Source organism: Deinococcus alpinitundrae (assembly GCF_009982895.1).
Taxonomy (GTDB): domain Bacteria; phylum Deinococcota; class Deinococci; order Deinococcales; family Deinococcaceae; genus Deinococcus; species Deinococcus alpinitundrae.
Genome location: NZ_WXZL01000022.1, coordinates 1 through 57,671, shown reverse-complemented (window position 1 = coordinate 57,671; position 57,671 = coordinate 1). Strand labels below are relative to the sequence as shown.

Here is a 57,671-nt window from a genome sequence, read left to right as displayed (position 1 = left end):
GCCGCACCCATGTGGGCCGCTGGATCGAGGCCAGTGCGCCGTTCTTCCGATCAGATCTGGAGCCGAAGAAAATGGTCGCGATCTACCTGGCCCTCACGAGATCCGAGCTGTACCTCGAGTTGGTGAACGAATGGGGCTGGAGTCCTGATGAGTACGAGCACTGGTTGGCCCAGACGCTCGAACAACAGTTCCTCCCCCGTTCTCCCTTGCAGGCCGAGCAGGGTCGGTGATCAGCCTGCCGTTGCTCTGAAGCCCCGGTTGTACGTCACGCTGGCTGAGGGAAAAATGGTGGCAGGAGGACTTCTGGTCAAGTACGGCTCACCAGCCTGCCGGCGTTAAGTTGCCAGAATCCAGCCAAGCAACACAACCTGCCAAAGGCGTCAGAGTCCAGAAAGATTTCTCAAGATATGGTCAATCATGCCTGAGTCCAGCTTACAGGTCTCAGAAGTCGCTGAAGTAGACGGTGACGCTCAAGATCTCAGTACAGTGAGTTATCACCCTGGCGTATCGTTGCCCAATTCGCCTCAGAACGTCGCTATCGTCGGGGATTACATCCATAACTATCAAGCGCACCTGCTGGCTGGAATCCGAGAGGTTCTAGACGCACACGGCGTCGCCTCGACCATCTACGTTGGGCGGGAGCTTGTTCCCGAGGGGCACAGTCTACACTCGGCCAATCTCGTGTACGACTTGATTCAACCACAGCAACATTCCGGGGTCATTATTATCTCTGCCAACCTTGGTCGGAGTGCCAGTGAACAGGAAATGGCTGCGTTCGCTTCACGCTTCCATTCACTGCCGACTGTAGCTATCGGTCGAAAAATCGAAGGCATTCCTTCAGTCGTCATCGATAACCGGGCGGGTATGGACGCCTTAATGGACCATCTCATCGTGAATCGAGAGCTGAAACGCTTCGTCTTCATGCGCGGACGAACGGGTAATGAGGATTCCAACATACGCGAACAGGTCTTCCGAGATAAACTCGACTTTTACGGGCTTCACTTGGATGAAAGCCTGGTCCTGAATGGTGATTTCCGTGTCGGGATAGCATATGACGAAATGACGAAATTGTTGGCCGCCACCACGGACTTCGATGTCGTGGTGGCTGCCAATGATGAGATGGCTGATGGGGTCATCATGGCTTTGCGGAAGCATGGCCTCCGAGTCCCTGGTGATGTTGCTGTCGTCGGTTTTGATGATGATGAGCACTACCGCAACGCGATTCCTCCATTGACTAGCGTCCGGCAACCCTTTCTTGAACAGGCCCGTGTGGCCACCGAACTTCTCTTCAACGAAGGCATCAGGACAGACATTTATCTTCCAGCACAACTTATCGTGCGCGAATCCTGCGGAATAAAGAGTACAGCATCATCTGATCATAGCCTAATTCGTCAGATCGAGCAACTTTCAGGACTTCACAGGGAGGTGTTTGAGAAATATCGTTTCGCCGCAAGCAGGCCTGAACGACATCAAGCGTTCTTAGAAGATTTCAAGACAACTTTACTAGAGCATTTGCATCAGGATCAGCATTTTGCGATCTGGCGCGTTCGTCTAGGCGAATTTCGTCGGGTTATACGTTCCACCTTGGATGACGCCCTGCTGGAAGCGTCTGAAGTCCTTTATTCGGATGCTCAGACCTTGCTATACGACGCGCTGCAGATGGCTCACGTTCGGCAGCGCCTTGCAGAGACAAACAATGCTGTCCTACTCTCGAACATGACGTCTGCCGTAAGCTACGACGCCCTGTTCGAGACTGCCCGGAAGTACCTCAAGAACCTACATCTCGAACGGGCCATTCTGGTGCTGTACAGCTCCTTCGGATCTACATTGAATCCAGAGAGCCGTGTGGTGTTCACGGAAGGCATCACCTCCTCTATGGACGGCACACCCTTTCCCACATCGCAGCTCCTGCCCAACAGCATGCGCTCAGAACTGGCTCACGGACACCTGCTTGTCACGCCATTGTTCTTTCAACAGGAGCAGTATGGTTATCTGCTCGCGGACCAGCCGGTGGACATCTTCTTCGATGAGCAGACGCCACAGCACACCATCAGTCAATCTATCCATCAACTGGAACAAATGCACGCCTTGCAAGCAGCCCATAATAGACTTGAACAGCGAGTGGCCGACCGGACGTTGGAGTTACAGCGGTTGAACACGCAGCTTTGGCATGCCGCCATTCACGATGTCCTGACTGGCTTGGCGAACAAGGCGCTGTTCCACGAGCAACTTCAGCGTGTTATAGCCCGTGCTTCACGGCATCCCAGTCAGGGCTTCTCAGTTCTGTTTCTCGATTGCGATCGGTTTAAGACAGTGAACGATACCTTCGGTCATCATATTGGGGATCGGTTCCTTATTGAATTTGCCCAACGGGTGGAAAGCAGTGTCCGGGCACAAGACACGGTCGCCCGTTTTGGTGGTGACGAGTTCGCTGTATTGCTCGATGATATTCAAGAACCCCAGGGCGCTTTGAAGATCGCTCAACGTATTCAACAGGCCCTCTCCAAACCATTTGAAATCGGCGGGCACCTTTCTGCTGTGACGGCGAGCATCGGTATCGTGACCAACCAAGGCCAGTATCGGCAATACGAAGACATCATGCGTGACGCGGATATCGCGATGTATCGCGCGAAAGCCAGTGGTCCGGGGCAGTCCGTAGTGTTTGAACAGGCCATGCATGATCACCTCCTCGCGCGGACCTGGCTAGAAGGTGAACTGCGACAAGCCTTGAGTCAACGGGCCCTTTCGGTGTACTACCAACCCATTGTGCGAATTGAGACGGCAGAACTGATTGGATTTGAAGCCCTTGCTCGCTGGAAACATCCCGTGCGAGGATTCGTGAGCCCAGCAGAATTTATCTCTGTGGCAGAAGATATTGGGCTCATCTCTGAAATTGATCAATTCGTGCTGCGGGAGGCGTGCCAACAGATTCATGCCTGGTCCAAAATCGCGCCTCAAGCCAAACAGTGTTTTCTAAGCGTGAACGCCAGCACGTTGCAGTTTTCCAGACCGGATTTCGCCGATGTCGTACAGGGCATTCTTCACGAGACAGCGTTCGCTCCAGCCTTCCTGCGCCTAGAAATAACGGAGAGCTTGCTCCTTCGCCGGAGTGCTACTGTGCAGAACAACATCAACGCCTTGCGTCATCTCGGGCTGCAATTGTATATTGACGATTTTGGAACTGGATATTCATCCTTGAGCTATCTACAGCAATTTGCTGCTTCTGCTCTTAAAATCGACCGCTCCTTTATTCGGCAGCTTTTCAGTAGCGCCGAGAATGCCGAGTTGGTCCGGACCATCCTTGCGATGGCACAGAGCCTGAGAATGAAGGTTGTTGCCGAGGGGATTGAAAGCGTAGAACAGTGGAAGTGGCTTCAGCAAGCAGGGTGTGATTATGCTCAAGGGTATTACTTCGGTGCACCGATGCCTGCTGAAGAGGCCTTTTCCCTCCTGCTTCACGACCAGCCCTTACCCTATTAGACCTCTTGCGAAAGTCGCAGGTTAAGCTTATAAGGTGCAGCAAGAACACCCGACCCGCACGCTGAAGATGAACCGCAAACAGTTCCGTCGACGCACTCAGCGTGAAAAGTAGACCGTAGAAGTCATCCAGAAAATCAGGACAGGGTGACATCGATGCTCTACCAGACGGGGTTATAGGCAAACCGTTTAACCCAAAGACTAACGAGGGTTCGACGTCCGCCCAGCGCGGCTTGAAGGAAAGTCATAGGGGAATTTCTGGATGACTTCTACACGCTGAGTGGTCATGAGGCAAGTGAAGAAGGCGACCCGGAGGCCGCCTTTGATGTTGAGCATGATCGCCCGTTATGCACCGGAAATCGAGGCGATTCAGTGAGAGGATGCTGGTGTCGATCCAGCCTGGGTAGGCGTCCAGGAGACCCCGAGGAACACAAGGCGTGAAGCGCTGTCTGGCGGCTAGGCGGACTGGAGGTGAGCAACCGCGGCCCGTGCCCGTCTGCCGGAGGTCAGCAGCCAAGCGCACAGCGAGAGTTCCGAGACCAGGGCAGGGAGGGCGACGCAAGCTTTCAGAACGGCGGCGTAGTCCGTGTAGTTGGGCAGAAGCACGTTCGCGAAGGCGTCCGTCAGGTACGCGGCACCAGCGAGGATGAGCAGCGCGCCGATCCAACGGGGCGCGGCACCGGAACGTATGATCAACCCGCCGAGCGCCGCGAGATGAACAGCAAAAAACGCCAACCCGATCTGCCACCCAAACGCGTGCAGGTCGAGAAACGCTGCGGCGAGAGAGACAACCTGTTCTTGCCGACCGCCTGATGGGACGTTGGTGCCTGTGGCGATACGCAAGGCGAGAACCTGACCCAACGTCGCGGTGGCAAAGATGGCCGCGTACACGACGCGGTTGGCCGCCGCGAACAGAGCGAGGCCTCGCCCTGCGTGCCTGAAAACTTCATACAGCGCGGCAGCAACGAGGACGTCCAAGAGGGCGACGACCAAGTTGGCCACGATCCCAGCCCGCAAAAGGGGCCCGGAGGCGCGCAGGTGGTTGATCGTCACGGTGAGGTCATTCGGATCCATCAGTCGGGAACGAACGAAGAACTCGGCGAAGAGGGCGAGCGCAGCCATAAGCAGCAGCGCAACCCCAGCAGTGGGTGCGGCAGCAGACGGGGACGGGTTCGTCCGAAGGTTCTCGTTCTGGGGGTTCAAAGTGGCATGCATGATGGACCTCTTAAAAGCGCAGCAGTGGACAGAGGAAGGGGACACGGCTCAATTCGGGCTTACAGTGTAAGCCTAGACTTACACTGTAAGCTTGTCAAGAGGACCTCTTCTTGGTACTCAACCAAGGAGTACGCCATGACCCCACCAGACCTCTCCCAGGCCGAACCTCGAATGCCACTCACCCGCGAGCGCATCCTGCACGCTGGCCTGGAGCTCGTCGACCTCCACGGCCTCGAAGCGCTGAGCATGCGGCGTGTTGGCCAGGCGCTGGGCGTCGAAGCCATGTCGCTTTACAAGTACGTCAAGGACAAGAGCGACTTGATTGATGGCCTGATTGACCTCGTTATCGCCGAGATCGATATACCCCATGACGCCAATGACTGGAAGGACGCCATGCGCCAGCGCGCAATCTCGGCGCACCAGGTGCTGCTGCGTCACCGCTGGGCCTGTCCACTGATGGGATCACGGGTCAACATTGGGCCCGCCATGCTGGGCTACATCGATGACACGTTTGCCTGGCTGCGTCAGGGCGGGTTCACAGTGGAGCAGACGCTCGACGCGTGGCACGCCCTGGACGGTCACATCTTCGGCTTTACACTCCAACAGCTCAACCTGCCCTTTGCGCCCGAGGACGCCGCGCAGATGGCTGTGGCCGGGATTGCGCTGATTCCTGCCGACCGCTACCCGTACTTCCACGCGGTCGTCAGCACGATTGCGCAGATGGGTGGGCGTGTCGAGCGCTTCGAGTTCGGTCTCGATCTTCTTCTGAAGGGCCTCGAACGTCTCCTGACCACCTCCGGGTCGTCACACGACTGACAGTAAGACGAGAGCGGTGCATCAAGGACCTGACTGGGCGCTCCCTCGCCTGTGCCTTCACTAGACCTCCTGCGAAAGTCGCAGGTTAAGCTCTTATGGCCGTTGTGTGGAACTGGACCAGCCCCACAGTGAGCGGACTGCGTGTGGGAGAGAAGACAGGATATGTCGGATACGCTTCTTCTCCTGGAAAGCTTCTCCTGCCCCGCCCATCACTGTGAGCAGCACGGCCAACGTGGGCAAGGCAACCTCCGTGTCCGAAAGCTCTACGGGGCTGCACAGCGCCGGCTGCTGAAGTGCCGCTCCTGTGGCACCGAGTTCAGCGAACGAAAAGGAACACCCCTGTGGAACTCTCGTGCTCCAGAAGACCAACTGGCCAGTGCCGTAGAGCACCTAGGGGCTGGGAACGCCCTCAAGACCACCGCCAAGTTGACCAAGCTGCATCGCTCGACCGTCCGGCGACTGGCCATCCTGACCGGAGTTCATGCTCACAGTCTCCATGCCCAGCATGCTCAGGACCTCCAACTCAGCGCATTGCAAGCCGATGAACGCTCTGGCTTCGTTGAACGCAGAGGCCAACAGCTCTGGGAGGCGACCGTGATCGAACCTAAGAGTAAGTTCCTGGTGCAGAGCGAACTCGGTCAGCGGAACGAAGATTTAGGACGGCGGTTGCTGTTCTGAGCTCGGCAACGACTGGCCAACCCGCATGACCTGGTGCTGTTCACCGATGGCTGGGCCGTGTATGAGTCGCTCTTCCCGGAGGTATTTGGAGTGCCGTACCGGCCCCCTCGCAAGGGATCACAGGGGCGCTTCAAGAAGCTGTGATTCCGGGTGCCCCGCACACTAGCGCACGTGTTGATCGTCAAGCGGCGGGAGGGACGGCGGATAATCGAAGTGCTGCAACGGATCGCCCATGGCAGCTGGTCAAGGGTGGATGCTGAAGTCGAGCAGCTTGGTCATCGGACACCGAACACTTCAGCGGTGGAGCGGCAGAATGGCACTGCCAGACGGATGAATGCGCACGACGCCAGGAAGAGTCTAGCCTTTGCTCGTACGCTGTTGATGCGCCGAGCACTGAGTCAGCTGTGTATGGGCATTTACAACTGGTGTAACGAACAGCGAGGCTTGCGCATCAAGCTGTCCGAGCCGCAGGGCCGGCGACAGTATCGGCAGCGCACCCCAGCCATGGCCATCGGTCTCACCTCCAAGATCTGGTCGGTGGCGGACCTGCTTCGTTTCCCTGTGGAAGATGACGATTCTTTCTGCCAAAGGTACTGCAGTTGCACCGGGCAAGGAGGTGGGTTCTCTTGACTTATTGTTGTAGAAATACAACAATAAGTTATATGATTGCGAAAACAATAGGGCGTCCCTCGCCACCCCCCCTACACAATCGTCTCCCCGTCCTGAGAGCAGAACGAGGACTCAGTCGGCAAGACCTCGCGACCGCGATCAGCGTCAACTACCAGACCATCGGCTACCTGGAGCGTGGAGAGTACCACCCCAGCCTCGACCTCGCCCTCCGCCTCGCCGAATACTTCAACCTCCCCATCGAAGCCATCTTCTCCCGCACCCCGTTCAGCCCACTCAGTGAGAAAGTCTACGGAGGACCCGCATGAAGACCACGCTCTCCCCACACCAGCCCCTTGCCTCCCTCGCTCGACGCCGCACGATCGTCATGATTGCGGTTGCGGGTTACCTGCTGGTCCTCTTCGCGTTGCTGCTGTTCATGACGACCCGCGTGTCACACGACGTCATCGTGACGCTCGTCGCCATCGGTGTCCTAATCTCCCTGGTAGGAGCGTTACCGCTGTGGCGGCCCAGCCGCCTTGGTCTCCCCGAAGGCCGCGATGCAACGATGGACGAGCGCCAATGGCAGCGTCTGTCGCAGGCGCATGTCAGTGCCTATCGCTTGGTTGGCGGCGCGCTCGTCCTCTCAGGTGCTTATTTCGTACTCGGTTTTCCCCTTCCGACCAGCCACCTCTTGCCGTCCAGCCACGTCGTGGGGAATTTGGTTTTTTCTGCCTTGATGCTGATCATTCCGATCCTGCCGACCGCGATCCTGGCCTGGAACGAACCTGAGCCCGATTGACTGCCTGATTCTCGTGAGGTCCAGATTGTCTTGTCGCTGCTGTATGCCTTGATGATTAAGGGGCTGGTCTAGTTCCACTCAACAGCCGCTCTTATAGGGTGCAGCAAGAACGCCTGACCCGCACGCTGAAGATGAACCGCAAACAGTTCCGTCGACGCACTGGGGTGTATCCTGAGACCTTCGCCGAGATGGAGGCTGTCCTGATTGAACGAGAGGGACGGAAGAAGAAATCTGGCCGCCCAGCGGCACTCAGCGTCGCATGAAAGTCTTTCGCGTGCTGAAGGGCGTGTATCGCCATCGACGTCGTCGTTTCGCCCTCCGAGTTCAGCTGATCGCAGCTCTCTGCAATCTTACGCGAGCCTGTCAATTATGACTTTCGCAAGAGGTCTATTGATCCTCACCGCAACGATTGATCATGTTTGGAACGCTTGATTTTGATGGTTCTGTCAGGTTAGCCGGTATGGTGGCCATTAATTGACCATAAACCCTGGCGCCACCGATTCCCGATGACCATCATCCAGCACGCCCAGAAAGCACTACGACCGCTTCCCACTCAGCTATCGGGAGGTTCAGGAATTACTCCACGAGCGTGGCATTGAGGTCCGTCACGAGACGCTTCGCGAGTGGAACGTTAAATTCTCGCTCCTCATGGCTGAAGAGCTGCGTCACCCTGAACCCCGTTGGAGTTCCCAGTGGCATCTGGACGAATGTGTGGATACTGTCGGCCAATTCACGGGGTTAGGCGCAGGGAGGCAAAGCGAGACGTCCTGGTCGAGGTTCTCGGGATACCAGCCAGCCAGGCCGTCACTCTCACGGCGTTGATGGCCGCCGCGATGTTGGCATGCTGAAGCGTTACTTTTGCAAGTCCCACGTAACGGGTACGCCGGAGTCCATAGGCTCGATTCGCGGCGTGGCGGGCGCTGCACGCATGACCCCGCCGGTGTTCTTAGCCGTGGACGTGTCGAACATCGTGGCGCGGGCCTACCACGCCACCGCTGCGGGCAAGGAGGGCCAGTCGGTGATCGGTCTGGCCCGCCACCGCTTGAAGACCATGCTCAAGACCCTGCTGCGGGAAACCGAGCCGGTCAGGCTGATCGGCGCGCTCGACAGTGGCAAGTGCTTCCGGCACGACCTCTTCCCCGAGTACAAAGCCCACCGGGGCGAGAAGCCCGCCGAGTTCCGCCAGCTCCTCGACGAAGCGCCAGACCTGCTCAGAAAAGAGTTCGGCATGGAGCTGTACCACTCACCCGGTTTTGAAGCCGACGACGTGCTGGCGAGTCTGGCCGATCAGTGTCTCGGCACCGGGGTACGTTTTGTGATCGCCTCCAACGACAAGGACCTCTTCGCTCTGGCGCATAAAGGCCCCGATGGCAGTGGCACCTACCTACTGCACTACGACGCCAATAGCTACTGCGCCCTAGGGCCGAGCGAGGTGGAGACCAAGCTCGGTGTTCCCCCGCACCGGGTGGCCCTGCTGAAAGCCATCCAGGGGGACAACAGCGACAACATCCCCGGCATCGTGGGGCTCGGCCCGGTCGCCGCCAAACGGCTGGCGAATGCGTACCCATCGATGTCTTCGATCTTCGCGAATTTAGAACGCCTGCAAACCTCCGACCGCACCAAGTTGCAGGCCGCCGGTCTGGAAGAAGCGCTGCGGCAAGAAACGCTGGTGACCCTGCGGTACGACACGCCGGTGATCAGGGCCTGATTTGGTATGTCCACCAGAGTTTTTCGTCGATGCCCATCCGTGAAAACACCATAGGGCGGGTTGACCCCAACCTAAAATGAACCTCAGATAAAGGAGCTTCACATGAAAACCCAAGACCCGATGCTGTCCGCTTTGCCGACCGATCTCTACACCCCGACCCAGGACGCCGCCACCGAATGGAACCAGCTCGAACAGACCAGTGCCGAGGCGAGGTTTCGCCGCATGGACATCGTGGCGAGCCTCTACCTCGACGAACTCCCCCGTGGCAAGGCCGGAGTGCTCGAGCGCGTCGGCAAGCGGCTGCACCTCGAAGAGGGCGACAAGAAGTCGCGCATCGTCATCGGCGATGCCTGGCGCACGTTCAGGACCTTCCGCTTGACCGGTGATCAGGGCCTGGGTTTTTCGCGCGAGGAACTCGTCAACATCCCCGTTTCGCGTTTGCGCGCCGTGGCGCAGAACCATGACTGGGCCATGAAGAACAAGGGCGAGATCCGCGAGCTGATCGTGACCAAGGAAGAGGAAGCCCTGCGCGAGCACATCCGTCAGGACACCCCCGAGAAAGCCCAGAAGAAGCCTGCCTTCGCCAGCCGAGAACTGCGCTTCACCATCGAAGACGCCGCAGCCTTCGACGATCTGCTCAAAGCGATCGAGGCCAAAGCGACCGAACAGGGTGAAACCGTCAGCCAGGACGAGAAGACCAAGCGCGGTCAACTGGTGACGCTGGCCTTGACCGAATGGCTGATCACGCCGCAGCCGGTGATGCTCAACAATGGCAGGCCGATGCTCGATGAGCACGATCAAGTGGTGATGACCGACAACATCCGGTTCCTGCCGACGACCGAAGAGCGTCAAGATGCCGCCGATTGAGAAGAATAAGGTACGCGAAGCGCTGGACGTCGTCTGGGATGATGTTAAGGCGTAGAAACCTACCGAGATGAAGCGCGCTGACTTGGAGTAATGGGCGTCGAGAGCGGTACAACGGAGTGCGATATCTGGGGGGTAACCCCTTGAAAGGCCATCTCCCGGGTGCCGGGGAACGCCAGCGTACGGGGGACGGACGGCTCGCCGTCCGGTGCTGAGGAGAGGGCACTCAGGCTCGGGAAAAGAGGCTGGTGGGCCTCAAGAAAAGCGTCCTGGGGTCTCCAGATGCTATGGGATCTTCACGCAGCGCGCCCAGGAGGCCGGCGAACGGGTCGTGAGTGGAGCGGTGTGCTTGGGTGGTGAGGTCTTTTTCAGACGGTTTTTCTATAGGGTGCAAAGGAATATATCGAGCTCGTTTCTATTTCCAGTCAAGCCACCTTCCCCCTAACCCTCCCCCGGTCAGCCCGCGCGCTTGGGCTTCACCTGCAGCCCCCTGACTTTTTCTTAAGCCAGATAAAAAAACCCCAGATTCAGTGCCAGATCATCTGAAGGTGCAGATTTGGAGGATGGAATCGACTCCGCTTTGTCCCAGACAAAGAAGAATGGGAGAGGAGAGGGGGATCATAGCTAGCTATATATTCAATGCCACACCGGCCTGGACAACAACCCCAGCACGCCTATGAGGAAGCGAAGTACACCCACGCCAGCGGCGGCAGCAATGAGACCGCCCGACTGAGAACGTTCGCCGCCGCCCACGCCAAAGCCCGCCCGACTGCGGAGCGCCCCCGCAGTGAGGGCCGCCCCCGCACCCGGGTGGTCTGAAGCCGCCCGCATCACAGCCGTCCTCTCACTGCCCCTCAGCTTCTCCAGTGGGGGTTTTGTTTTACCGCAGGAAGAAAAACAGGACCTCTTACGACTTCAAAACCGCCAGCACCGATAGCGCCAAGTCGCTGCAATAGAACCTAAGAAACATCTATAGCCCCTAGTTCTATGACGGGCAAATGCAGCAGCTCGGCTCGCACGGGCGGTGCTCAACGGCAACTGCTCGGCGGCGCTGGTCGTCAAACTCGCAGCATCGTCGCAACAGCAGTCGGGATCAAGCTCACCGGTGCAGCTCACCTGTTCGTCCTCCACTTCGTCTGGGACAAAGATTTGCAGCACCCGGGGATGGATCTGCAGCAAGGAGACCGGGAATCCGGCCTCGTTCGAGAACGGCTGCAGGACCAGCGCCACCGCGCCGCGGGTCAGGTAAAGCAGCCGGGGAAATTCGTTCGGGACGAGCTTGAGGTGATCGCCTTCGTCCCAGACCGCCGAACCGCAAACCTCGAGGAAGACCCGCAGGTAAGTGGCAGATGCAGGGTTGAGTGAGGAGTTGTCAAGGAGCACTCTCGTCGGCCTCCGGGCCACCACAGGAGCTACGACCATGACCAACACCAACAACACCACCGCTGACCGTCGTAACCTCGTCGCCGCCACCGCTCTCAAGAGTGTCAACGCGATTGAGCCTGTCGGCGTCAAGAAGTTCTTCGCCTCCGTCAACGAGGCTCCGTCGGGCCGCAGTCAGGCACAGCGGGCGCTGGAGGGCATGCTGCCGGGACTGGTGCAGTACGTCCTGGCGCTCAAAGTCGCCTCGCCTGAGCTGACCCGCGTCGGCATCAAGTTCGATCTGGACCTGCCGGTGCAGGAAGCCAACGAAACGGATGAGCAGTACGGCGTCCGTCTGGCCGGATTCATCACCGCAACGCTGGCTGGCGATAACGCCACCATCAAGCACGTCCACAAGGACGGCATTGTCAAGAAGTCCTCTGAGTGGGACCGTCATCAGCACGGCACCTCGCTGGTCAGCGCTGCACTGACCATGACCAAAGTGGAGCTGGTTGACGGGTTCAAGCAGCCCAAGAGCTACCGTGGCCTCGTCGGGGACGACGTGATCGCTAGGAGCGTCAACCAGCTCCACAAAGAGCTGCGTGAGGCTACAAGGCAGGTCCCCCCGTCGAGGACGAGAAGAAAGAGTGGATTGCTGACGCCAACAAGCCCCCCGTCAACGCCGCACCGAACTACAACCAGACGCCCGCTCTCGACACGGAGGACCCCCCAGTTGGCATTCACGCTGTCGAGCAGGCCAAGGCCCGCGTCGAAGCGGTCATGGCTCAGGCCGAAACACAACTTCTCGCCGCCGATATTCACGAAGTGACCGGCATCGCCCTCAGCGCCGACTAAGCGCTAGCACCACCGTCCGCCCCCCGATAACCTTCTGCCAAGGATTGAAGGCTCTTGCGTTCGAGCGGGGACATCAAGCTCCGCAGATACAGCAGGCACCACTTCCGACGGTGAGTATGGCCCAGGACACGTTGGAAGGGTCGGATGAAGCGCCGAAGGGACAGGACATGTTCCTGAACAGCGGTCATGTACCAGTCTGGCAGACACGCATGAAAGCCGTCTCCATCGCTAAAATCCGTGTTTAAGTAGTGGTAGCAATACTTAAACAGGTCAATCTGAAAATCTTTCCATGTCCAGCACGGGTGATTCAAGGGCGGCAAGCATTCTCTCCAGCTCAGCACGCAAATCCTCCAATGACTCCCCCGCTACGACTGCTGGCTCAGTAGACGTGGAGATTGCCTGACCCTTATCGGAGTAGTACGCAGAGTAGATGGCGAATGTCTCTTCTGTTTTGTCGTATCCGACTCGGTAATTCCATGTCATACATCTTGTGATACTAGATTTCCGTGTTTAAGTAGTGCTAGGCGGTGCTGACGTATGACCAGCACGCGGCGCGGCACTGGCCTTTGCGCTTCGGGGGCTGGTCTTAGCATTCACAGGCTCTGCCGCAACCACACCTCATCCCGAATCAAGACGTTCTAGATAAGAAATCTTCTGATTGACAGCCAACAGCAAATGACCGATCAGGCAACTATCCGGTGAGAGGGTGAGTTGCTCGGTCTTCTGGTCATCAATTGGAAAAGCCATCAGCCCAGCCAAACGCCCTTTCCCCCAAGTTGACCGATAGCCCTGATGATTTACCGGAGTTGGGCTTTGAGCTTCTCTACGGGGCGTTGCATGTCACCCGCTGCTTTGGCGACGCTTACTTCTTTGATCAGGGTAACGGCGTCAAGTCGACCCTCCTTGATGGCCGCTTGCAGGGTATCCATCTCAGTCAGCTCAAGGTGAGCTTTAAGAAGAAAGCGTAGGGTTTTGAGTAGGTCCTCTGTGGACACCGGCGGGGCTATTAACTCGGCTGGCTGGCGTGGTGTCTTGATCACTTTTGCAGAAACGGCAGGTGCATAGGAGGGCAGCAATGAAGGGGGCTGAACCTCATATTTGTCAGGATTTTTTAGCACGTCCGCAGCCACGGACGCGGGATTGCGAGGTGGCGAGGCATAACTGGCCAGCACCAGATGTGCCTTGGCCAGACGCTGCCGAATTTCAGCTGTATCTAGATTCCCGAGAATGTTTTTGAGGCTGAGTGGCTTGAGACCCAGGGCCTCCAGCTCCGCTTTGAATGTGAAATGGGGTTCTTCCTCAGTAACCTGATGGTTGAAGGTGTAAGCCACCTGCTGCTTGATTCCGCGTCCCAGATACTCTACTTTCTTGAGATAACCGATCTCAAGAAGCTCTCGATGGGCGGGCTCAATCGAGCGGCGAATCTTGTCGGGCTGCTCATTGATAATCTTGCAAATCTGCTTCAGTTCCAAGAGGGAGAGCTGCAAAAAAGAAACGGTCTGCTCTGGTTTGTTGATATCACGACGCTTGGCATCCAGAAGTCGGTAAAAAGCACGTGTGGAGCGCCGCTTGAGAAGTCGGGCCAAGCGGGGGTCCATCGGTCGAACAAACCCGGCGCGTATGGAGTTGACGAGCGCTGGAGCCAATGTGATCACCAAGGCCGAGTCATTGTCAAACTCCCCGTCTCCGCTGCCGGTGTATTCCAATTCGTGCACGATTCTCAACCCGACGGTGGTATAGCGGCCCCGGCGGTGATCACGCCACAACCGACTAATCTGGTAAGACGTGGTCCAGAGCCGCTCCAGGCTTTCGCGCAGCAGCCGGTAGGCTGCACCATTTACATCCATGCCAGCCAACTGAAGCAGATTATAGGCTGAACTGACCATACGGCCATCTTCTGGGTCGTCCTGTTCGCGGAACAAAGTGATGAGGGCAGTCATCACGTCGTTGTCCACACCGTGAGGCACACCATATTCTGCAAGCGCTTTGCAAACCACCCTACCGATCTGGCCATCGATCTCAAAGTTCTCTTCCCAGTTGGTGTAATCAGCAGGAATCCGTTCCTGCATACTCACCAGACCCAGTCGAAGAACATTCATCTCCTCGAAACGAACCGGCAGATCCAATTGTCGCTGCTTGACGGTCATGGCCACGTTCAGTTTAGCGGACGCAGCGCTTTGTTTGTTGTTTTTTATTCTTTCAAAGCTTTAAAAGAATTGTTGTAACAACAACAAGAGGAGATCGCATTTAGCGTGCCGCACGGTATTTAGAGCGTTTTCCCCCCAAGTTGACCGATAGTTCTGGCCCTATTTCCCCCAAGTTGACCGATAGTTTTCGTCCCTTTTCCCCCCAAGTTGACCGATAGTTCTGGCCCTATTTCCCCCAAGTTGACCGATAGTTTTCGTCCCTTTTCCCCCAAGTTGACCGATACCCTCTCCACTGCATTCCCCCAAGTTGACCGATAGTTCTGGCCCCATTTCCCCCAAGTTGACCGATACGTTTCAGAATGCATGTGCAGGGAGAATTAAAAGCCGTCTAGCAGGCTCCTTCGGTTCATTTTCCCCCAAGTTGACCGATACCCTCTTCAGTTCATTTCCCCCAAGTTGACCGATACTCCTGGGGGCTCAGTGGGACCGTGCAGCTATTGTGCAGGGTTTGCTAGAAGTCACCCAGAAGTTCGGCAGAGCAGGATTTGACGCTCCCCTTGGCGCTTCCAGCGGCTGCTTTTCGCCAGCAAGTGAAGGCAGCCTTACAGGAGGCCAGTCCAGCCCTCAAGCCGCTCACTCTGCTCTAATAACTTTAGCCATGACGAATGCCCCCTCCCACACTTCCCCTGCCACCCTTCCTCCTGTCCTGCCGCGCCAACAGGCCTACGATTTGATTCGCAGTGGAAAGATCAATGAGGCACTGGAACCGGCACGGGCGCTCCAGGCGGCCTTCGAGCGCGGCGAAATCGACGACAGAGGACTCAAAATCGCCTTGAGCGTCTTCTCCAGCTACCGCCCGGAACTCACCGCGCAGATCGTAGAGAACGCTGAAACCCGGAGCGGCGATTACCTCTCACTGCTTGCAGCGGGCCTGCACTACACGGGGCTCGTCTGGCTGAAGCGCACCTTTCGTCTCGGCCGTGACATCCCCGAGGCGAACCGCACCCTGATGGTGGACGCCGCCCAGAAGGCCGACATTTACCTTAGCCGGGCACTGCACGCGACGGCCCAGCCTAGCGTTGCCTACAGCCAGAAGCAGCTCACGGCCATGACCTTCGGCCAGGACCCCTGGGACCTCTACGCCGAGGGCCTAAGACGCTGCCCGAACAGCATGCTGATCCGCGAAGGCCTGCTGCTGGCACTACGCGCCGAGTGGGGCGGGCAGGGCGATTACAGCAGCATGAGGGCGGTCCTGACGCGGCCGGAGAACCGGGACCTGCCAGCGGAACAGCAGCGCCACCTCGCTGCCCTCGAACTCGGGTACGAAGCCCACCATCACCTGCATTTCAAGGACGACAAGGACGGTGCGTACCGGCTGTACCAGGAGTCGCTCACGATCATGCCAACCATTCACGTCCTGACTGCCATGATCGATGCGCCCGACACGGATAACGCCATGGCTGAAGGGTATCTCGAGCAGGTGCTGGAACTCGATCCCAACAACGATCACGCCCGCGCCAGGCTTGGCGTCCGGCACGGGCTGCGTGGGCGCAGCGCTTACGGTCTGAAACTGCTGCGGGACGCCTGGACCTGGGGAGATCCCTACGCCTCGGATGTGCACAACACCTTCACCCACCACCTCATGCTGGGACGCATGGTTTTTCGCCTTGGGTTCTGACCCGTGATCAGCTGGGCGAAACACCGCTTACTCCGATACCGTGACCATTTTCTGGATGACTTCCGCTGTGGCCATCGCCCTGATTGTCAGCGGCTCGGTAACCGGAGCCGTTCAGGCGAGTTCAAATCATAAAAATGGAGATGTGTCTGGCGTATCTCAGCAGTCTCTGTTCATGTCGGGGATAAAGCGCCAGATGGACGGCAGAGATTGGTTACAGACCCACTGACTCTGTTAGTCTGTTATCAACGGAGTCGCAGAGTTTTCTGGTAAATTCTGGACATGCTCAGGACTTTTGCATGAAACTGCTGACCATCGTGAACGGCAAGGGCGGGGTGGGCAAAACCACCACGGCTTTTAGCCTCGCTGCTTCTTTCGCCAACAGAAAGCAGAAGGTGTTGCTGGTCGACACCGATCCTCAGGCCAGTGCCAGTTGGTGGTACGAGCGCGGCCAGAATCAACCATTCGAACTGATCACCGAGAGCGATCCGGCGCTCCTGGTCAGACTCCGCGAACTCGGTGACTACGATGTCGCCATTATCGACACCCAACCGGCCCTCAGCAGCGCAGCACTGGCTGCGGTAGTCAAGCTCTCTGATTTTGCTCTTGTCCCCACTCCCCCATCAGCGCTGGATCTCAACGTGGTGATTGAAACGGTCCGCTCGGTCCTGGCACCCATTCACGTCAAATACCGGGTCATGCTCACCCGTGTGGATCCCCGTGCCCTGAATGAGGCGCTGGAGGCGCTGAATACCCTGACCGATGTGGGCATTCCTAGCTTTCATGCCTTCGTAAGGGCCTACAAAGCACATGAGCGCGCGGCCTTAGACGGTGTACCGATCCATCAATACAGGGGAGCCAACGCCCGTGAGGGTCAGCGTGATTACGACCGGATTGCTGAGGAGGTGAGTCGCGAATGGTAAAACGCCGTGGCCTGGCTGACCTGCTCCGAACGGAGGCCCAGCACCTGCAACAGTCTCCCGAAGAGACAGAGTCCGTAGTGCTGAGAGAAACAGAATCACAGACTCTGTTAGCTGGGAATTTTGAGATTGAGATTCCTCTTTCGGCAAAGACATCGATAGAAACAGAAGTCGTGTCTCTCAGAGAAATAAAGTCTGTGAGTAACGTAGAGACAGACTCTGTGACTTTGCCCAAATATCAGCGTCTTGTTCGTAAAGAAGCGCGACTGCATGAAGTGCAATATGATGAGCTCACCCGCCTGGCTCGAGAACTCAACAGAAGAAAGCACGAGGTGGGCGAGATCATCACGGCCAATACCCTGCTCCGGGTGGCCACGGAACTCTTGTTGCGAAGGCGATCAGAGCTTCATGGCGACACTGAGGAGGAGCTGCTGGCCAGCCTGCAGTGACGGACACGATGGAGTGTCCCCCTGAACGGCCTCAAACTTGAGTCTGTCACAGAATAACAGACTCTGTCACTCGTAGAATCTGTCGTCTATTATGAGATGCTCGATGGATGATCGCGTTATGGTTTCAATCGCCCGAAAACCCCGTTGAGGGTTTCAGCGTCGTCCCAGCCGTCATTGACACGCGCGGGTCCAGGTTTACCGAAAAGCGAGGTGAACGTTTGCACTTCGACTCTGACCCCGAACCTTGTCTCACTTTTGGCCAGCTCAGATTGCTCCACTGAGGCAAAACGGCAGGGAAAGTTTGCAGTGTGGTTATTTCTTCGGCCGAGGATTACGGCGTGCTTCAAGCGCACAAGAGCTAACTAGGGGGAGGTGCTGATACAGGATTTTTAATCTCTACGGTTGACCGTCATACTGACGGTCGTGGCATGCACGACGACCGCTTGGCCTCCATGGAACTGAAAAAGCAAGGCAGCTGCCTCAACCTGCTTCACTGGTTTAAGTATTGGTTCCTGAAAGGTGACTACTCAGCGCATCCCGCCTTGTTGATGTGCTGAGTAGTCACTTTCATTGTTCTGTTACCGCTGAAGGAGTCGGATGATGGCGTCAGCGGTGCCAGGAGGAAGGTTCACACGTCTTCCCAACCCAGCGGTTCGTGCAGCGAGATCTCGACGAGCACCGTATACGTCTTGGTGCTGGTGTCCTCCAGCGTCTGGTACACCAGGTCAACGTATTTGTTGAGTCGGAAAAACGGCAGCGGCATCTGAACCTTCAGCGTCACTACGCTGGAATCACCGTCTTGCCCAGTCGTGACAACAGGGTCACCGACGATGACCAATTGTTGTTGCAGCTCAAGGATGGCCTGGAGGGTGGCTTCAGTCAGGATCATATGCTGTCGTTTCACGCGCTCTCCCAGTCTCAGTCGTCGGCTTAGGTACCCTCAGGTATTCCAGACCGCCAGCACGTCGCCCTTTCACCATGCCCTTCCAGCACACGCCCATCATCTAGGCTGCTGAGCCGAATGCCCGGCATCATTCCTTCACGTCGGCAGCCACGCCGCGCGTTCCCAGTCCAGCAGCGCCTTGCGGCCCGCCTCAGTCAGCGCCGCATGGTCCGCTGTTCGCGCCAGGTAACCGCGCTTGCTCAGGCGCAGGGCCGCACCCTCGTCAAGTCGGTGGGCCAAGTCATCTCTGAGCTGCTTGAGCTGTTCGTCATCGGCGTTCGCCAGGTGCATGCGGTCAGTCTAGAGCGACCAGATGACGTCTGTCTGGCCAGCTGGCCGCACCATGACCAACCGCTGTCATTCGGTGTCGGTCAAGTCGTTCAGGTGTCCGTTCAAACCCGCGCTGAGCGCGCGTACGCCCTGGGAACAGTCTTCGCCTTCCTGGCGTTGGTGGGCCTTGGGGCATTCTCTTCAAAATGCCCTAAATACGGGCGCGACTCGCAGTGAGCCTGTCACTGCGAGTTCTCTCAGCGGTTTGGCTCAGCCCCGGCGCGAAGTCGGGCCGCGACTCCAACTCGATGTACAGGTCCCCGCCGCTCTGCAGCAGCGCCAGATCCACGTCATGTTGGCGACTGGCAGCAACGGCGGCGAAGGCACCAGGGGTCATGCTCGACAGGGCCTTGAACTCTCTGGTCAGGTGTGCTTGGTCGGTAAAGCCCAGCTCGAAGGTCAGGTCGGCCATCGACACGGCCGGGTTCATGCGGATGCGGATGTTCACCTCGTCAAAGCGGACCACGCGGGCCAGCGTCTTGGCACTCAACCCAACCTGCTGCGCGAACTGGCGCTCCAGGGTACGTGTGCTGAGATTCAGCTCCTCGGCCAGTGCGGCGATCCGCACCATGCCGAACGACTGGTAGATCTGCTGGGCTGCCTGCATGGCCGTGCCCGGTTCACTGTGCAGTCCGGCAAGGTGCAGGAGGTGTGCCTCGAGCGCCTCGCGCGCCGTGTTCCATTCGCCTTGCTGCACCAGGGCGACGATCTCGCGGCCCCAGGGACTGGCGCTGAGGGAAGCGTCCAGGGTATCCGGCGTCGTCGCTGCCTGCCAGCCCAGGAGTTGCCTGGCACCCCAGGGGTAGAGTTCGGCCACCAGCGCGCGCAGCTTTCCCTGGACTACCGTGCGCTGGGGCTGAACGGTAAAGGGCGCTAGGACGACGGGCGAGACAGGGCGCAGGGTGTCGGCAGTCGGCCCGACCAGCAGGGTGTCTGCGGAGAACATCAGGCGCACGGTGCGCTCGGCCATGTCGTAGTTCTGGTGCGGTCCAGTCAGGTGCACGTTCTCGAACTCCCAGTAGCCGTCCACCAGTTCGCGCAGGCGTGGGTCAGGGTCGTGGTGCCGGAAGCGCATGCCTTACTGTGACAGGCCGCGTCTCCCAGTGTCAGAACAGGGCTGCCAAGTCACCCAGCTGACCAGTGTCAGGGAGAAGCTTCACGTCGCTGTGCGCCTGACACAGCTGCGTGGTGACGGCCTAGTGATAACGGCGTAGCTTTGCATCGGTCTCCGCGAAGCCGAACGTGTCCCAGCCGTGAAATTTCGGGACAAATCTGGGAGCAATAAGGCGAACCCGTACCGTTATCAATAGACCTGCTCATCGGGGCCGGGCTAGTGAATTGCCTGATGCAGTGCCCTGCCGATGTCCATGCCAGCAAAAAAGATGAAGGTCAAGCACAGCACCGTCCAGACCAGCTTCTGACTTTTCGGTATGTTCTGCCACCAATCGGTGAACTTCGTCATACGGTCTCCTGTTTATCTACCCGTTCTTGCTGTGCTCGCAGTCGCTTGACCATGTCCCGTACGTCTTCATAGAGGGGCACAATGTCGCGTTGCGGGAGTGGGAAGTAGTTTTTGAAGGCCAGCATCCTGAGCACTTTGGTGAGTCTGGGCCTGGCCTGCAAGACCGGTCCGGACGGTGCGCGGTTATATGTCTTGACCCGCGCAGGCCTGAACCGGTGCAAAGTGACCCACAAGCCCGACACCTCACCCTCCGGCCCCGTCTGCCACCTCTGCGGACGTGCCGGAAGTCATTGGAGCGGCTGCCTGCTGTTCGAGACGACCTCACGTCCGCGGTGAGTTTCCCTTCGGCGTTACGGCGCAGATCTTTGCGGTGACGCAGCGGTTACGGGGTGATTTCTAAGCTCTCTTCAGCTTCGGGGCCGAGCCCGAAAACGCAAGGAGCCACACATGAACCGTAAACTAATTGGTGCCGCCCTGATCCTGAGTCTCAGCCTCGCCGCTTGCAGCGCCTCCACCCCTCCGGTCGTTCTCCCTGATCCGATCGTCGATCCCGTGCCCCAGGCTGATTTCAATTTCACGCTGACGCCCGCTGTGGTCAATGTCCAAGCCAATGGCACGGCAGCGTTGAGTGCCACCCTTCAGCGCAGCGGCGGCTTCACGAGTGCCGTGACCCTGACGCTGCTCAATCCGCCGACGGGAATCAGCGCAGCCGCCGTGACGGTTCCGGCTGGAGCCACCACGGCCAAGCTCGACCTCAAGGCCAGCAGTGCCAGCGTCCCGGGTGAGGACACCCTGACGTTCGCTGCCGATGCGGGCAGTCTGCACAAAACCGTGCAAGTCAAGATCAACGTGGCCGCCGCCCCCGTGCCGGTGGGCCAGGCCGCGCTCACGCTGGTCGCCACGCCCGAGAACCTCACACTCAAGGCCGGACAGCCCACCAGCTTGACGGTCAAGGTGACGCGCAGCAACGTCACCGGTCCGGTGACGTTGCACCTGAGCAACCTGCCGATCAACGTCACGGCAGCGGACGTGGTGATTCCTGACGGACAGGACAGTGCGCAGATGACGCTGATCCAGAGCGGCAAGAGTCCGGCGGGCAACAGCACCATTCAGCTGCAGGCCAGCTCGAATGCGGTGAAGACCTCGCTGAACATCCCGCTGACGGTGGAAAGCGCCGAGAGCCTGCCCACTGCGCCCACAGTGATCGCTGCCGACGCTCAGGTCTTCCAAGGGGTCGGCTTGAAGCTCAACCTGAAGTTCTCGCACGAGATGAGCGCAGACGCGGTCAAGGCCATCAGCGTGACGCCGGCGATTGACAGTTTTCAATGCGTGATCAACGACAACGGGTCAGCACAGTCGAACGTGCTCTGCAGTGGCGACCCGCAATTCGATACGGCCTACACCCTGACCGTCAGTACCGCTGCCAAGGACAGCGTGGGAACGCCGCTGGCCCAGCCCTACACGTTCAACTTCAAGTCGCCACCGCAAGACGCCATCCCCGATCCCTTGCCGCAGAGTCTGACGCTCAGCAGTACCCCAGGAAGTTTGACGGTCAAGGCCGGCTCGCCGGCCTCCCTGACCGTCAAGGTGCAGCGTAAGAATGTCAGTGGCCCGGTCAAGTTGCATGCCACGAACCTGCCGGTCAATGTCACGGCATCAGACGTGGTCATTCCCGCTGGTCAGGACAGTGCCGCGATGACGTTGACCCAGACGGGCAACAGCCCAGCGGGCACCAGCCCCATTCAGGTGCAGGCCACGAGCGGGAACGTCAGCGCCTCGCTGAACGTTCCCCTGACGGTGGAGAACCCAGCGCCCGCTGCGCCCATCCCCCAAGTGATTGGGACGCTCCCCAATCCAGCGCAGCAGAATGTGGACCCCGCCGGTCTGGGCGTGATGGTCAAGTTCTCGGAGCCGATGCAGGCCAGCGCCGCCCAGGCCATCAGTTTCTTCCCGGTCGTCGCGAACCTGAAGTGCAACGTCGTGCATGACGAATTCGAAGCCGTGTACTGCACGGGTGACTTTGCCGGGAACACCCTGTACAACGTGACGATGAGCACCGCCGCCAAGACGACATCGGGGGTGGCGCTGGCGGCACCGTACTCTTTCTCGTTCAAGACGGCACCCTTTGTCATCATCCTGCCGCCGTTCGGCGACCTCGTCCCGCCCAAAGTGACGGGCTTTACGCCCACCAATGGCGCGCTGGGCGTGAACCATGCACCGCTGAGCATCACGGTGAACTTCAACGAGGCGATGAACAAGGTCGCGACACAGAACGCCTTTGAACTGGTGGTACCGAACGTGACCGACAGCAAGAAGAGCTTTGGCTGGAACGCGGCAGGCACGGTGATGACCATGACCTACAACGAGGTCTTGCCGTATGGCACGACGATCATCTGGGGAATGAGCAAGGCTGCTACCGACCTGGCAGGCAATTCCCTGGCACAGGCCAGCAGTGTCGGTGGCACCTTCCGCCTGGTGCGGCAAAACACCATGAAGCTCTACAGCGACGTGAATTCAAGTGTTTTTTTGCAATATGAGCCGGACACGAAACAACTGACCAAGAATGACCCCGCAACCCACCTCAACTGGATAGGAAGGTATCATTCCGATTACGTCGATGAAAGGTACTATCAAAGGGCCTTTTACCAATTCCCCCTGGTTGATCTCTTGAACAGTGTACCTAAGTTCTCCAGCATCACTAAGATAAATACGGCCGTTCTCAATGTCTACAGTCTATCTAGCCAGAATACCCCTGAACTTCTGGGTGATCTGGATGCGGTCAACATTGCCACTCCATTTATCTTCGACTCGGGTAAATTGTGGGATGCCCTCCCGGCAAATTCAGGGCAAGGCCTGAAGCATATTTATCAGGTGCCCGGCCCCGCTATCGGTTACCACACACTCGACATCACGGTGCCGTTTACTTATAACCTCAAGAACCCAGGTATATCGAGCGGGATGTCACAATGGCGAATCCAGCGTGAATTCGATAGTTTCCTATCGAGTCAAAATTTCAGCAACCGCACAACTGAAATCACTTATCAAGGAAATAAAGATGTCAACAAACGTCCTCATATTCTTGTGACTTATGAATATCCCTGATTTTACGCCCTGAGACCTCTTTTACCAGGATAACCCTACCCTTTCCTCGTTGAGTAGGGTTATCTTTCTATTCAGAATTCAAGGAGAATGCTGTGAAGGTACTTGGTCTGTTGGTCATGCTCCTGGGCGTATCGGGGGCACGGGCCTGCGCCGCCGATCCACACAAGATGTTCAATGGGCGTGTGGCCGTGCCCAAATCGCTGGTGCGTGAATGCGGCTACGCCTGGCAACAGTGGCAAAAACACCCTGGTAAGGGCCGCAAACTGCTGCGCTGGGCCGAGATGTGGAGTACCCCTGCCGCCGTCGAGCAGGACCTCAGCAGCTTGTTCACCCAGCTGGGCTACCACAATACCGACAGGAAGATCGGCAGCACCGATGCGGTGTTCAAGGGTGCCGAAATTTACTTTGAGGGCAAGAATCACTCGTTCATGGTCGTGGAGCTGTTCTTTGTCGGCGACCGGGTCAACATGCTGATTGGCGGAAATTGATTCCGGTTTCCTCAAGCAGAAGAGCGGCACACCCGATCTCAGGTGTGCCGCTTTGACATTACGCTCGCCTCAGCTCAGGGAACTGCGAATCGGAGATTCGGTCAGTGCAGTCATACGCCGGGCAGCTTGCTGCATCGTCTCAGCGACAAGCCCGTACACCGCTTCCCAGGCCAGCCGGACTTCTGCCGTGAACGCCTCGCCCAACCCTTCCTGCAGCGTCCACAGCAACGCCTCGCCCACCGTGGCGTAGTGCGCCTCGGTTACCCCGTACCCCGCGTGGCGTTCACCGAGCCGCTGCAGGGCCGGCATGACCACTTCGGGCTTGTTGAGATTGGCCACCGCCACGCCCAGCATCATCATCAACTTGTGGCCCTGCGCCTGCATGTTCCCCCGAAAGAGCGGTTTGAGGGCAGGATCGAGCTCGAACAACCGGGCATAGAACAGGTCGCTGGCGATTTCGGCAATCGGCTGCACCTGCGCGAAGGAATGCTGCACCAGCTGAACCTGGTGGGCGTTCATGGCTGCACCTGGAAGACGAGTTGAAAGCCTTGGGTGGATTGAGACAGGGCGTTGTGCATGGGTTGTTCCTCCTGCACTGAGCTTAGAAATCGGGCCGTAACCGCTGCGTCACCGCGTCTCAAGACGGGCAGCGTGCTCTTGACCCGAGGGTGAGCAGGCCAGGGATGCTTGAATGCTTCACTCCTCGCGTGTGGCGTGCCATTAGAGAAGACGCGCCCCTGGTCAAGGTGAAATCAAAAATCAATCGTGCAGCGCAGTGTAGATCGAGCGGCGTACGGCATGGTGGAGGCTCGGGTCTGAGAAACAGCAAACTGATCCGCGGCTACATTGCAAAGCACCCCCACTTTGCGGCGCGGGTGCCTGATCTGTTGCCTGCGTTGAAGCAAGCCGAGGTCGAGGAGAGTATCAGCACCGTGCTGGCGCGGCAACTGGATCAAGCTGGGGTGAACTATATTGAGGAACACCGCTTCCACCCTCCACGAAGATGGAGTCTTGGAAGTCAGATCTGTGGGGAAGTATGGATATCAACTTTTTTCGCGCCTATTCTTTTTAACTTGTAACTATCTTCCGCACCCATGCTTTTGATTGATAACTTTAATTTTTAGAATTTCTAGCGGCTAGTCTTTTCACGGCGGCATCAAGTTCGTCATGCTCTTGCAAGGCCAAATTAAGCCTTTCTGCCAATTTATAAATAACAGTACGTACATCAACAGCAAGCTCTAAACATTCCTGATCAGACTTATCGTGTACTCCCTCACTAAGAGCAGCGTACATTAGGGAAATGGGATTATGTCCATTGATTTTCAATATAGGAGATATGGCCTCTCCCATCACCTTTACCGCTTTAGAGAATTGTGTCTCAGTCTGAGTAGCCTTAATCTGATCGATAATTCTTTCATCCAATCCAGTCTTTTCTGCAAATTTAATGATTTGATCTAGGAATCTGTGCCATTGACCTTCGATAATTCTCCTCAAAGCACTCTCAGCAGTTTTCGCCTTCGTTAGGGTTGCCCCTACGGGATTGCCCGGATTACTATTACGACCTACCAACAGTAGCAAGAGACCTGTTAAGGAGATGTCATGTCTTAATAAATTCATTGAATCATCATTTGTTGCTACTGAGGTGAAGTAATCACTTGATCGCGTGCTGCCCTCAGAAGTTGTTTGCCTTGCGGTGTCGCTAGATCAACGGCGAAATTCAGAGTTGTACCATCAGGGAAACGATTGGATGTACGAGCGACTTTCTCAGAGAGGGGTGCATAAGGGCCACGGTTTTCATTGGTAAACCCTGTCTCCCACACCTGCTCTCCCTTGATGATATAAAGCCTTTTCGGGATGATGTCTGCTGGTACAGCACCGTCACTACTCTCTACATTAACAAGCACGATAAACGGATTGGGGTTTATGCCTACACCGTTACTTGTCCAAGCTGAAACTTTGAGACTGAGCGTCTTCCCATTGATGACTAAAGCGCTTGCAGCCGACTTCAGTGTTGAAGCGGACTTGTTAGAGGTGGCAAGGGGGCTTGGAAGAACCCCGCAAGCACTTAAGGACAGGACAGCAAGTATCGAGAGTAGCAGCAGGCGCATGACCAACATTACACCAAGTTTTCCAGTTTAAAGTACCAGAACGGGCGCATAAGACGTCTGGTGAGCAGCGGCGGGTGCTTCGAAGATGCCTTTACATATGGTAACTTTCGCCTTACAGATTAAACCTGGCAGATCTTAGGTTTTCTAACAGAAAGAATGGAACATACACTTTGAGAGATGCGTGCAGGACAGCGTTCAGCGTGTTCGGGTATCTACGCTGCCGAGTTATATCCGTGTCCGAGCCAGATTTACGGCCGTTTTAGGCCTGATTATGTGCCGGGCATAGCGTTTTGGGCCATTTGGGGGTATTTGGGGCCGGGTGGTGACTGCTTACCACAACCTGCCAGCGTGCCGAGCTGTGGGCTTAGCATCTGTTAGCAGCGGGCCGTCAGAATCTGGCAGCATCTCAACTTCAGGATTTTTCAGGATGACTACTCAGCACAAAGCCGATTTTCGCCCTGAGTAGTCACGGAGGGCCTTTAGTAAATAGATTGTCTATCACAGCCATCAATGAAACAAGAAAGATAATGACCGAAATCCCTACTCCAGCCAAACTCACGTTACAAGCAATTTCATTAGCCATATCTGCGGAACCTTGCCAATACGAGCTGCAAGAAAAAAGTGCTACCAAACTTGATATAATAAATGTAGGAATGCTTAAAAATAACAAAATCTTGAACAGTTTTTCCATTTCATGGTAATTCATTAGAGCATGTTCTGAGGGTGGCAGGTTATGTCGCGTTGCAGGTAGTTGCAGGCTGTGAAAATCGCGCCATGAGATGCAATGAAGAGATTGTGTTGCCTTAAATGGATTGGGATAGGCTGACCCGCCGTGACTGACCCGAAACCCTACCGCCACCGTTTTTCGATGACGATCATCCAGTACGCTGTCTGGGCTTCCCCTCAGTTACAGAGACGTCCAGGAATTGCTGCACCAGCGCGGCGTTGAGGTCAGCCACGAGACCCTCCGCGAATGGTGCATCAAATTCGGACCTCTGTTCGCGGAAGACTTGCGCCACCGGGAACCCCGCCGGGGTTCCCGGTGGCATCTGGACGAGGTGTGTACGACGGTGGATGGGGTTCGACACTGGCTCTGGAGGGCTGTGGATGAGTACGGGTTCGTGCTCGATATTCTCCTTCAGCAGCATCGCAACACCGAAGCTGCAAAGACCTTCCTGACGAGGCTACTCGGTGAATATGACGTCCCAGAGGTCATTCACACCGATCAACTGCGCAGCGACGGGTCGGCCATCCGGGAGATCCCGAGCCTCGCTGAGGTCGATCACCATCACGTGATCTCCAAGACCCGCTGTAACAATCTGATTGAGCAGGAACATCGATCCACACGGCAACAAGAGTGAAGTCAGCAGGGATTCAGACGACGAAAACGCGCTCAAGAATTCCTGAGTTTGCACACTCAGATGACCAATCTCCACCATTATTCCCGCACCAGTGTTTACGCCGCTGTGAGAAGAAGCCATCAGAAACGAGCGTTCCAGACGTAGGCAACCGTCGCGGCAGGGGTGGACTGAAGCTCAGTCCACCCCTGCCTTCCATTTGCCGTGGGGCAAGTTAAGGCAACACAACCCTCACGAGAGTTACAAGTGACTTACCCTGCACTACGCTGGAGAGGCCATCGAGGAGGCTGCCATGACCCCCAGGCTCACGCCTGTACCAGACCCCGAGCTCCTGAGTCAGGCCCTCGCCGCGTGTACGGTCGGGGTCATTATCACTGACTCCCGTCAGCACGATCACCCGATCGTCTACGTCAACCCGGCCTTCGAAGCACTCAATGGCTACGCGGCTGATGAGGTCCTGGGGCGCAACTCCCGCTTCATGCATGGCCAGGACCGCGACCAACCTGGTTTACAGAAGATCCGGCAAGCGATGGCCCAGGAGCGCAGTACGACCGTCACTCTGCGCAACTACCGCAAGGACGGCACGCTGTTCTACAACGAGCTGACCCTCAGTCCCGTCCACGACGCGTCCGGCACCCTGACGCACTACCTGGGCTTCCAGAACGACGTCACTGCCCGCGAGGAAGCCCAGGCAGAGCAGCGGGCGAGCGAGGAGCGCTTCTCCAGGGTTTTTGAGGCTTCCCCAATCGCCATCGTCGTCTCCCACCTCCGGAGTGGCCAGTACCTCGACGTCAACCCCGAGTTTCTGCTGCAGAGCGGCTACCGCCGTGAGGAGGTGATCGGGCGCACCGCGCTTGATCTGGGCTTCTGGACCGATCCATTGGAACGGGAAGACGCTGAGCGAACGCTTCAGGAGCAGGGAAAGTTTCTCAACCGCGAGGTGCACTTCCGCCTGAAGTCTGGAGTGGTGGCTGACATGGTCGTCTCGGTCGTCCCGGTGACGATCGGTGCAGAGGTGTGCGTGGTGACCCTCGCTCGTGACATCACCTCGGAGAAGCAGTCACAGCGGGTCCTGGCGGAAAGCGAGGCGCGCCACCGCCAGACCGCCACCGAGCTGCAACGCACGCTTGACTTATCCCTCGACCTGATCAACTCGATCGACGCCGAGGGGCGATTCGTCACGATGAGCGCGGCCTGCCAGCAGATCCTCGGCTACACCCCTGAAGAGCTGATCGGCCGCACGTACCTCGACTTCGTCCATCCGGATGACCGAGCCATCACCACTCAGGAAGATGCCAGCATCACCGCAGGGCAAGCCACGACCAGCTTCCAGAACCGCTACCTCCACAAGAACGGGAGCGTGGTGTGGTTGGAGTGGGCGGCCGTGAGTCTGTCTGACGACCCGTTGATGTACTGTGTCGCGCGCGACGTGACCCAGCGCAAAGCGGCCGAAGAAGATCAGGCGTTCCTGGCGGCCATCGTTGAGGCCAGCTATAACGCCATTGTCGGCGTGGACCTGACCGACACCATCCGCTCGTGGAACGGCGGGGCCGAACGGCTGTACGGCTACACGGCGGCTGAAGCTGTCGGGCAGCCCATCACCCTGATCATCCCACCTGAACGACATGCCGAGAGTGTCGAGGCCTTCAACAGGGTCGTGCGAGGCGAGCGGATCGAAGCCTTTGAGTCAGTCCGCGTCGCTAAAGATGGCTGCCGGGTTCCGGTGATCCTCACCGTCTCGGCGGTGCTGGACGCGGCCGGTAAGGTGATCGGCGTGGCCAGGATCACCTATGACATCACCGCGCTGCAGGCGGCCGAACGCCAGGTTCGCACCCTCAACCAGCACCTTGAGGCGCAACTGCGCCACGTCACCGGGCTGCGAAAGATCGATCAGGCCATCGCTTCGAGCCAGGACCTCTCGGTGACCCTGGGCATGATCCTGGACAACGTCGCGCAGCAGCTCGGAGCTGACGCGGTCACGTTGCTGCTCCTCGACCCACACAGCCTGAGCCTCAAGTACGCCGGCACCCGCGGGTTCGGCGCCACTGTTCTGCAGGGCACTACCGTGAAGCTTGGTGCAGGACTGGCTGGTCAGGTCGCGCTGAACCGTCACCCGCTCAGCGTGTCGGACGTGAAAGATCCTAACGTCCCAGCGGCCTGGCGTGAAGTGCTGAACAGGGAGCGGCTGATGGCCTACTACGGCGCGCCGCTGGTGATCAAGGGCGAGGTCCTGGGTGTGATTGAGGTGCTGCACCGGGAACCGTTCCATCAATCGGCAGCGTGGCTGGAGACCTTCGAGATGCTGACCGCTCAGGCAGCCATCGCGGTCGACAATGCTCAGCTCTTCGCGGAACTGAAGCACAAGAACCTGGAGCTGCGGCTAGCCTACGACGAGACCATCGAGGGCTGGGCGCAGGCACTAGACCTGCGGGATAAGGAGACCGAAGGGCACTCCAGACGGGTCACCGGGATGGCGGTAGCGCTGTGTCGGCAGTTGGCGATCCCATTGGAGCAGCTGGTGAATGTGCGCCGAGGCGCACTGCTGCACGACATCGGCAAGATGGGGATGCCCGATGCGGTGCTGCTCAAACCGGGGCCACTCACCGACGAGGAGTGGGCGCAGATGAGAAGGCACCCCAGCTATGCAGTGGACCTGCTCTCCCCGATCAAGTTCCTGCGCCCGGCGCTGGACATCCCGCACCACCATCACGAGAAGTGGGATGGCAGCGGCTACCCGCTCGGTCTCTCGGGCGAGGCCATCCCCCTGGTCGCCAGAGCGTTCGCGGTGGTCGACGTCTACGACGCGCTGACCAGCGACCGACCCTACCGGAAGGCCTGGAGCAGGGAGCGGGCACTGGAGCACATCCAGAACAGTGCGGGCACCCACTTCGATCCGGTGGTGGTGCAGAGCTTCGTTCAGATGCTTGAGCAGGGCGCACTGTGAAGCTGCGGTCTGCGGGCCGCACGGTTCAGAAGCAGACCGGGGTCAGGGCACAGCTCCGGGCGGCCTTGGGCCGCGCGGATGATGCGGAGTACCTGCTCACCCTGAGCCGCGAGCTTGACGTCACTGAAGATCCCCGCCTGATCAGTGAGCGAGTCGCCGGACGCCTTCAACAGCTCAGCCGTGCCGACCAGATCTGTATCAGCTTCGGCACGGCCTTCCAGAGCGTTCAGGTGGTGGTCCTCCACGGCCAGGGACCGCCCCAGTTCGAGGTGTTCCGTCACCAGCGCTTTCACCGTGCTGAGGGCGGTGTCCTCTGGGAGCGCATCGAGTCCGGCGAAGCGCTGTTCGTCGACGACTATCCGAGCAGCCCGACGACGTCACCGATCATGCTGCAGGCGGGCTTGAGCGCCGTGGCCCACCTGCCGTTCGGTCAGCTGGATGGAGAGATGGGGATCCTGACCGCGTTCCGCTTTGGGACACCCAGGCCCTGGACCGCCAGGGAGCGGACGTTGCTGGAAGCCACAGCCATGACCCTGGGGCACGCTGTCCGGCGGGCCCAGCACGTTCTGGAACTGGACCAGGCGGTGAAGTTCTCGCAGGCACTGGCACAGGTCGCCCGGCTCACCGAGACGCCGCTAGGTCTGTACGACACGGCCCAGCAGGCCGCCGGGATCATGGCCGGTCCAGCCCGGCTTGACCTCGCCGTCCTCGCCCAAGTAGACGGAGAGTTCATGAGCCACCGGCTGCTGTTCAAAAGTGCAGCCGTGTCGGACGTCCTCGCTGGCCTTGTGCAACAAGGCCTCCCAAGGTCCCGAACTCTGGCCTGGCAAAGCCTTCGGCAGCACGAGGTGCTGTTCGTTGATCGGTATCAGGACAGCGCGATGCAGATAGGCACCCTCGTCGACGAGGGCATCCAGGCCCTGGCGTTCGTTCCGCTCACGACGGGCGATCTCTTGCATGGTCTGGCGCTGATTATCGCCCGGGTCGGGAACGCCACGCCCTGGTCCACCAACGACCGGGAGCTGATCCTGACCGCCGCCCAGAGCGTCCGGTTGTCCTACGAACGCCAGCACGCCATGGAGCGTCTGCATGAAGCGGCCCTGACCGATCCGCTCACTCGGCTCAGCAACCGCCGCGCCTTTGAAGCGGCCCTGGAGCTGGGTCTCACCCAAGCCCGCGAGACGGGATCGGGACTGAGCGTGATCTCGCTGGACCTCGACGGACTCAAAGCCTTGAACGACCGCGAGGGGCACCAGCGGGGCGACGCGTTGCTGGTCGGTTTTGCCAGGGCGCTCCAGCTGTCCTTCCGGGGCGAGGACGCGCTGTTCCGGGTCGGAGGTGACGAGTTCATGGTGCTGGTGCATCATCCGGCTCCAGCAGGCCCGGCGGTAGGTGGGGCACTGGCGCGTGTCCAGACGGCCTTGAAGTGGCTGAGGAACAACGGGTTCGACCATGCGGATGCGAGTACCGGAGTCGCCACTTTCCCAGAGGACGGAAACGATCCGGAGACGCTGCTGCGGCTCAGCGATCAGCGCATGTACCTCCAAAAACAGGAGCATCAGGCCGCTCTCAGACAGTAGCGCGGGCGTGTCTGGGCGCTGCTGAGGCGATACGACCAGAGCTGAGCGTTTCTGCACGGCCCTAAGAGTCCGACAACAGTCCCCCAATTTCACAGGCGCTACCTTGAGTCATGACTTCGTTGTTCGGTGCCGACTCCGAGCCCTTTCCTTCCCTGGCAGAGGACCTGCAGGAGATCACCGGAGCACTTGCCGCCGCCACCACGCAGCGGGAAGTCATCGAGATCATCCTGACCCCCGCTGTGCAGGCCCTCGGGGCCGTCGCCGGGATCGTCCTGCTCGTCGAGCAGGACGATCAGCAGATGAAGATCGCCGGCAGCCAGGGTTACGAAGACCTCACCCGCACCCTCTGGCAGGAAGGCTCGATCGAAGACAACCAGCTGATCGCCGACATCCTCCGGATGCAGGTGGCACTCTACTTCGAGCACGCCGGTGCCTTAAAGACCGCCTATCCGGATCTCGAGAGCCGCACGGGGGTCCTGGCCGCCATCGCCAACGCGGCGCTGCCGATGTTCCTTGAGGGCCGACCCCTCGGCGTCATCGTGCTGGACTTCAATGAGCCACACGACTTTCCCCCCGCCGAACGCCGCTTCCTGACCATCCTCTCCAATCAGTGCGCCGTGGCGCTCGGCCGGGCGTTGCTTTCGAGCACCCTCGAGCAGCAGGTCCGGGAGCGGACGGCGGCCCTCGAGGCGTTCGTCCAGTTCACTGAGGAAGCCGGTACCGAGACCGAGGTCCTGGTCCTGGCTCAGCGAGCGGTTGACGTCCTGGGTGTGCTGTTCCCCAAGTGCAGCACCGGCTACTACGCCCTTGAAGATGAGCGCTGGAAGCTGAAGGTCCACAGTGACGACCTCAACGCCGATCTCGAGACGTTGGTGCTTCTCCAAGCGGGCGTGCCCAGAGCGGTACCCGTCTTCCAGGAACCGCTGCGCACCGCCCTCCCCGTGTTCGTGGACGGCTGGGACTCTCGGGAAGCCGGGCTTGAGCAAGCCGAGGTCTACCACACCATCGGCACCTACCCGGTGTTTGTAGGCGGTGCGCCGCGGGCGATGTTCGGGATCGGGTTGAAACGGACACCGCGCTGGTCGAGCCAGGAGCAAGCCGTCTTCCGGTCCGTGGGCCGCAGCCTGGAACTGGCCATCGAGCGCACTGAAACGGCCCGGCAGCTCAAGGAGCAGAACATCGAGCTCCAGGGCCGCACCCAGGCGCTGGAGCGTTTCGCCGAATTGACCCGTGATCTGGTGATCTCAGGTGAGCCACTGGCTCTGGTCGAACGTGCCCTGCAGGTGATCGCTTCACTGCTGCCACCGGGCTACAGCACCTACTGGCAGTTGAACGGCTCGACCTGGCACCTTGCCCTTCAGGTCGGTGAGGTCGCACCGCCCGAGTTGCTGCTGGTCGTCGAGGAGGGGCGACCCGTCGGCCAGACCCCGGTCCTCGACCGGCCTTACCAGACTGGAACGCCGTTCTTTCGAGAGACATTCGATCCCACCGATGACCTCGATCCCTCTCTGGCTGGCAAATTACTCACCATCGCGACCTTGCCAGTGGCCGTCAGCGGATCGGTGGTGGGCGTCTTCAATGTGGCGCTGTTTGACCAGCACACCTGGAGCGCCGCCGACCGGGCGGTGCTTCAGGCAACCTCTCACAGTCTTGAGCTGGCTCTAGAGCGGGCGGAGCAGGCCCAGCAACTCAAGGCACAGCGGGACGTGCTCGCTGCGCAGACCAAAGCCCTGAAGGCATCGAACGAGGAACTTGAGGCGTTTACCTACTCGGTTTCACATGACTTGCGTACGCCGGTGCGGCACATCATCAGCTTCGGCAGCTTGCTGCGCCAAGCTGTACCTGAGCCCTTCAGTGAGAAGGTCACGCGTTACTTCGGCATCGTGGACGAGGCCGCCCAGCATCTGAGTCTGCTGATTGACGGCATGCTCGAACTCTCCCGCACCTCCCGCCAGCCGTTTCATGCCGAACCCGTCGAGCTCGAGAGATTGCTGGACGCGGCCCGGAAAGAAGTCGCGGCAGCCGAACCGGGGAGGCAGTTCAGCTGGCAGGTTGCCTCCTTGCCGACCGTCATGGGAGACGCCGGGTTACTGCGCCAGGTACTGGCAGCTCTGCTGGACAATGCGGTGAAGTACACCCGCCCCCGCAAGGAAACGTTGATCGAGGTGTGGGCCGAGGACCAGGGGCAGAACTGGGCGGTGTTCGTGCGCGACAACGGGGTTGGCTTCGATCCGCGCTATCAGGACAAGCTGTTCACGATGTTCCAGCACCTGCACCGCCAGGAAGACTTTGAGGGTGCTGGCGTGAGCCTGGCCAACGCCCGGCGGATTATTGCCCGCCACGGCGGCCTGATGACCGCCCAAGGTCAGGTCGATCAGGGCGCCACCTTCGGCTTCACCCTCCCCAAGACCATGACCTGATGCGCGCGTTATGAACTATGCAATTCACCGTAGAACACCATGCGCCGTTCCTTCGCATCCTGTACGATCCCCAGTTCTGTCCAGTTGGGGTATACCTCAAGATGATTGTCAACGAAGTGGTCCTTTCGTGTCAGTTTAGGGTCGGTTTTGGCTTTTTGTGACAGAACTAGTGGGTCACTTGCTACGGACGTAGTTTTTCACTGAAGCACTTGAAGGGTGTGGGCACCAGAGCCACCCAAAGGGTGTCTTCGTGCAAAGGCTCGCTGACGGCGAGCCTTTCTTTTTCCGCCCCAAACAAAGGAGGTTGGGTGGGTATTCCATCCTCGTGCTGTGGCTTCCAACCACTCGATGATTTGTGCCGCACTTGTGGGGCATTGCCCGGCCAAAGCACGGCGAACCAGGATGCGTTGAATAGACTCCGCCATATTCAACCAACTGCCTGCAACAGGCGTATAGAGCGGCATCATGCCCTGCTCCATCAACCAATGCACCAGTTTCAGCGTCTTGTGCCTACTCAAATTGTCCAGCACCAGCAACATCCGCAGCGGTGGCAACGTCTCCCGCAACGTCCATTTCACGCTGAGTCCTTCCTGCCAGTGCTCCCAGATCGCTCGATTTTCTGCCGGTGGCAACGGTGTTGCCACCGGCAGAGTGTCCAACACTTCGAAGAGGGTCTGCTGCAACCATGGATGCAGCACGGCATTCGTGCCGCTCGTGACCCCACGAACCCGGACGTGACCGCTGGCCGGGTGAAAGAGGATCAACAACTTGGCCGTTCCTCCGCGGACATACTCGTGTGGCAGGCGCGTGGGTTGGCCTTGGGGTTGCCAGGTGCTCCCAGGATGAGCAATGGCCTGATAGGGTCCGGCTTCATCCTCAACCCACACCGCCAAGCCACCAGGTTCAAGATACGCGCGCTGAATCAGTTTTTTTTCGCCTCAGCATCGGGATCACGAACCACGACGACCCCTGCTTTCCGGACTCGTTTGGCGGTGCCCGTTTCACACCAGGTTCGGTTCCGCTGCCACGTCAGGCCTGCATCGTGTAAGACCGACAGAATGGTAAAAGTACTCAGTCGTTCGAACCCAGGTTCACGTCGGAGCATCCTCTGTAAGGTGGACAGCGACCAAGTCGCGGTTCCGTCCTGTTCTCGATCGGGTGTACGACGCGCGGTGTCTAAGATGCGGTTCCGCTCAGCGGAACCGTAGACCACAGGAGGACGCCCACCTGGACGTGTTTCGAGTGCGTTCACTCCATGTTGATTGAAGCGGGAGACCAACTGTGCGACCCCTTGCCCCGATCGACGCCCACACCGCCGAGCCGCTTCGGTATAAGGCACCCCAGTTGAAACGGCGAGTAACGTCTTCGCCCGACTCACGATGATCGCAGCGGTGTGATGTGACCGGCTCAACCGCTCCAACGTGGCGCGTTCCTCCTTAGTCAGAGCACGCAGCGGATTCTTCTGAATGCGGGGCATGCTCAAAAGGTACACCCGTGGCAAGTGACCCACTAGCAGGTGAAGCTGCCCTTGAGTCAGCGGAAGCCGCCTATGAGTGGTGTTACAGCTCAGGCATAGCGCTCCACAAACGTGGAGGCACGGCGGACGGACTTGCCGAGGATTTGCTGGCCCGAGCAGACCGAGGCTGGTCGGGCGCTGGGGTGAGCGCATCGCTTCTTTTCAGAAGGGAAGGTAGGGCTGAACTGAAGTGCCGGGAGTGGCGTTCACCACAAGGTAAACACTGCCAATTACATTCCGCATTCCGCCCAACTTATTGGATCCTTTCAGGAGTCCGTCAATAGTACACTTTTCGTCTGAGGCGCGAATCCCCGGTGACATCAAGCTCAAGCGTGAGGTTGGCGAGGTACTCTGCGTCCGCTGCACGCTCCTCGGCCACCGCCGCTCGTTCCTCGGCGGCGGCGCGGCGCAAGGCGGCCTGGAGCTGCGCTTTGACACTGGTCTGTTGGTGCACACGCTTGCCTGGAGACTGCAGAAGTTTCACGGCGCGCGCTGCTCAAGCAGCTGCACGAACAGGCGAACCACCGCTGGATCGAAGTGGGTACCGGCACCGCTCTGGATGTGCTCGATCGCCCGTTCTCTGCTCCAGGCCTTTCGATACGGCCGATCGCTGGTCAACGCGTCGTAGACATCGACCACCGCAAACGCTCTCGCCGTCAAGGGGATAGCCTCACCTGCCAATCCCAGGGGATAGCCGCTGCCATCCCACTTCTCATGGTGGTACTGCGGGATGTCCAGGGCGGGGCGCAGAAACTTGATTGGAGAGAGCAGACGTACCGCATACTCCGGGTGCCGTTTCATCAGCACCCACTCGTCGTCCGTGAGCTTCCCGGGTTTGAGCAGCACCGTGTCCGGAATCCCCATCTTGCCAATGTCGTGCAGGAGTGCTCCCCGTCGCACCTCGACCAGAGCTGCGGCAGGGAGAGCCAAGGCCCGGCAGAGCTTGACCGTCATATCCGTGACCCGCCGAGAATGGCCCTCGGTTTCCTTATCCCGTAAGTCCAGTGCCCGCGCCCACCCTTCGATCGTCTCGTCGTAGGCCAATCGCAGATCCAGGTTGCGCTGTTCAAGGTCGCGAAACAGGTGGGCATTGTCGATGGCGATGGCGGCCTGACCGGTCAGCATCCCGAACGTTTCCAACCATCCCCTTGAAGGATCGAACGGTTCCCGGTGCATCACCTCGATCACGCCCAGCACCTTCCCCTTGGCCAGGAGCGGCGCGCCGTAGTAGGCCATCAGTCCTGCCTGGTTGAGGTGCGCCCACCAGGTCGGTGAAAGTGAGGCGGCCGAGAGATCCGGAAGACTCAGCGGTTGACGGTTGAGCGCCACCTGCCCCGCTGGGCCAGTGCCGAGTCTCAAGATCGAGTCCTGGAGCGGCTTGGTAAATCCACGCGTGCCGACATACTCGAGACTCAGGGTGTGTTGGTCAAGCAAAAGGAGCGCCACCGCATCCGCACCGAGTTGTTGCTCAACATGGTTCAGGATCCTGTCCAGCGTGAGGGACAGGTCCTGGCTGGAGGTGATCATCTGATCGATTTCCCGCAGGCCAGTCAGGTGACGGAGTTGCTGCTCAAGTTCCCGATTCAGGCCCTGAATCTCTGCCTGAGTGGCCTTTCGTTCGGAAATATCCTGCGCAATCTTGGAGACCCCGATGACCTGACCAGCCGCATCGAAAATGGGAGACACCGACATGAACACCGGGATGTGGCGGCCATCCCTGGCCACACGGACCGTTTCAAAGGGACTCGGCCACTCGCCCTGACCGGCACGGTCCAGCAGGACGGCTTCCTCGGCGTGAAGCTCTGGCGGAACGATCAGCGTCGTCGGTTGCCCCACGGCTTCCACAGTACTGTAGCCATACAGCCGTTCGGCACCGGCATTCCATGAGCGGATGGCACCGTCGAGCCTTACCCCGAGAACGGCGTCCTGACTCGTCTGCACGATGGCGGCCAGAAACGCCTGATCCTCTTCCGCTGCCCGGCGCTGGGTAATATCCCGCGCCACGCAATATGTCAGCGCTTCATCCGGGAGCACAACCGCAGCCCATTCCAGCCACACCACGGTCCCGTCCTTCCGCAGGTAGCGGTTCTGGAATATCGGTGTACCGCGGTGGTTCCTGACGATGCTCAGACCTTCCTGCAACGTTCTGGCTCGGTCATCCGGGTACACAAAGTCGAGCGAAGAACGGCCGATGAGCTCTTCAGGAGCGTAGCCAAGGATCTGCCGACAGGCGGCACTCATCGTGACAAAGTGGCCCATGGTGTCGATGGAGGTGATCAGGTCCAGTGACAAGTCGAGTGTGCGTTGGAGCTCTGCGGCGACCTGCCGGTAGCGCGCTTCACTCGACTCGAGCCGTTGCCTGGCCTGCTTCTCCAGAGTGATGTCGCGGACAAGTGTGACCACACAGGCCTGCTCGCCGAGCACCACCGGAACGATCGAGATCACGGCGTCGGCGACCAGACCGGACTTCAGGCGAAACTGAGCCTCGTGATTGTGGACCTCTCCGTGCTGCTGAAAGAGACGCCCGACTTTCTCAAACTCCAGTGGATCGGCCCAGATGCTCAGCTCAAGTGGCGTGCGTCCGATGACCTCTTCCCGGGTGTAGCCGCTCTGGCGGAAGAACTCAGGATTGGCGTCGATATAGTGCTGGTCCCTGACTCGGGAAATGATGATCCCGATCGGACAGGCCTGGAAGATCCTGGTGAAGCGCTCTTCGCTGCTCCGGAGCTGCTCTTCGATTTGATGACGTTGGGTGATGTCTCGGGTAAACACCGAGATCCCATCCTCTGCCGGGTAGGCCGTGATGTCCACCCACTTGTCGAACACGTAGCTGACGGCGCTCAAGGGTGTGCCAGCGCCTCTGGCGCTGATCACCGCCTGAATCACTTCTGAGTCAATCAGCTCCGGTAACACGGTGAGCAGATTGCGGCCGATCAGGTCCGCTGGGTGCCTTCCGGAAAGCCGGGCCGCCGCATCGCTGACGTAGGTGAAGTTCAGATTGTGGTCCAGTGACACGAAGCCGTCGGTAATCCGTTCGAAGATCGAGAGACCCTGCCGATAGGCCTGAGCTGCCTGGAGTGCGGCTCCCTCGCGGACGGTGACGTCGTTTTGATACCCGATGAAGTGCGTCACTCTCCCGGTCTCATCGTGAAGTGGACTGAGAGTGACCTCGTTATGGAAGAGGGTGGCGTCTTTCCGGTAATTTCGGAGGGTCACCGTGACATCCTGCTCTTGGGCAATGGCCAACCGGATCTCCTGCAGGCCCGATTGCTCACTGTCCTCGCCTTGCAGGAAACGGCAGTTACGTCCGAGGACCTCAGCAGGAGCGTAGCCAGTCAGGCGCTCGAATGCTGGGTTGACGTAAATGATTGGGTAATCATCCTGAAGCGCGTCGGTGATCACGGTTCCGATGACCGACCGTTCAAAGGCTCGGAAGAACAAGTGTGGGCTGACTGAAGATCCAGGCATCTCTGTCACGAAATGACTCCCTGTGAACGGATGGCTCATGGCAATATACCTTGGCCAGCTCAGTAGCTGAGAACTTTAGTTCGAGACGGTTGTGTTGCCTTCACTGGGGGCACGCCAGAGGTCAGGGCAGGGGTGGTCTGAACCTCAGACCACCCCTGCCCTGACCTCTGGGACGCTCGCTTCTGGTTGCTTCGGCTGATTTTGGCGGGAACGCTGGATGATGGAGGTTGCTGATTCTGGCGTTCAGGTTGAGGAATTCTTGAGTGTTTAGGAAATTGAGGCGGCCTTCGGGTCGCCTTCTTCTGTTGAAGCGAGGTAACGGTAGAGGGTTTCACGGCTGATACCAAGTTCCCGCGCCAGGGCTGATTTCGATTCGCCGGCCTGCACCCGTTCCCGTACGTTCTGTACCTGCACCGCATCGAGAACTTTCCTCCGGCCTTTGTACACGCCTTTCTTTTTGGCGAGAGCGATCCCTTCGCGTTGTCGTTCGCGGATCAGCGCCCGCTCGAATTCGGCGAAAGCACCCATCACGCTGAGGAGGAGCTGGCTCATGGCCGAGTCCTCGCCGGAGAAGGTCAGCCCTTCCTTGAGGAACTGCACCTGCACGCCCTTTCGCGTCAAGGTTTGGACGATGTGCCGTAGGTCATCCAGATTGCGAGCGAGTCGGTTCATGCTGTGAACGAGAACGGTGTCGCCGTCACGGGCGTCATCGAGGAGGGCCACAAGCTGAGGACGCTTGGCATCTTTGCCACTGGCCTTGTCGGTAAAGGTCTTGTTGAGCTTGAGCCCTTCGAGTTGGCGCTCGATGTTCTGGTCGACCGAGGAGATGAGGACGTAGCCGAGGGTTTTGCCGCTCACTCTGTCACTCTAGGGTCTTAGACCTTCGTCGAGCTCTGTCATAAAAAGCCAAAACGGACCCTAATCTGATACGAAAATCCCTCTTCCCTGACAGTCAACTTAGGGTATACCCCAGGTTGACAGATGAGACACGGAATATCCTCAACGGAGGAGTACCCGGAGCCAAGCCTCAAGCATGCCTCTTGAGTGAAGCGTACTGCCTGTTACAATGTTAATCTGAACATGAAGGCCCGATCGCAAAATTTGTAAGTGCTAATACTGTGATGAACTGGTTTTATACTTTCCTTACTTCGTCCAGAGAAAGCCTCTGATGAAGAGAGCGATGAACCCTGTGCTGTAATCGGGCACCTGGCACAGGGGGAGCGAGTGGTGCGACCGGCTTTTCGTCCGCCCTTCGGGGCGATTTACCAACGAGTCTCAGACTCTCAGAGGTCATCATGCGTTCAATCAAAGTTGCTTTTATTGCCCTGGCCCTCAGCGCCGCCACCACCGCTTTCGCCGCCAACCCGACCTCGGGCCACACCGTGCAGATCGATAACGGTATCTTAGATACGATTGCCGTGGTCGGTAGCGCGGGGGTCGAAATCACTGCTCTGCACTTGGCTGCGACTGATTCTACCTCTGCTACTCTCGCTTACAGCACGAACGCCGACCACGGCACGAACCTCCGTAAAGTCACCGTTAGCAGCACGCCCCTCCCAGATGGCGTGACCGGCACCGTCGAATTTACCCCAACCGCTGTCACCGATGATCCCAATGGCCTTAGTCAGGGTCCTGTGGCTCTGGGCAGCAGCGTCAAGCTCGTTGGTGCCATCACCCCATTCATCACGCAGGCTCCTGCGGCGCTCAGCTACAGCTTCACGGCCACCAAAGGCTTCGAGGCCGCGCCCATCACTGTCACCTACACCATTGCCGACGAGTAATCTCCAAGCGATGAAGTGCGCCCGGCCCTCAGGGTTGGGCGCATTTTCACGAAGGTACCCACCATGAAAAAAGTCCTGTTCGTTCTTGCGGCACTCGCCCTCAATACAGTCGCACTTGCCGAAGTGCGCCTCGATGGTGCCCTGACGCAACACATGGAGCTGACGCCCGGCGGTGTCTATAAGGGGACGCTCACGCTGTCCAACCCGGATGACGCCCCGGCCAGCGCGACCATCCGTCTGACGGATTACCGCTTCGCGGCGGATGGTGCGACCAGTTATGACCCCGCCGGTACGCTGCCCCACTCGAATGCCAAATGGATCGCCCTCGACAGCCAGCTCGTCACTCTTCCAGCAAAATCCAAGCTGACCGTCAACTACACCCTCACCGCGCCCATGAACGTCAGTGGCACGTACTGGGGGGCCATTCACGTCACTCCGGAACTGCCGCCCACTACAGCCAGCACAGCCAGCGGCCTCACCGTTCGCAACCGCGTCAGTTTCATGGTGCAGGTGGTCACCGATCTGCCGGGTGGAGAGCCAGTCGTGCGCTTCGCCAACCCGCAGCTTCAGCGCGACCCGCAGGGCAAACTGGCCTTCAACATCGACACGTTTGGCGAGGGCGACCGCTGGATCATCCGCAAGGTGACCCTCGAAGCCTACGACGCCGGCGGCAAACTCGCCGCAACCAGCACCAGCCGCGACCGTCGCCTGTACCCGGGCACTTCCCTGCGCGACACCTTCGCGCTCGACCTTCCCAACGGCAAGTACACCCTGGTGGTCGTGGCCGATGACCAGGATCAGGAGCACGCCTTCGGAGCACGCTACCAGGTCGAGGTGAAGTAAGGTGCGTCTCCGGCGGGCGACGTTCATCCTGGCGCTCACGCTGGGGCTGCTGCCTTATGCCCACGCGCAAGTCCAGATGAGCGCCACCGCCACGGGCGTCACCGAACGTCAAACCGCCAGCCTCGCAGTGCGGCTGGTCAACACCGACGCTGCTCCACGCGACGTTCAGCTCCAGCTGATCCTGCCCGCAGGCTGGCAGACGCTGATTGCGCCGCGCACCCTCACGCTCGCTCCCGGTGAGGACACCGTAGAAGTGATCGTGGTGCGCGTGCCCCGCACGGCACAGGCGGGCGTCCACACCGTGGGCGTGACAGTAGACGACGTGAAGGCACAAGCCGAGGTCCGGGTGCCTCAGCGTGACGCTGTGGATGTGCGGGCACTGGCCTCCAGCGTCACCGGTGGACAGGTAGAGGCCAGTTTTCAGGTGCGCAACGACGGAAATGCCCCCACCCATGTGGACCTCAGTGCGGCGGGTCAGGGCAAACCGCGCGTGACCCCCGCCGCGCTGGACCTCGCTCCCGGCGAGATCAGGAATGTGCAGGTGACTGGACCGGTGCCGCCGGGACTGGCGAAGTACAGCGTGACCGTCCGTGCCCGCACGCCGAAAGCAGCGGCCCAGGCCAGCATTTCCGCTGATGTCCTGACAGCCGCGCCGAACGCGAGAAGCGCCTGGCAGACCCTCGCAGCCGAAGTGCAGGTCGAAGCCGGACCGGGCGGACCCCAGATCCGGTTTTCCGCCGACGGTGCTGTTGCCGCTGGCGTGAATGTCCATCTACGCGCCACACCGCAGTCTCTCGAAGCCGAAGTGCGGACCCAGAGCGCACGCCTTGCCCTGGGCAACGCCACACCGGGATTCTCCAGTTTCACGGTGCGTCCGTCTGCCCTGGCCCTGCAAGGCGAACTGGGCACCGGCACCGTGGGCTCCAATACGGTGCGTGCGTACGTTGGCCTGCGCCGTGATGTTCAGGGCGAGCCGGTCACGGGCCTGGAACTGGGTCGGCGGTACGGTTGGGGCGACGCACGCGTCGGCGTCGATGTGGTCGGTGGCCGCGTCACCGCCACCCTGGCGGCGCGTGCGGTGATGCCCACCCTGACGGCACGCGGCGAACTCGGCCTTCGCGGCGACGGCGTTGCCGTGGCAGTCGATGCCGACGCCGTCCTGAAAAACAACGCTCTGGGGCTGAGCGGTGCGGGCGCAAGTGCCACCTACCGTTCTCCAGGCTTCGGCGGCACTGCGCCGGGCCGCGCGTCAATGGAAATGCACGCCCGTGGGCAAATCAAGACGTTTGGTGTCGGTGCGAGCCTGTCGGGCGGGGTTGAACTTGCCTCCGGCAACGTCATTCCCGCCAGAACTCTCGAATTTGCCGTCAGGGTCCAGAACACTCAGTTGAGTCTGGACGGCGGCCTGAAGTGGTCGGAAAAGTTGACCCTCCAGGAAGCCAATCTGACTGCCGATGTGGGCCTGGGTTACCGGTTAAAGGGCGGGCAGTGGCAGCAGAACGTCACCAATCAGCAGTCGTTCAAGGCGGGTGTTCAGGTGACCAACAGCCTGAAATACGGCGTGAGCCTCGAATACACCTTTGGCAAAAATGTCAATACCGTCACGGTGCATTCGAAGACTGATGTGACCCTTGACCTGCTGAGTGGGAAGACCCGCGTGGGAACCAGCCTGGAAGGCCGATGGGTCGGCGGGTCCGGCACGCGCGTTGATGTCGGCATCAGCCAGCCAGATTTTTCACAGCGTGGCCTCAGCCTGAGTGCAGCGGTCGAGCATCCGCTGGCGAACGGGACCATCCTGCTCGCCTCCATGTCGCAGTACGTCGGTGTGACGTCCAGCACCAGTTTCCGCGTGGCCGCGCGGATCCCCTTGAACATTCCCCTTTACCCGCGTCCCGACATTGGCGGTGTCGAAGGGCGCGTTCTTGATGGGAGGGGCCAGGGCATCGCTGGAGTGACCGTTCAGGTGATGTCTTTCCTGGCCGTGACCGACGCGCAGGGCACCTACCACTTTCCTGCGCTTCCACAGGGCGACCACGTCCTTCAGGTGCGTGCACCCAAGGGTCAGTGGTGCACCCCGCCGCAGGCGGTCTCTGTGCGTGGCCGGCAGGTCGCCCGGCAGAACCTCACCTGCACTCCGTCAGCCTCCATCACCGCCCAACTCGTGGTGCATACCGTGGGTGAAACTGCGGAGGCCCCTTTGGAACTGCCTGGCGTTGTGGTGACTCTCAACGGACCGCTTGGACGATTCGTTGCCACGTCGGACGCTTCGGGCCGTTTGAGTTTCGAGGACCTGCCTACAAGCATGTATCAGCTGGAGATCACGCCAGCTACGCCAGGCCAGTTCAGGAACCTGACCATTGAAACGCCGGGCACTGTGAGTGTCGCGTCCGGGCCCGCCGAGCTCTCCTTCCGGTTCGGGCGCAAGCCCCGCGTGATCCAGATGCAGGACGAGGCGCCAGTCATGGTGCCGCTCACTCCCCTCCCCAGCGTCCCAGTCAAAGATCCTGCAGGAGCACCGTGATGATCCTCCACCAGATTCCATCTTGGTCCCTGATCAGTTGGCTCAAGTGTCCTCTGCTGGCTGGCCTGTTGGCGTTGACGCTGGCCAGCACGAATCAGGCAGCCGCGGACGCCATCTCCATTGCGGGTGACGTCGGGGCGACGTTTAGTGCGCTTGGCGAAGCCCGCATCAGCAGCACGCCTACCCTGTCCTACACGACCGTCGGTCCGGTCGCCACGGTGGGCACCACGAAGCGTGCAGTGACGGTGCGCCTCCTCGAAGCCCTTCCGTCCGGCGTGAAGATCGTCGTCCGATTTTCACCTGACCCGGGCAACGGCATTTCGACTGGGTCTCTGACACTTTCGACGGTGCCGCAAGTGTTGGTCGATCTGATCGATGCAGACACCGGGCAGACCGCCAAGCCTGTGTCCTACAGCGTCTACGCCAGCAAGGGCTTTTCCAGCATCAATCTGGGTATTGAATACGTCCTGATCGACAAGTGATGTCTGGGCGTAGCCCTTCGCTGGAATTTGGCCATTGACGAGCCTGATCGCCTGACAGATTTTATGAGAGTGGACGAAAAACAAGCTGCCTGCCAACCTTCAGGGTGATTTGAGGAGGGGCATGAGAGCACCTTCACTGACCTGGGGACTCAGGATCTAACCCCCTGAAGCGTCAGATGCGAGAAGAAAGCATGACTATCCTCTGGCACATGGTCTGGCTATACCACCACCGACACGGCCAGCGGAGCCATGACAGCCGGTCGCTTTACCTGCGCGGCGGCAGGCCTGTACATCATCAGCGGCAGCGCGCCGACGTGTACCCTCAGCTCCTTCGTCGCCGGGAGCGAAACCAACCTCGTCGGCCCCGCAGCGGGCTTGAGCTGGACCCCTCGGGTAGACCTATCGCTTCCGCATCGACTTCGCCGCCGGGCGCGTTCAATGGCGGACTGACGGCGCGCTCAAGGTGGACTTTATCGACAGCGTCCGCGCCTCGTCCGGTGTGCCCGGCGGTTTCATGTGCCAGGACACCGGTCTCTTCGACAACCTGCTGCTCGGCCCAGCCACCGCCGCCTGAACCGGCACGTGGTCCGCTCGGGGCTGTGTTACCTCTCCGATTGAGTTGGATCTTGCCCCTCATGTGCGACCATCTGCAGCGCTGCCCGTGACTTTCTCACCCTCCAGTTCCATCCTGGGGAATGATTGAAAACCGCATTGGAACTTCTCGTGACAGCGCGCTGCTGACTCAGACCTCGCAGGGACTGACCGTCACGTTCGATGCCGCTCGAGGCGACGTCCCCATGTTCGGTTTCTCGTTTTCCCTGTCCTGGGCAGAAGCCAGGGTCTTTGCCGATTTGATCCTGCTCGTGAGCATTGATGGGATGTTCTTCTCCACCGCCGAATTGTCCTTCTACTTTTACCGAACATACGGCACGTGTTACTTTCTCCCGCTCTGGTCCGGTCAACCGCCCAAAGACAGGTGGCCTAAAGATCACCTGCCTGGAGGCCGTGAGCTGCCTGTTCTCCCGCTGGTGAACGCTTGCCATTCTGTACGGGTTCCCGGTGAGTACACGCTTCCTTTGGATGACATTCCCGCACCACTGCAGGCGCTCGTTATTCCATGGTCCAAGGATGTGTACGGCCGTCACGAGATGCCGAACTTCAAGAGCCCGGCGATCGTCGGATTCCAAGGCTACCCGGACGTGGCGCTGAGCGTGTCCTGCGCCAGAATCCTGGGTGGACTCATTCGGTCCGTTCGGACGTTGAGCGTCGAGCTCAATAGCTTCCACGGGAGCGTCACAGTTTTTTCCCAGCCTGACGGAAGCTTGATGCTGGCCCTGCAGGCGAGCACCTGGCAGAACAGGAACGCTGAGAAGTTCAATCTCGTGCTGCGGCCTGAGCAGCGGGCCGCCGCCGCAGCGAGGTTGGCCGCCGCGGTCAAAGAAGCCTTTGTCCTCAATGAGCCGCTCTATGCCGCCGCGCAGCAACGAGAGGAATGGATGTTTGAGGGCTCGAAGCAACTTGTTGAGGACAGTATGCCGGAGGCCATGAATTGATCTGAAGCGCAGTGGGATAACCCCTGGAGGAGACCGCCAGAGGGCCACGTCAAGGTCGGCGACGTATCTTTGCTGGTGGTACAGCAATTTCGGGAGCCGTTGACTCCTGTAACATTCAGGGGTGAGCACCCCCGCCGTTGCTTATGACAGAGTTTCAACCGTCAAACAAGGGTAGAGTGGGTTGGGGCTCGAAGCTCAGCAAGCCGCTGTGCTCAGTGACGCGCGGGGCAAGGATCTGGCGCTGGCCCTCGAGTTCACCGAGATTGAAACGGGGACCCGGAAAAGACGCAGACCTCAGCCTGAGACCGCGTTGGAACAGACCCGGCGCATCGGTGGGGTGTTGCTGATCGCTCAGCTCGACCGGCTCGCCCGCAATGTCGCCGTGGTGGCCACTCTGATGGAGTCTGGGGTGCGGTTTGTTGCCGTCGATATGCCGGAAGCCGACAACTTCACCATTCATGTCATGGCCGCCGTCGCCGAGCGGGAAGCTCAGCTGATCTCGGCCCGGACCAAGGCAGCGCTGGGAGCAAGGAAGGCGCGGGGCCTCAAGCTCGGCAAGCCTGAGAACCTGACGCTCGAACATCGTTTAGCAGGGCCAGCAAGCTCGAAGGCGCGGGCTGTTCACGACAGGCGCACTGTCGCCGCTTATGCGGGTTCATTGAGACGCCAGGGACTGAGATTGAGGGCGGTTGCTGGCCAGCGCGAAGCGCACGGATTCAAGACCCGGCAGGGTGGATTCTGGAATGCCGTTCAGGTCAAACGTGTGCTGGACAGACAAAAGCTTAGCAGCTTAGACTCGGTGCATAAATTTGACATTGGGTGAGTAGCCGGCTATATTGAAGAAATCAAGGCGGCCTTCGGGTCGCCTTCTTCTTTGCCTCCGAAGTGATGATTTTGTGCTTTGGCTTTTGTCGTCAATCACCGTCCAACACCCTTAGAGGGATCTGCGTCAGTGTGGAGAGACCGTCCGGCTGCCGGACAAACCCACTCAGGACACGGTAGGCCACTTTCAGATCGACGTGGGCCCTGCTGCCTGTCGCTGCTGTGCTTCGCGCACCGCCAGAAGCAAGAATTCCAACCGCTCTTCAGGGCCGCAGCGCTCCTGGCGTCAGTGCTTCACTGAGCAGTTGCCCGAACGTCACCGCGCCGCGCTCAATGGCTTCTCGCACCAGCCTGCGGCCCACGCTGTAGGTGAAGATGTACCCCCGGAACGTCGGCTGCGAGATGAACTCCAGACTCTTTTGTGCCCGCTCCAGGGTAGCGGCGTTGTAATGCCGGAAGAAATCCAGCACTTCCCGCTGGCTGGCCCCGTCCTGGTAGAGCATCATCGCGGCGTGCCCCGACAGTCCTCTGAACTGTTCCTTGATGTGAGCCAGGCGCAGTGCTTCTCGCACGGCATCGGGATCAATCCCCGCCACTTTCGACAGGTCGCCGGTGAGCCAATCGCTCACCTCGTATGGCGTCATCACGGCGTCCAGTGCGTTCATGGCGATACCCTCAGTGATCACGCCCTCCGGCGCGTTGATCAGCTGAATGTTGTGCTCGAACCAGCCCAACTCCCACACCAGCCGGGCTTCCTTTATGGCGTGCTCGGCATGGTGGCCGGGATAGACCTCGTGGGCCAGCAAATCCGGCAATCCGGTGAGGATCACCGGTAAATCGGTGTTGATGGCCACAGAGCTTCGCAGGTTTCCCAGCGGCCGGCTGTAACCGCCCCAGGGCTTGTTCGTCGCCAGCTCGAAGCTGAAGTTTTCACCATCCGGCAGGTCGTACTGGTCGGCCGTGCGCCGCCGCAACTCGGTCAGGATCGCTTCTGACACACGCATGAGTTCGCTCAGTGGCACCGTGACCCTGGACCGCACCGCCGCTTCACGCTCCTCCAGGCTGCCCCGGCCCGGCAGGGCGGTATCCAGCTCTCGCAGCGCCGCGTCCAGCTCGGCGAGGTCGGCCCGCTCCGGGTCGATGTCGTACAGGCCGCGGACTTCCTCAGCGTAGGGCAGCGCCTCACCGTTCAGCATCCGTGCCAGCGTGTGCATCGCCCTGACCTGCCGGTCCAGGAAGGTGCGGCGTGTGGGGTCGGTTTCGCTCTGAACGTCATGGTGCAGCGCCTGCGCCTCGCTCAGGAGTTCAGAGGTCGGGCGCAGTGTGAGGTCTGCCAACTCGGCGGGGCCGCCGTAGCCGTCGATGAAATCGGGCTGATGGGCTTCCAAAGCGTGTGCCAGGCGGATGTAGCGGCGCCCCAGATCGTCGGGGCGGGGTCTGGTGGAGTTGGGCTTGGTCATGTCTGGCAAGATAGCCCAAAGCAGGTCTTTGACTTCGAAAAAGAAGTGGCAGAAAACTGCGAAATGAACTTTGTGCTGATGCTGAAACCTGTATTTCACCTCTGTCCAGGTGAGGTATACCTTAGCTGGACGTCAAGTTGGCAACGCAAAAACGCGATAAACACGGCAAAAAACAGTCCCGTTTTTGCGTTTACCTCAAGGTCTAGGACCCTAATCTGACAGTAGGGCTGATGTTGTTACACCTCTTATTGATCTCTGCATAAGTCTGCAACGGCGTGACGAGAAAGGGGCTGTCCCAGAGCAAGATTTTACTTCTATACCCACGCGTGAAAGCCGAAAAGCGTTGCTAACTTTGGTCGAGATCAATAGTGGTACTCCGTTGACTTCTGGGAAAACGCGTCCTGCACGTATTTACAGCTCCTTTTCGCGATCCTTGCCCTCACTGTGCCAGACGGTGTTTCGTTGCAGAGTCAACGGAGTACCATGGTACTCCGTTGACTCATGGAATGGGGGCACGCTAGGGAATGGACACCCAACCGCTCATTCCTGACCCACTGGAGCAGTATTGCCAGCTGTTCGACCTAGCATTCACGCGTCCCACGCAGCGAGCCACGTTTCGAACGTATCTCCAAGGTCTTCTTTTAGGAGTGGAGCGTCACAAAACGGCGACTGGGCTGGCGAATACCGAACCGGGCAAACCGGGCAGCCGACATAAAGACGCACAGCGTGTTCAGTGGTTCTTGTCTGAAAGCACTTGGGATCCGGAGGACTTGAATGACATGCGGCTGGCCGTGCTGCGAACGCTGACAAGCACTGCCCCGTCACACGGGGCGGTGCTTGTGATTGACGAGACAGGCGACCGGAAGTACGGCACACACACCGCGCATGTGGGTCGACAGTACTTGGGAAGTTTAGGCAAGGTCGACTCGGGCATCGTCACCGTCCATGTGCTGTACGACACACCCAAAGCATATGTTCCTCTCAAATTCGTGCCATACACACCGGCCCACCATTTTGAACGCAAGACCAATGATCCCGCGTTCAAAACGAAGCCCCAACTTGCCATTGACCTGATTGATGCTGTCCGGTCCGATTGGCCGTATCGGGCAGTGGTCGCGGATAGCTTGTACGGGCGCAACGAGGTCTTCCAGACCCACCTGATCCGTCAACACATTCCCTTCGTCTTGGCGCTGCCAGCGTCGCATACCTGGTGGCATACCGAAGACCAGCCGGGGAGTGTGGAGGAACTGGCGCTGCGTGCAGCGCCAGCGGCGTGGCAGCCTCTCTTGCGCACGTATGCCGATGGACATCAAGAGATTAAATGGGTCGCCGAACTTCAGGGCGGTCCCTTCGGGCCGCTGCAGACCTTTCGGCTGATTGTCGTCACGCCGGATCCGGTGGAATTGCCGGAAGAGCGCACGGAATACCTGATTTCTAATCTCCGTACGGATGACCAGGACACCATGGTGTGGCATGCCAGGACGCCGCCAGCGACGCTGTTGGAAATCGCCTTGCTGTACGCCCGGCGGCCTCGAATTGAACAGGCCTACCGCGAGGTCAAGCAGCATTTAGGCTGGACACACTGTCAGGCACGCTCAGACTTAGCCCTCCGACGCCACTGGAACCTCGTCTGCGTCGCGTTCTGTTTCTTGTATTGGGCGGCGGCACAGCCGACAGATGACGCTCCCACGACAGAGGCGCACGACGATGAACCGTCCTCAGCGGCGGCTGAACAGCCGCCGCCTTGGAGTGCCACTCTGCGTCGCGTCCGTTGTTATTTGGAACCCTTCGTCTGGATGTGGCGAGCGTGGCGGGCCTTCACGACGGCTGAGCCACCCAAGACGTTGCTCGCGTTGCTCAGGTCTGTAGCACAGGGGCAGCCCCTCTCGCTCTATGTCACCTAAATGCCGTCTACAAGGGCATCCTTCTTAAGAGTCAACGGAGTACCAATAGTCGCTCCGACGAGGGATGTCATAGATAATCACCTGGGCAGTCTGACGGTCATTGGTTTGTCGAATAAGGAAAACCCAGCACAACGGCTGGGGTAAGTGAGCGGAGGGGTTGAGAATTAACGACGCTGAGGGTCGACGTGAACAACGGGAGGCTGCTTCCGGTTTAGGCCAGCCAAGCCAGCCAGACCGAGGAGGCCGAGCCAGCCATAGTCGAAACCCTTGTCATTATTGTTGGTGTTGTCTGTCGTGTTGGTGGTCGTGGTGTCTGTTGCAGCCGGTGTCGTGGTGTCTGTGCTCGTCGTGTCCTGAGCATAAGCAGAGAGGGGCGCAAGAGCGAAAGCCAGCACCACCAGCGTCGTTTTCGTCAAGTTCTTCATGTCTCCAGCATGACTGGAGGCGAAAGGCACGACATATCAGCTTCGTGAATTTAGTTTTACAAACGGAAGCCGCCCTATCCTCATTTCATGAGGTAGGCCTCCCCTTCACTTCAGTGATTGAACTGTGAGTGTCCCTGCGTATGTTCAGGGAGTAGGTTCCCACAACCCGTTCGACCGCCTCACATTCGAAGAGAGGAGATTGCAGATGGATGACGATCTGAACGGACTCGACCTGGACGGCGCGCTGGAGGACCAGTCCGGCAACGAGGAGGACCTGGGCATGAGCTCACGCTTTGGGACTGAAGAAGAGACGGACTTCGGGAACATGAATGGCAGTGCGGGCGGCGCGGCTGGCTGACCTGAGCAGTTCCGGGCCGGTCTTCTGGGAGTACTGAAAGATAAGAGCGTGGGGGCGTCAAGTCAGGACGGCCCCCACGCTCGTCTCAGAGGAGAAAGCGCTGCCCAGGAGCAAGCCTTTGCCGGTGCCCACTGGGTGGCTCGGCTGGATTATCGGACGGCTGAAGGGCTGAGGCGATTTGACAGTCACCGCCGCAAATCTGCCTGTTACATCTCTTGGTTGCTCCGATGAGCGATCTAACACTCAAGCTGAGGACGATTTTTGGAGTTCAGTCGATTTTGCGCAGGTGAAGTTAAGCCTCGATTATAGGAGGCACGACCATGACCCGCCGCAGAACCTTCACGACCGACTTTAAGCGAGAAGCCGTCCACCTCACCCAGCGACCAGAAATGACGGTGAGCAAAGCCGCCCGAGACTTGGGCATCGGAATCTCTACCTTGCAGCGCTGGCTCCGGGAAGCTCACCAGCAAGGCGACGCCGCCTTTCCTGGACTCGGGCGTCAGAACCTGACGCCTGAACAAGAAGAGATCCGCAGACTCCGCAAAGAGAATGAAATCCTGCGTGAGGAACGGGAAATCCTGAAAAAAGCCACGGCCTGTCTTGGGCAGAACAGCACCCGTATGGGGCTTGCCCGCTTCTTCGCCAAGCAAAGTCGCTGAGATTCGTGTTCATCAACCGACACCTCAGCGAGTTTCGTCTGGAGAGAATGTGTCGCGTGCTGGATGTCACGGTGAGTGGCTTTCACACCTGGCGAAGAAGGCCGCCTTCCCTGCGCTCTGTCCAGGACGCTGCGCTGAGTTCACGAATACAAGCGGTGTATCAGGAACACCACGGCCGGTACGGTGCTCCACGGATTCATGCCACCCTTCAGCGAGAGGGCACCGCGTGTAGCGAGAAACGTGTTTCTCGCCTGATGCGCGCTCAGGGTCTGGTCGGCAGGACTCGCAGGCGCCTGACCAAGACAACCGTCTGTGACCCTCGGCAGCCGGTTGCGGAGAATCTGTTCGCACGCGAGTTCAGGCCAGAGAAGCCCAATGAGGTGTGGTCGTCGGACCTGACCTACATCTCTACGAAAGAAGGCTGGCTCTACCTCGCGGTGACGTTGGACCTGTATGCCCGCTGTGTCGTGGGCTGGGCGATGGAGGCCACCATGCCCGCCGAGCTGCCTCTCCAGGCACTTCAGATGGCTGTCAACAGGCGCAACCCAGCAGCGGGGTTGATGCATCACAGTGACCAGGGAAGTCAATCCACCAGCGGTCTGTTCCAGACCGCGCTGATTCAGCGGGGCATGATCTGCAGTATGAGCCGCAAGGGGGAATGCTGGGATAATGCTGTCTCAGAAAGCTTTTTTGAGACCTTGAAGCGGGAATTGGTCGATGACCAGGTCTACGAAACCCGTGAACAGGCCAGGCGGGCAATCTTCGAGTACATCGAGGTGTATTACAACCGAAAGAGGCTGCACTCGACTCTGGGGTACTTGACGCCACAGGAAACTGACCGGCAAGCTTTAGTGGCTTAACCACAAGTGTGCAGAATCGGGGGAACCCCAGTTCGTAGCCCAAACCATTTAGGGTAAGGGGAATTTGTTCGTTCAAACCGTCACCTTGAAGGCTCCATGTGCCTTGTGCCGAAGAGCCCGCAGGTCACTCTGATGACAGACTCCAGCACCTAGCCTGCTCAATTCATTTTTGGACGATACAAGCTCAACGCCTTATACTGAACCATGAACGCCCCGCATTCCGTGGGCGAAGTGGGCGCCCTCCCACCTCCAGGCCCTCCGCTGATCGGCCGTGAACTCGAACTCCGCCTTGCTCAGGACATTCTCAGCCGACCGCATGTCCGCCTCCTCACCCTCCGTGGGCCAGGAGGCGTAGGGAAAACGAGCCTGGCATTGGCCCTGGCCCATCTTCTGGCACCGACCTTTGAGCGGGGGGCCATCTGGGTCGACCTTGCTCCGGTGCGTGACGCAGACCAGACCAGGTTCTGCCAACAATCGCCCGAGCTTTAAGGAAAGATCTTCTTCTCGTGCTCTGCCCAGACGGGCGAGGTGCGGGAGCCGATCATCAACACGCTCTCCAGCACCTCGCCCACAAAGTACGGGTAGCCCGCCGCGGCCTGGAAGATTGCCGACTCATCGAAGAGCAGCGGCGTATTCTTCCAGGAGTCGATGAAGGTGGCGGTGTTCTGCTGAAGCACCTTGGCGATCCCAGAGAGTTGCAGAGTGAAGCCGCCCTGCAACAGCTTGAGGAGGGTGGGGTCTGCCGAAGGGTTCCAGATGGTGGCTTTGAACAACTCCCCTTCGCGTTCAACGTAGGCCACCTCCACATCACAGGTTTCCTCGAGCAGGGCAATGGCTTGGCGAACCAGGGCATCAACGTTGGTCTGGCTCCCAACAGCCTCAGTGAAGGCCACGAAGATCTCGAGTGCGGCCTGCTCCTCTTCCAGTTGTTGGGTGCGCTGTTGCAGTTGCAGCGTGCGTTCCTCGAGTTGCCGGATCCGCTCTTCGACACGGGCCTCCAACGTCCGGGTGGCTTGTGCCCGACCGAGGGCCACGGCACATTGGTTCGACAGAATGGTCAGGAAACGCTGTTCAGCGGGGGTAAATTCGTGTGGCTGGCTGAAGTCCAGCACGATGACACCGAGAGGCTGCTCATCCAGGAACATCGGTAGAACCGCGTTGGCGGCGGCCGTGACGCCCCCCGTGCGGCTCTCGATCTCTGGATAGGCCGCCTTGAGGGCGCCAGCGTGCTCGAAGTACAGGGCCTGACGCATCCGCAGGATGTCGGTGATCAACTGATTGTCGCTGAGTGAACCTTCCTGCCAGATGGTGCGGGTGATGTCTTCGTAGCCCTGGCTCCCAGCGATCTTCATTTGCTGATCGTTCTGATCCACCAACAGGACGATGCCAGCGACAGCACCGAGGGCCTCTACGGCGGGGGTCAGGACGATCTCGAGGACGCCCCGCTGCGTGCTGGTTGCGGCGAGCGCTTCGGTAATTTCTTGGATGTAATCAGTGAGCGTAGAGAGAGACTCTGAATCGGTGCCACCCGGCGGTGAAATCATTCTTCAAGGTACCGGCTAGGGCCTCTGCCTCCTGTTGTCCGACCCTTGAGATCGGGCTGTGGTCTGCTTAACCCGATAGGACTGAAAACAGGAAAACCGTTTTTGATAAAACCTGTCTTAGCAAAAGGGATTTTGTGACTCAGAAGGCGAGTCGTACCCCTGCGCCTTTGGGCTGGGCAACGCAAAGGAAGTGAATGCCCTTAGACAGCCTTGGGTAGGACGAACATCCTGGGGAGAGGCGGCACAGTGACCGACCATCTGGGCGCCGCTTTTGGGCTTCTCAGCCTCCATAAGCCCTCAGACGATCCGCAGTAAATTGCGACAACGCAGTACAGTGAGAAGAACATGTCTTCAAGCGCGCTGGCACGCTGGCCCCTTCTGCTGATCGCTTACCTGGTGGTGTATGCCCTATGGACGCTTGAGCACTGGGGCGGCGTCCAGGTCACGGCACAGATCGGGGGCGTGCCCCTGATCCTTCCGAGCCTGGTCACCACTTTGGTTGTGTTCTGGCGATCACAACAGGAGCAAGATGCCCGAACCAGTCGTGGCTGGTTGACCCTTGCGGTCGCCACCGGCATGTACACTGCCGGCTTGATGCTGTGGGGCTACCACACGGTGGTGTACCAGAGAATTCCGTTTCCGACGATCGCGGACGCGCTGTTCCTGCTGTTTCCATGGGCCATGTTCGCCGCCTTGGTGCAACTCACCGGCACGCGCCTGGACGGCCTCGCACGGGCCAAAGTGGTCACGAACACCCTGATTATGTTGTTTGCCGTAGGGCTGATTGAATGGGCCGTGCTGCTGCGTCACACTGTGCAGACAGCCGACAGCGTCCTGGCAGCCGTTGCGGCCGTCCTCTACCCTTTGGGCGACCTGGTCATGCTGGGCGGTGTCGTGTTCATTCTTCAGCATGAGTGGCAGCGCGAGCGGCGTTCCATGCTTGGGCTGATTCTCGCCGGCGTGCTGATCTTCACCCTGGGCAATATCATCTACACCGTTCAGGTGGCCCGAGGCACCTATACCGCTGGCTCTCCTCTGGACCTGACCTGGGCGGTCGGCCTGATTCTTTTCACGTTCGCTGCCCTCACGGCGAAGTCGTTTGCGTCGGTTCGCGCCAGTCCGCATACAACCCTTGAGGAAACGTCGTCGAACCTTATCCTGTTCCTGAAATTCGGAGCGTATGCCGCACTGGTCCCCCTGATGCTGGCACCGAATACAGGGGTGGTCGATGCGGCCGTGGCGATTCTGGCTCTGTTCGCTATGGGCTACTTCGTGCATAGCCGAGACAGAATCGGCCGGCTCGAGAACCAGGCGTTGGACGCAGACCTGCTGCGGGTGAACGCCGACCTGATCGAAGCCAACACACAGTTGAATGAGCGTGTTCAGGAGGCGGTGCATACGCTCGAAGTGCGCAATGCAGAACTCGGCACACAGTCTCAGATGCTGCAGCGGCGAAATCAGGAGATCCAGACTACGAGTGACGTGGCCGACCTGCTCCAAGCCTGCCTGACCCTCGATGAGGCGCGAACCATTCTCCTGCGAGCGGCGGCCAAACTCTTTCCGGGGACCCGGGGGTCGATCGCAACGATCAATTCATCACGCAACCTGATCGAGACTTTCGTGCACTGGAGTGATGGGCCGTCTTCAAATGCGGGTCAAGTGTTTGCGCCATCGGAATGCTGGGCGCTGCGCCGAGGACATCCTCATTCCCATGAGCAGGATGGAGACCGCGTCAGTATTCCGTGTGTGCCACTGGGCCGGGAAGTGCCAGCGGCGTACTTGTGCGTTCCATTGGTGGCTCAGGGCGAGACCGTTGGTGTCTTTCGCCTTCAGACGGAGAATCAGGATCCCCTGGCCCTACACGACCTGAACGGCGCCGTCCAGAGCATGGCCCGGCATGTGGCGCTCGCTCTGGCCAACCTGCGGCTTCGCGAATCGCTGCGGCTGCAATCCATTCGTGACCCGCTGACCGGACTGCACAACCGGCGTTACCTGGAAGAAACCCTGGAACGGGAAGTTCGCCGTGCCATCCGGGGGGAAGTGTCGATCAGCATTCTTGTTCTCGATATCGATCATTTCAAGAAATTCAATGATTCCTTCGGTCATGACGCGGGCGATGTGGTGTTGAAGGAACTTGCTGGGCTCATGCAGCGTGTCTTCAGGGAGGAAGATGTCGTTTGCCGGTATGGCGGGGAAGAGTTTCTGATTGCCTTACTCGGTGCCGATGAAGCGCAGGCCATGATGCGTGCAGAACACCTTCGGCAGGCCGTGGAAGGATTGGCGCTCTCGTTCCAGCATCAACCTCTGGGCACCGTCACGATCTCCGTGGGTGTAGCGACGTTGTCCGAGCAGCGCTCGAAACCTGAAGATCTTATTCAAGCCGCAGATCAGGCCCTATACCGCGCGAAGAAAGAAGGACGCAATCAGGTCATGGCCGCCGCCGCAGATTCCGTGAGTGAAGAAGCCTGAACAGCCAACTGTATTCGCTTTTCAGCGTTACGGTGAGGCTCATCCGAATTACCCAGCGCTGTGACCTTGATACGAAGGCCAGCGTTGGCTTTGAACTGCCAACCCACCTTATCAAAAGGGACTTTACGAGGTCAGCCCGAGTTTTCGCTCTGGCCCAGCTTGTTTCTAGAGCGCTGCCCGCTCAGCTTGCTCACGGTGGTGCTGGCGTTTGTCTTGGTACATCCGTTCATCACTCAACCGCATGAGTTCATCTAGGGTGCCGGCCTCGACCAGGTACGCCGCGATACCAGCGCTCACGTCCGCCCGGTCGAAGCCGCTGACGCGGACCTCAGCTATTGCCTCCCGGACTCGCAACAGCACGCCCTCAAACCCCTGGGGGCCGGTGTGCGGCAGAATCGCCATAAACTCATCACCCCCGACCCGGAACAAGCTGTCCTCACGCCGCAACGTCGCCCGCAGCGTATGTGCGAAGCTTTTCAGGTACCGGTCACCCACAGCGTGGCCGCCCTCATCATTCACTTTCTTCAGACCGTCGAGGTCGAGCGTCAGGACACTGACTGGAAAGAGGTGGCGCTTGCTGGCGTTGATCGCCACATCGAGCATTTCATCGAAGGCGCGGCGGTTGCCCAGGCCGGTGAGCGGGTCGGTGCGCGCTGCGGCCTCGAGCAGGGCGGCATGGTGCTGGCGTTCCATGGCC

At 59.2% G+C, this 57,671-nt stretch carries 50 protein-coding genes, 3 pseudogenes and 1 riboswitch (1 of these 54 running past the window's edge); of the genes and pseudogenes, 33 read left to right on the top strand and 20 right to left on the bottom strand.

Features of this window, described 5'->3' with window-relative positions; all coding sequences use genetic code 11:
- Both GUI70_RS17330 and GUI70_RS17325 read left to right on the top strand, forming a co-directional pair.
- Positions 1–230, top strand: the 3' end of a protein-coding gene (locus tag GUI70_RS17330; protein WP_161883570.1) for a TetR/AcrR family transcriptional regulator. The gene continues 412 nt to the left of window position 1, outside the view; 230 of the gene's 642 nt are visible here — the last part of the coding sequence; its start codon lies off the left edge, out of view; it ends in the stop codon at positions 228–230.
- A 187-nt stretch (positions 231–417) separates the two neighbouring features.
- Positions 418–3,480, top strand: coding sequence for an EAL domain-containing protein (locus tag GUI70_RS17325; RefSeq protein ID WP_161883569.1), 3,063 nt, complete (start codon positions 418–420; stop codon positions 3,478–3,480).
- A gap of 453 nt (positions 3,481–3,933) precedes the next feature.
- On the opposite strand, the gene GUI70_RS17320 is transcribed toward GUI70_RS17325, so the two are convergent.
- Entirely contained in the window at positions 3,934–4,692 is a 759-nt protein-coding gene (locus GUI70_RS17320; protein ID WP_272952895.1) for a DUF4386 domain-containing protein, read from the bottom strand.
- A gap of 135 nt (positions 4,693–4,827) precedes the next feature.
- Between GUI70_RS17320 and GUI70_RS17315 the strand changes: the two genes are divergently transcribed.
- The 9 genes and pseudogenes from GUI70_RS17315 (at position 4,828) to GUI70_RS17285 (ending at position 10,985) form a co-directional block, all read left to right on the top strand.
- Positions 4,828–5,508 carry a TetR/AcrR family transcriptional regulator C-terminal domain-containing protein gene (locus GUI70_RS17315; protein ID WP_161883567.1) on the top strand — a complete coding sequence of 227 codons (681 nt, stop codon included), beginning with the start codon at positions 4,828–4,830 and terminating at the stop codon, positions 5,506–5,508.
- 162 nt (positions 5,509–5,670) lie between these two features.
- A complete protein-coding gene (locus GUI70_RS24055; RefSeq protein WP_202630514.1) occupies positions 5,671–6,186 on the top strand; it encodes a hypothetical protein in 516 nt (171 codons plus the stop codon).
- 171 nt (positions 6,187–6,357) lie between these two features.
- A complete protein-coding gene (locus GUI70_RS24050; RefSeq protein ID WP_202630513.1) occupies positions 6,358–6,816 on the top strand; it encodes a hypothetical protein in 459 nt (152 codons plus the stop codon).
- 32 nt (positions 6,817–6,848) lie between these two features.
- Complete coding sequence (locus GUI70_RS17305; RefSeq protein WP_161883566.1) at positions 6,849–7,121, top strand: helix-turn-helix transcriptional regulator; 273 nt, start codon at positions 6,849–6,851, stop codon at positions 7,119–7,121.
- Positions 7,118–7,594, top strand: a complete 477-nt coding sequence (locus GUI70_RS17300) for a hypothetical protein (RefSeq protein WP_161883565.1) — start codon at positions 7,118–7,120, stop codon at positions 7,592–7,594. The genes GUI70_RS17305 and GUI70_RS17300 overlap by 4 nt, the downstream gene beginning before the upstream one ends.
- Before the next feature lie 506 nt (positions 7,595–8,100).
- Positions 8,101–8,320, top strand: a pseudogene (locus GUI70_RS24490) (IS6 family transposase); the annotation flags it as partial.
- A 115-nt stretch (positions 8,321–8,435) separates the two neighbouring features.
- Positions 8,436–9,302, top strand: a complete 867-nt coding sequence (locus GUI70_RS17295) for a 5'-3' exonuclease (protein ID WP_161883564.1) — start codon at positions 8,436–8,438, stop codon at positions 9,300–9,302.
- Between the two features lie 102 nt (positions 9,303–9,404).
- Positions 9,405–10,169, top strand: coding sequence for a hypothetical protein (locus GUI70_RS17290; protein ID WP_161883563.1), 765 nt, complete (start codon positions 9,405–9,407; stop codon positions 10,167–10,169).
- Positions 10,170–10,805: 636 nt separating this feature from the next.
- Positions 10,806–10,985: a hypothetical protein gene (locus tag GUI70_RS17285; RefSeq protein ID WP_161883562.1), complete on the top strand. Its 180-nt coding sequence runs from the start codon at positions 10,806–10,808 to the stop codon at positions 10,983–10,985.
- 96 nt (positions 10,986–11,081) lie between these two features.
- Here the strand turns inward: GUI70_RS17285 and GUI70_RS17280 are convergent, their stop codons facing one another.
- Positions 11,082–11,549: a hypothetical protein gene (locus GUI70_RS17280; RefSeq protein ID WP_161883561.1), complete on the bottom strand. Its 468-nt coding sequence runs from the start codon at positions 11,547–11,549 to the stop codon at positions 11,082–11,084.
- A gap of 37 nt (positions 11,550–11,586) precedes the next feature.
- Between GUI70_RS17280 and GUI70_RS17275 the strand changes: the two genes are divergently transcribed.
- Positions 11,587–12,357, top strand: a complete 771-nt coding sequence (locus tag GUI70_RS17275) for a hypothetical protein (protein WP_161883560.1) — start codon at positions 11,587–11,589, stop codon at positions 12,355–12,357.
- A gap of 823 nt (positions 12,358–13,180) precedes the next feature.
- Here the strand turns inward: GUI70_RS17275 and GUI70_RS17270 are convergent.
- A complete protein-coding gene (locus GUI70_RS17270) occupies positions 13,181–14,530 on the bottom strand; it encodes a replication initiator protein A (RefSeq protein WP_161883559.1) in 1,350 nt (449 codons plus the stop codon).
- Between the two features lie 658 nt (positions 14,531–15,188).
- Here GUI70_RS17270 and GUI70_RS17265 point away from each other — a divergent pair.
- From GUI70_RS17265 to GUI70_RS24045, 4 genes are all read left to right on the top strand, one after another.
- A complete protein-coding gene (locus GUI70_RS17265) occupies positions 15,189–16,208 on the top strand; it encodes a hypothetical protein (protein WP_161883558.1) in 1,020 nt (339 codons plus the stop codon).
- 40 nt (positions 16,209–16,248) lie between these two features.
- Positions 16,249–16,434: a hypothetical protein gene (locus GUI70_RS17260; RefSeq protein ID WP_161883557.1), complete on the top strand. Its 186-nt coding sequence runs from the start codon at positions 16,249–16,251 to the stop codon at positions 16,432–16,434.
- A gap of 70 nt (positions 16,435–16,504) precedes the next feature.
- Positions 16,505–17,128, top strand: a complete 624-nt coding sequence (locus GUI70_RS17255; RefSeq protein WP_161883556.1) for a ParA family protein — start codon at positions 16,505–16,507, stop codon at positions 17,126–17,128.
- The gene (locus tag GUI70_RS24045) at positions 17,122–17,574 is read left to right on the top strand and encodes a hypothetical protein (protein WP_202630512.1); all 453 of its coding nucleotides are present in this window, start codon (positions 17,122–17,124) and stop codon (positions 17,572–17,574) included. Before GUI70_RS17255 ends, GUI70_RS24045 begins: the two co-directional genes overlap by 7 nt.
- 628 nt (positions 17,575–18,202) lie before the next feature.
- Here GUI70_RS24045 and GUI70_RS17245 read toward each other — a convergent pair.
- The 4 genes from GUI70_RS17245 to GUI70_RS25055 form a co-directional block, all read right to left on the bottom strand.
- The gene (locus GUI70_RS17245) at positions 18,203–18,478 is read right to left on the bottom strand and encodes a hypothetical protein (RefSeq protein ID WP_161883555.1); all 276 of its coding nucleotides are present in this window, start codon (positions 18,476–18,478) and stop codon (positions 18,203–18,205) included.
- Between the two features lie 135 nt (positions 18,479–18,613).
- Positions 18,614–18,808: a hypothetical protein gene (locus GUI70_RS17240; protein ID WP_161883554.1), complete on the bottom strand. Its 195-nt coding sequence runs from the start codon at positions 18,806–18,808 to the stop codon at positions 18,614–18,616.
- Between the two features lie 190 nt (positions 18,809–18,998).
- Positions 18,999–19,922, bottom strand: coding sequence for an AraC family transcriptional regulator (locus tag GUI70_RS17235; RefSeq protein ID WP_161883553.1), 924 nt, complete (start codon positions 19,920–19,922; stop codon positions 18,999–19,001).
- A 255-nt stretch (positions 19,923–20,177) separates the two neighbouring features.
- On the bottom strand, positions 20,178–20,309 hold the full coding sequence (locus GUI70_RS25055) for a hypothetical protein (protein ID WP_272952894.1): 132 nt from the start codon (positions 20,307–20,309) through the stop codon (positions 20,178–20,180).
- 447 nt (positions 20,310–20,756) lie between these two features.
- On the opposite strand from GUI70_RS25055, the gene GUI70_RS17230 reads away from it, so the two are divergent.
- Entirely contained in the window at positions 20,757–23,411 is a 2,655-nt protein-coding gene (locus GUI70_RS17230) for an Ig-like domain-containing domain (RefSeq protein ID WP_161883552.1), read from the top strand.
- 92 nt (positions 23,412–23,503) lie between these two features.
- A complete protein-coding gene (locus GUI70_RS17225) occupies positions 23,504–23,899 on the top strand; it encodes a hypothetical protein (protein WP_161883551.1) in 396 nt (131 codons plus the stop codon).
- Positions 23,900–23,968: 69 nt separating this feature from the next.
- Here GUI70_RS17225 and GUI70_RS17220 read toward each other — a convergent pair whose 3' ends face one another.
- The gene (locus GUI70_RS17220; protein WP_161883550.1) at positions 23,969–24,418 is read right to left on the bottom strand and encodes a globin family protein; all 450 of its coding nucleotides are present in this window, start codon (positions 24,416–24,418) and stop codon (positions 23,969–23,971) included.
- Between the two features lie 188 nt (positions 24,419–24,606).
- Between GUI70_RS17220 and GUI70_RS17215 the strand changes: the two genes are divergently transcribed.
- Positions 24,607–24,978: a hypothetical protein gene (locus GUI70_RS17215; RefSeq protein WP_161883549.1), complete on the top strand. Its 372-nt coding sequence runs from the start codon at positions 24,607–24,609 to the stop codon at positions 24,976–24,978.
- A gap of 34 nt (positions 24,979–25,012) precedes the next feature.
- Here the strand turns inward: GUI70_RS17215 and GUI70_RS17210 are convergent, their stop codons facing one another.
- The 3 genes from GUI70_RS17210 to GUI70_RS17200 form a co-directional block, all read right to left on the bottom strand.
- Positions 25,013–25,516 carry a hypothetical protein gene (locus GUI70_RS17210; RefSeq protein WP_161883548.1) on the bottom strand — a complete coding sequence of 168 codons (504 nt, stop codon included), beginning with the start codon at positions 25,514–25,516 and terminating at the stop codon, positions 25,013–25,015.
- Positions 25,517–25,533: 17 nt separating this feature from the next.
- Positions 25,534–26,007 carry a hypothetical protein gene (locus tag GUI70_RS17205; protein ID WP_161883547.1) on the bottom strand — a complete coding sequence of 158 codons (474 nt, stop codon included), beginning with the start codon at positions 26,005–26,007 and terminating at the stop codon, positions 25,534–25,536.
- 466 nt (positions 26,008–26,473) lie between these two features.
- Positions 26,474–26,698: a hypothetical protein gene (locus GUI70_RS17200; RefSeq protein ID WP_161883546.1), complete on the bottom strand. Its 225-nt coding sequence runs from the start codon at positions 26,696–26,698 to the stop codon at positions 26,474–26,476.
- Between the two features lie 141 nt (positions 26,699–26,839).
- On the opposite strand from GUI70_RS17200, the pseudogene GUI70_RS17195 reads away from it, so the two are divergent.
- The 4 genes and pseudogenes from GUI70_RS17195 to GUI70_RS17180 all read left to right on the top strand — a co-directional run bounded on the left by GUI70_RS17195 (position 26,840) and on the right by GUI70_RS17180 (position 34,309).
- Positions 26,840–27,512 (top strand): annotated as a pseudogene (locus GUI70_RS17195) (IS6 family transposase).
- A 145-nt stretch (positions 27,513–27,657) separates the two neighbouring features.
- Positions 27,658–30,309: a PAS domain S-box protein gene (locus GUI70_RS17190; RefSeq protein WP_161883545.1), complete on the top strand. Its 2,652-nt coding sequence runs from the start codon at positions 27,658–27,660 to the stop codon at positions 30,307–30,309.
- Positions 30,306–31,889 (top strand): sensor domain-containing diguanylate cyclase, encoded by a 1,584-nt coding sequence (locus GUI70_RS17185; RefSeq protein ID WP_161883544.1) that lies wholly within the window; start codon positions 30,306–30,308, stop codon positions 31,887–31,889. Before GUI70_RS17190 ends, GUI70_RS17185 begins: the two co-directional genes overlap by 4 nt.
- A gap of 110 nt (positions 31,890–31,999) precedes the next feature.
- Complete coding sequence (locus tag GUI70_RS17180; protein ID WP_161883543.1) at positions 32,000–34,309, top strand: GAF domain-containing protein; 2,310 nt, start codon at positions 32,000–32,002, stop codon at positions 34,307–34,309.
- Between the two features lie 197 nt (positions 34,310–34,506).
- On the opposite strand, the gene GUI70_RS17175 is transcribed toward GUI70_RS17180, so the two are convergent.
- From GUI70_RS17175 to GUI70_RS17155, 5 genes are all read right to left on the bottom strand, one after another.
- Entirely contained in the window at positions 34,507–35,076 is a 570-nt protein-coding gene (locus GUI70_RS17175) for a transposase (RefSeq protein WP_368733637.1), read from the bottom strand.
- 155 nt (positions 35,077–35,231) lie between these two features.
- On the bottom strand, positions 35,232–35,786 hold the full coding sequence (locus tag GUI70_RS17170) for a helix-turn-helix domain-containing protein (protein WP_161883542.1): 555 nt from the start codon (positions 35,784–35,786) through the stop codon (positions 35,232–35,234).
- Between the two features lie 316 nt (positions 35,787–36,102).
- A complete protein-coding gene (locus tag GUI70_RS17165) occupies positions 36,103–36,309 on the bottom strand; it encodes a hypothetical protein (RefSeq protein WP_161883541.1) in 207 nt (68 codons plus the stop codon).
- Complete coding sequence (locus GUI70_RS17160) at positions 36,306–39,332, bottom strand: PAS domain S-box protein (RefSeq protein ID WP_161883540.1); 3,027 nt, start codon at positions 39,330–39,332, stop codon at positions 36,306–36,308. Before GUI70_RS17160 ends, GUI70_RS17165 begins: the two co-directional genes overlap by 4 nt.
- Before the next feature lie 228 nt (positions 39,333–39,560).
- Positions 39,561–40,151, bottom strand: a complete 591-nt coding sequence (locus GUI70_RS17155) for a recombinase family protein (protein ID WP_161883539.1) — start codon at positions 40,149–40,151, stop codon at positions 39,561–39,563.
- Between the two features lie 307 nt (positions 40,152–40,458).
- A riboswitch (cyclic di-GMP riboswitch) is annotated at positions 40,459–40,541 on the top strand.
- 47 nt (positions 40,542–40,588) lie between these two features.
- Between GUI70_RS17155 and GUI70_RS17150 the strand changes: the two genes are divergently transcribed.
- The 6 genes from GUI70_RS17150 to GUI70_RS17125 all read left to right on the top strand — a co-directional run bounded on the left by GUI70_RS17150 (position 40,589) and on the right by GUI70_RS17125 (position 47,296).
- On the top strand, positions 40,589–41,074 hold the full coding sequence (locus tag GUI70_RS17150; RefSeq protein WP_161883538.1) for a hypothetical protein: 486 nt from the start codon (positions 40,589–40,591) through the stop codon (positions 41,072–41,074).
- Positions 41,075–41,137: 63 nt separating this feature from the next.
- A complete protein-coding gene (locus GUI70_RS17145; protein WP_161883537.1) occupies positions 41,138–41,917 on the top strand; it encodes a FimB/Mfa2 family fimbrial subunit in 780 nt (259 codons plus the stop codon).
- Between the two features lies 1 nt (position 41,918).
- Positions 41,919–44,438, top strand: coding sequence for a carboxypeptidase regulatory-like domain-containing protein (locus GUI70_RS17140; protein WP_237725002.1), 2,520 nt, complete (start codon positions 41,919–41,921; stop codon positions 44,436–44,438).
- The gene (locus tag GUI70_RS17135; RefSeq protein ID WP_237725001.1) at positions 44,438–44,920 is read left to right on the top strand and encodes a hypothetical protein; all 483 of its coding nucleotides are present in this window, start codon (positions 44,438–44,440) and stop codon (positions 44,918–44,920) included. Before GUI70_RS17140 ends, GUI70_RS17135 begins: the two co-directional genes overlap by 1 nt.
- Before the next feature lie 695 nt (positions 44,921–45,615).
- Positions 45,616–46,473, top strand: coding sequence for a hypothetical protein (locus tag GUI70_RS17130; RefSeq protein ID WP_161883536.1), 858 nt, complete (start codon positions 45,616–45,618; stop codon positions 46,471–46,473).
- A gap of 181 nt (positions 46,474–46,654) precedes the next feature.
- Positions 46,655–47,296, top strand: coding sequence for a recombinase family protein (locus tag GUI70_RS17125; RefSeq protein WP_161883535.1), 642 nt, complete (start codon positions 46,655–46,657; stop codon positions 47,294–47,296).
- A gap of 262 nt (positions 47,297–47,558) precedes the next feature.
- On the opposite strand, the gene GUI70_RS17120 is transcribed toward GUI70_RS17125, so the two are convergent.
- Entirely contained in the window at positions 47,559–48,755 is a 1,197-nt protein-coding gene (locus GUI70_RS17120; protein ID WP_161883534.1) for a hypothetical protein, read from the bottom strand.
- Positions 48,756–49,279: 524 nt separating this feature from the next.
- Here GUI70_RS17120 and GUI70_RS17115 point away from each other — a divergent pair.
- A complete protein-coding gene (locus GUI70_RS17115; protein ID WP_161883533.1) occupies positions 49,280–50,659 on the top strand; it encodes an IS701 family transposase in 1,380 nt (459 codons plus the stop codon).
- A 164-nt stretch (positions 50,660–50,823) separates the two neighbouring features.
- On the opposite strand, the gene GUI70_RS17110 is transcribed toward GUI70_RS17115, so the two are convergent.
- Positions 50,824–51,084, bottom strand: a complete 261-nt coding sequence (locus GUI70_RS17110; RefSeq protein WP_161883532.1) for a WGxxGxxG family protein — start codon at positions 51,082–51,084, stop codon at positions 50,824–50,826.
- A 205-nt stretch (positions 51,085–51,289) separates the two neighbouring features.
- Here GUI70_RS17110 and GUI70_RS17105 point away from each other — a divergent pair, with 205 nt between their 5' ends.
- Positions 51,290–51,442, top strand: coding sequence for a hypothetical protein (locus tag GUI70_RS17105; protein WP_161883531.1), 153 nt, complete (start codon positions 51,290–51,292; stop codon positions 51,440–51,442).
- A gap of 320 nt (positions 51,443–51,762) precedes the next feature.
- Positions 51,763–52,961: pseudogene (locus GUI70_RS17100) on the top strand (IS3 family transposase).
- Positions 52,962–53,446: 485 nt separating this feature from the next.
- On the opposite strand, the gene GUI70_RS17095 reads toward GUI70_RS17100, so the two are convergent.
- A complete protein-coding gene (locus GUI70_RS17095) occupies positions 53,447–54,505 on the bottom strand; it encodes a GAF domain-containing protein (protein ID WP_161883530.1) in 1,059 nt (352 codons plus the stop codon).
- Between the two features lie 1,200 nt (positions 54,506–55,705).
- Between GUI70_RS17095 and GUI70_RS26065 the strand changes: the two genes are divergently transcribed.
- A complete protein-coding gene (locus GUI70_RS26065; protein WP_438503498.1) occupies positions 55,706–56,974 on the top strand; it encodes a GGDEF domain-containing protein in 1,269 nt (422 codons plus the stop codon).
- A 165-nt stretch (positions 56,975–57,139) separates the two neighbouring features.
- On the opposite strand, the gene GUI70_RS17085 is transcribed toward GUI70_RS26065, so the two are convergent.
- On the bottom strand, positions 57,140–57,671 hold a 532-nt coding region (locus GUI70_RS17085), incomplete at its 5' end, for a GGDEF domain-containing protein (protein ID WP_161883528.1).

Bases quoted from the DNA above. Each gene is read 5' to 3' on its own strand.
- GUI70_RS17130 (WP_161883536.1), top strand. From the start codon at position 45,616: ATGATTGAAAACCGCATTGGAACTTCTCGTGACAGCGCGCTGCTGACT.
- GUI70_RS17205 (WP_161883547.1), bottom strand. From the start codon at position 26,007: ATGCGCCTGCTGCTACTCTCGATACTTGCTGTCCTGTCCTTAAGTGCT.
- GUI70_RS17325 (WP_161883569.1), top strand. From the start codon at position 418: ATGCCTGAGTCCAGCTTACAGGTCTCAGAAGTCGCTGAAGTAGACGGT.
- GUI70_RS17105 (WP_161883531.1), top strand. From the start codon at position 51,290: ATGGATGACGATCTGAACGGACTCGACCTGGACGGCGCGCTGGAGGAC.
- GUI70_RS17180 (WP_161883543.1), top strand. From the start codon at position 32,000: ATGACTTCGTTGTTCGGTGCCGACTCCGAGCCCTTTCCTTCCCTGGCA.
- GUI70_RS17290 (WP_161883563.1), top strand. From the start codon at position 9,405: ATGAAAACCCAAGACCCGATGCTGTCCGCTTTGCCGACCGATCTCTAC.
- GUI70_RS17275 (WP_161883560.1), top strand. From the start codon at position 11,587: ATGACCAACACCAACAACACCACCGCTGACCGTCGTAACCTCGTCGCC.
- GUI70_RS17120 (WP_161883534.1), bottom strand. From the start codon at position 48,755: ATGACCAAGCCCAACTCCACCAGACCCCGCCCCGACGATCTGGGGCGC.
- GUI70_RS17110 (WP_161883532.1), bottom strand. From the start codon at position 51,084: ATGAAGAACTTGACGAAAACGACGCTGGTGGTGCTGGCTTTCGCTCTT.
- GUI70_RS17160 (WP_161883540.1), bottom strand. From the start codon at position 39,332: ATGAGCCATCCGTTCACAGGGAGTCATTTCGTGACAGAGATGCCTGGA.
- GUI70_RS17190 (WP_161883545.1), top strand. From the start codon at position 27,658: ATGACCCCCAGGCTCACGCCTGTACCAGACCCCGAGCTCCTGAGTCAG.
- GUI70_RS17265 (WP_161883558.1), top strand. From the start codon at position 15,189: ATGACGAATGCCCCCTCCCACACTTCCCCTGCCACCCTTCCTCCTGTC.
- GUI70_RS24055 (WP_202630514.1), top strand. From the start codon at position 5,671: ATGTCGGATACGCTTCTTCTCCTGGAAAGCTTCTCCTGCCCCGCCCAT.
- GUI70_RS17270 (WP_161883559.1), bottom strand. From the start codon at position 14,530: ATGACCGTCAAGCAGCGACAATTGGATCTGCCGGTTCGTTTCGAGGAG.
- GUI70_RS17135 (WP_237725001.1), top strand. From the start codon at position 44,438: ATGATCCTCCACCAGATTCCATCTTGGTCCCTGATCAGTTGGCTCAAG.
- GUI70_RS17305 (WP_161883566.1), top strand. From the start codon at position 6,849: ATGATTGCGAAAACAATAGGGCGTCCCTCGCCACCCCCCCTACACAAT.
- GUI70_RS17300 (WP_161883565.1), top strand. From the start codon at position 7,118: ATGAAGACCACGCTCTCCCCACACCAGCCCCTTGCCTCCCTCGCTCGA.
- GUI70_RS25055 (WP_272952894.1), bottom strand. From the start codon at position 20,309: ATGACGAAGTTCACCGATTGGTGGCAGAACATACCGAAAAGTCAGAAG.
- GUI70_RS17315 (WP_161883567.1), top strand. From the start codon at position 4,828: ATGACCCCACCAGACCTCTCCCAGGCCGAACCTCGAATGCCACTCACC.
- GUI70_RS17320 (WP_272952895.1), bottom strand. From the start codon at position 4,692: ATGCATGCCACTTTGAACCCCCAGAACGAGAACCTTCGGACGAACCCG.
- GUI70_RS17285 (WP_161883562.1), top strand. From the start codon at position 10,806: ATGCCACACCGGCCTGGACAACAACCCCAGCACGCCTATGAGGAAGCG.
- GUI70_RS17200 (WP_161883546.1), bottom strand. From the start codon at position 26,698: ATGGAAAAACTGTTCAAGATTTTGTTATTTTTAAGCATTCCTACATTT.
- GUI70_RS17095 (WP_161883530.1), bottom strand. From the start codon at position 54,505: ATGATTTCACCGCCGGGTGGCACCGATTCAGAGTCTCTCTCTACGCTC.
- GUI70_RS17220 (WP_161883550.1), bottom strand. From the start codon at position 24,418: ATGAACGCCCACCAGGTTCAGCTGGTGCAGCATTCCTTCGCGCAGGTG.
- GUI70_RS17115 (WP_161883533.1), top strand. From the start codon at position 49,280: ATGGACACCCAACCGCTCATTCCTGACCCACTGGAGCAGTATTGCCAG.
- GUI70_RS17240 (WP_161883554.1), bottom strand. From the start codon at position 18,808: ATGCACCTGGCGAACGCCGATGACGAACAGCTCAAGCAGCTCAGAGAT.
- GUI70_RS17230 (WP_161883552.1), top strand. From the start codon at position 20,757: ATGAACCGTAAACTAATTGGTGCCGCCCTGATCCTGAGTCTCAGCCTC.
- GUI70_RS17145 (WP_161883537.1), top strand. From the start codon at position 41,138: ATGAAAAAAGTCCTGTTCGTTCTTGCGGCACTCGCCCTCAATACAGTC.
- GUI70_RS26065 (WP_438503498.1), top strand. From the start codon at position 55,706: ATGCTGGCACCGAATACAGGGGTGGTCGATGCGGCCGTGGCGATTCTG.
- GUI70_RS17255 (WP_161883556.1), top strand. From the start codon at position 16,505: ATGAAACTGCTGACCATCGTGAACGGCAAGGGCGGGGTGGGCAAAACC.
- GUI70_RS17150 (WP_161883538.1), top strand. From the start codon at position 40,589: ATGCGTTCAATCAAAGTTGCTTTTATTGCCCTGGCCCTCAGCGCCGCC.
- GUI70_RS24045 (WP_202630512.1), top strand. From the start codon at position 17,122: ATGGTAAAACGCCGTGGCCTGGCTGACCTGCTCCGAACGGAGGCCCAG.
- GUI70_RS17235 (WP_161883553.1), bottom strand. From the start codon at position 19,922: ATGCGCTTCCGGCACCACGACCCTGACCCACGCCTGCGCGAACTGGTG.
- GUI70_RS17170 (WP_161883542.1), bottom strand. From the start codon at position 35,786: ATGCCCCGCATTCAGAAGAATCCGCTGCGTGCTCTGACTAAGGAGGAA.
- GUI70_RS17210 (WP_161883548.1), bottom strand. From the start codon at position 25,516: ATGAATTTATTAAGACATGACATCTCCTTAACAGGTCTCTTGCTACTG.
- GUI70_RS17295 (WP_161883564.1), top strand. From the start codon at position 8,436: ATGCTGAAGCGTTACTTTTGCAAGTCCCACGTAACGGGTACGCCGGAG.